General features: G+C 68.5%; 62 protein-coding genes (2 of these 62 running past the window's edge). 34 read left to right on the top strand and 28 right to left on the bottom strand.

The features are described 5' to 3' along the window. The 3 genes from pstA to ACOZ4N_RS20005 form a co-directional block, all read right to left on the bottom strand. Window positions 1-1712: the 5' portion of a phosphate ABC transporter permease PstA gene (pstA, locus tag ACOZ4N_RS20015; protein WP_424018133.1), read on the bottom strand. It extends 958 nt beyond the left edge of the window; only the first 1712 of its 2670 coding nucleotides appear in the window; the start codon lies at window positions 1710-1712; its stop codon lies off the left edge, out of view. Continuing rightward, window positions 1709-2830, bottom strand: coding sequence for a phosphate ABC transporter permease subunit PstC (pstC, locus tag ACOZ4N_RS20010; RefSeq protein WP_424018132.1), 1122 nt, complete (start codon window positions 2828-2830; stop codon window positions 1709-1711). The genes pstA and pstC overlap by 4 nt, the downstream gene beginning before the upstream one ends. Window positions 2831-2924: 94 nt before the next feature. Continuing rightward, entirely contained in the window at window positions 2925-3989 is a 1065-nt protein-coding gene (locus tag ACOZ4N_RS20005) for a PstS family phosphate ABC transporter substrate-binding protein (protein WP_424018131.1), read from the bottom strand. Between the two features lie 320 nt (window positions 3990-4309). Here ACOZ4N_RS20005 and ACOZ4N_RS20000 point away from each other — a divergent pair, with 320 nt between their 5' ends. Beyond that, the gene (locus ACOZ4N_RS20000) at window positions 4310-5305 is read left to right on the top strand and encodes a PhoU domain-containing protein (protein ID WP_424018130.1); all 996 of its coding nucleotides are present in this window, start codon (window positions 4310-4312) and stop codon (window positions 5303-5305) included. Here the strand turns inward: ACOZ4N_RS20000 and ACOZ4N_RS19995 are convergent, their stop codons facing one another. From ACOZ4N_RS19995 to ACOZ4N_RS19985, 3 genes are all read right to left on the bottom strand, one after another. Further along, on the bottom strand, window positions 5306-5923 hold the full coding sequence (locus ACOZ4N_RS19995; RefSeq protein ID WP_424018129.1) for a DUF4382 domain-containing protein: 618 nt from the start codon (window positions 5921-5923) through the stop codon (window positions 5306-5308). 87 nt (window positions 5924-6010) lie between these two features. Continuing rightward, complete coding sequence (locus ACOZ4N_RS19990; protein ID WP_424018128.1) at window positions 6011-6382, bottom strand: 30S ribosomal protein S8e; 372 nt, start codon at window positions 6380-6382, stop codon at window positions 6011-6013. Window positions 6383-6440: 58 nt separating this feature from the next. Then, window positions 6441-7400 (bottom strand): halo transducer protein, encoded by a 960-nt coding sequence (locus ACOZ4N_RS19985; protein WP_424018127.1) that lies wholly within the window; start codon window positions 7398-7400, stop codon window positions 6441-6443. Window positions 7401-7489: 89 nt separating this feature from the next. On the opposite strand from ACOZ4N_RS19985, the gene ACOZ4N_RS19980 reads away from it, so the two are divergent. Both ACOZ4N_RS19980 and ACOZ4N_RS19975 read left to right on the top strand, forming a co-directional pair. Then, window positions 7490-7930 carry a DUF2240 family protein gene (locus tag ACOZ4N_RS19980; protein ID WP_424018126.1) on the top strand — a complete coding sequence of 147 codons (441 nt, stop codon included), beginning with the start codon at window positions 7490-7492 and terminating at the stop codon, window positions 7928-7930. Beyond that, a complete protein-coding gene (locus ACOZ4N_RS19975) occupies window positions 7930-8307 on the top strand; it encodes a hypothetical protein (RefSeq protein WP_424018125.1) in 378 nt (125 codons plus the stop codon). The genes ACOZ4N_RS19980 and ACOZ4N_RS19975 overlap by 1 nt, the downstream gene beginning before the upstream one ends. Here ACOZ4N_RS19975 and ACOZ4N_RS19970 read toward each other — a convergent pair. Beyond that, window positions 8304-8957, bottom strand: coding sequence for an HAD family hydrolase (locus ACOZ4N_RS19970; RefSeq protein ID WP_424018124.1), 654 nt, complete (start codon window positions 8955-8957; stop codon window positions 8304-8306). The genes ACOZ4N_RS19975 and ACOZ4N_RS19970 overlap by 4 nt on opposite strands. A 105-nt stretch (window positions 8958-9062) precedes the next feature. On the opposite strand from ACOZ4N_RS19970, the gene ACOZ4N_RS19965 reads away from it, so the two are divergent. Beyond that, entirely contained in the window at window positions 9063-9821 is a 759-nt protein-coding gene (locus ACOZ4N_RS19965) for an SIMPL domain-containing protein (protein WP_424018123.1), read from the top strand. Between the two features lie 35 nt (window positions 9822-9856). Next, complete coding sequence (gene pyrF, locus ACOZ4N_RS19960; protein WP_424018122.1) at window positions 9857-10681, top strand: orotidine-5'-phosphate decarboxylase; 825 nt, start codon at window positions 9857-9859, stop codon at window positions 10679-10681. On the opposite strand, the gene ACOZ4N_RS19955 is transcribed toward pyrF, so the two are convergent. After that, a complete protein-coding gene (locus ACOZ4N_RS19955) occupies window positions 10682-11527 on the bottom strand; it encodes a hypothetical protein (RefSeq protein ID WP_424018121.1) in 846 nt (281 codons plus the stop codon). It lies immediately after the preceding gene. Between the two features lie 161 nt (window positions 11528-11688). Between ACOZ4N_RS19955 and ACOZ4N_RS19950 the strand changes: the two genes are divergently transcribed. Beyond that, complete coding sequence (locus tag ACOZ4N_RS19950) at window positions 11689-13722, top strand: PAS domain S-box protein (RefSeq protein ID WP_424018120.1); 2034 nt, start codon at window positions 11689-11691, stop codon at window positions 13720-13722. Here ACOZ4N_RS19950 and ACOZ4N_RS19945 read toward each other — a convergent pair. Continuing rightward, window positions 13710-13913 (bottom strand): hypothetical protein, encoded by a 204-nt coding sequence (locus ACOZ4N_RS19945; RefSeq protein WP_424018119.1) that lies wholly within the window; start codon window positions 13911-13913, stop codon window positions 13710-13712. The genes ACOZ4N_RS19950 and ACOZ4N_RS19945 overlap by 13 nt on opposite strands. Window positions 13914-14028: 115 nt before the next feature. Here ACOZ4N_RS19945 and ACOZ4N_RS19940 point away from each other — a divergent pair, with 115 nt between their 5' ends. Next, entirely contained in the window at window positions 14029-14568 is a 540-nt protein-coding gene (locus ACOZ4N_RS19940; protein WP_424018118.1) for a J domain-containing protein, read from the top strand. Window positions 14569-14571: 3 nt separating this feature from the next. Here the strand turns inward: ACOZ4N_RS19940 and ACOZ4N_RS19935 are convergent, their stop codons facing one another. Then, complete coding sequence (locus tag ACOZ4N_RS19935) at window positions 14572-15447, bottom strand: MBL fold metallo-hydrolase (protein WP_424018117.1); 876 nt, start codon at window positions 15445-15447, stop codon at window positions 14572-14574. Between the two features lie 90 nt (window positions 15448-15537). Between ACOZ4N_RS19935 and ACOZ4N_RS19930 the strand changes: the two genes are divergently transcribed. From ACOZ4N_RS19930 to ACOZ4N_RS19915, 4 genes are all read left to right on the top strand, one after another. Continuing rightward, window positions 15538-16212: a phosphoglycolate phosphatase gene (locus ACOZ4N_RS19930; RefSeq protein ID WP_424018116.1), complete on the top strand. Its 675-nt coding sequence runs from the start codon at window positions 15538-15540 to the stop codon at window positions 16210-16212. Window positions 16213-16307: 95 nt separating this feature from the next. Continuing rightward, window positions 16308-17948 carry a GTPBP1 family GTP-binding protein gene (locus ACOZ4N_RS19925; protein WP_424018115.1) on the top strand — a complete coding sequence of 547 codons (1641 nt, stop codon included), beginning with the start codon at window positions 16308-16310 and terminating at the stop codon, window positions 17946-17948. Between the two features lie 48 nt (window positions 17949-17996). Continuing rightward, on the top strand, window positions 17997-18590 hold the full coding sequence (locus tag ACOZ4N_RS19920; protein ID WP_424018114.1) for a nucleotidyltransferase domain-containing protein: 594 nt from the start codon (window positions 17997-17999) through the stop codon (window positions 18588-18590). Further along, the gene (locus ACOZ4N_RS19915) at window positions 18568-18792 is read left to right on the top strand and encodes a hypothetical protein (protein WP_424018113.1); all 225 of its coding nucleotides are present in this window, start codon (window positions 18568-18570) and stop codon (window positions 18790-18792) included. Before ACOZ4N_RS19920 ends, ACOZ4N_RS19915 begins: the two co-directional genes overlap by 23 nt. Window positions 18793-18863: 71 nt before the next feature. On the opposite strand, the gene ACOZ4N_RS19910 is transcribed toward ACOZ4N_RS19915, so the two are convergent. The 4 genes from ACOZ4N_RS19910 to ACOZ4N_RS19895 form a co-directional block, all read right to left on the bottom strand. Then, window positions 18864-19544, bottom strand: coding sequence for an HAD family hydrolase (locus ACOZ4N_RS19910; protein ID WP_424018112.1), 681 nt, complete (start codon window positions 19542-19544; stop codon window positions 18864-18866). 84 nt (window positions 19545-19628) lie between these two features. Next, window positions 19629-20111 (bottom strand): hypothetical protein, encoded by a 483-nt coding sequence (locus tag ACOZ4N_RS19905; protein WP_424018111.1) that lies wholly within the window; start codon window positions 20109-20111, stop codon window positions 19629-19631. After that, the gene (gene mch, locus ACOZ4N_RS19900) at window positions 20111-21043 is read right to left on the bottom strand and encodes a methenyltetrahydromethanopterin cyclohydrolase (RefSeq protein WP_424018110.1); all 933 of its coding nucleotides are present in this window, start codon (window positions 21041-21043) and stop codon (window positions 20111-20113) included. The genes ACOZ4N_RS19905 and mch overlap by 1 nt, the downstream gene beginning before the upstream one ends. Window positions 21044-21067: 24 nt before the next feature. Continuing rightward, complete coding sequence (locus tag ACOZ4N_RS19895; protein WP_424018109.1) at window positions 21068-21388, bottom strand: thiamine-binding protein; 321 nt, start codon at window positions 21386-21388, stop codon at window positions 21068-21070. 102 nt (window positions 21389-21490) lie between these two features. On the opposite strand from ACOZ4N_RS19895, the gene ACOZ4N_RS19890 reads away from it, so the two are divergent. From ACOZ4N_RS19890 to ACOZ4N_RS19875, 4 genes are all read left to right on the top strand, one after another. Continuing rightward, window positions 21491-22414, top strand: coding sequence for a hypothetical protein (locus ACOZ4N_RS19890; RefSeq protein ID WP_424018108.1), 924 nt, complete (start codon window positions 21491-21493; stop codon window positions 22412-22414). A gap of 48 nt (window positions 22415-22462) precedes the next feature. Next, window positions 22463-23350: an alpha/beta fold hydrolase gene (locus ACOZ4N_RS19885; RefSeq protein WP_424018107.1), complete on the top strand. Its 888-nt coding sequence runs from the start codon at window positions 22463-22465 to the stop codon at window positions 23348-23350. Between the two features lie 66 nt (window positions 23351-23416). Then, window positions 23417-24292 (top strand): homoserine kinase, encoded by an 876-nt coding sequence (locus ACOZ4N_RS19880; protein ID WP_424018106.1) that lies wholly within the window; start codon window positions 23417-23419, stop codon window positions 24290-24292. Window positions 24293-24337: 45 nt separating this feature from the next. Next, complete coding sequence (locus tag ACOZ4N_RS19875; protein ID WP_424018105.1) at window positions 24338-24517, top strand: hypothetical protein; 180 nt, start codon at window positions 24338-24340, stop codon at window positions 24515-24517. Window positions 24518-24531: 14 nt separating this feature from the next. Here ACOZ4N_RS19875 and ACOZ4N_RS19870 read toward each other — a convergent pair whose 3' ends face one another. The 4 genes from ACOZ4N_RS19870 to pdxS all read right to left on the bottom strand — a co-directional run bounded on the left by ACOZ4N_RS19870 (window position 24532) and on the right by pdxS (window position 29397). Beyond that, window positions 24532-26538, bottom strand: a complete 2007-nt coding sequence (locus ACOZ4N_RS19870; RefSeq protein ID WP_424018104.1) for a DUF6114 domain-containing protein — start codon at window positions 26536-26538, stop codon at window positions 24532-24534. A gap of 153 nt (window positions 26539-26691) precedes the next feature. Next, window positions 26692-27909 (bottom strand): mechanosensitive ion channel family protein, encoded by a 1218-nt coding sequence (locus ACOZ4N_RS19865; protein WP_424018103.1) that lies wholly within the window; start codon window positions 27907-27909, stop codon window positions 26692-26694. 75 nt (window positions 27910-27984) lie between these two features. After that, on the bottom strand, window positions 27985-28482 hold the full coding sequence (locus tag ACOZ4N_RS19860) for a thiol-disulfide oxidoreductase DCC family protein (RefSeq protein ID WP_424018102.1): 498 nt from the start codon (window positions 28480-28482) through the stop codon (window positions 27985-27987). Between the two features lie 6 nt (window positions 28483-28488). Next, window positions 28489-29397 (bottom strand): pyridoxal 5'-phosphate synthase lyase subunit PdxS, encoded by a 909-nt coding sequence (pdxS, locus tag ACOZ4N_RS19855; RefSeq protein ID WP_424018101.1) that lies wholly within the window; start codon window positions 29395-29397, stop codon window positions 28489-28491. A gap of 111 nt (window positions 29398-29508) precedes the next feature. Between pdxS and ACOZ4N_RS19850 the strand changes: the two genes are divergently transcribed. Further along, on the top strand, window positions 29509-30273 hold the full coding sequence (locus ACOZ4N_RS19850; RefSeq protein ID WP_424018100.1) for a DUF1405 domain-containing protein: 765 nt from the start codon (window positions 29509-29511) through the stop codon (window positions 30271-30273). 65 nt (window positions 30274-30338) lie between these two features. Further along, window positions 30339-30908, top strand: a complete 570-nt coding sequence (locus ACOZ4N_RS19845; RefSeq protein ID WP_424018099.1) for a hypothetical protein — start codon at window positions 30339-30341, stop codon at window positions 30906-30908. Window positions 30909-30933: 25 nt separating this feature from the next. On the opposite strand, the gene ACOZ4N_RS19840 is transcribed toward ACOZ4N_RS19845, so the two are convergent. The 4 genes from ACOZ4N_RS19840 to ACOZ4N_RS19825 all read right to left on the bottom strand — a co-directional run bounded on the left by ACOZ4N_RS19840 (window position 30934) and on the right by ACOZ4N_RS19825 (window position 34076). Further along, a complete protein-coding gene (locus ACOZ4N_RS19840) occupies window positions 30934-31851 on the bottom strand; it encodes a DUF6293 family protein (protein ID WP_424018098.1) in 918 nt (305 codons plus the stop codon). Window positions 31852-31898: 47 nt separating this feature from the next. After that, window positions 31899-33389: a sodium:solute symporter family protein gene (locus ACOZ4N_RS19835; RefSeq protein ID WP_424018097.1), complete on the bottom strand. Its 1491-nt coding sequence runs from the start codon at window positions 33387-33389 to the stop codon at window positions 31899-31901. After that, window positions 33382-33594 carry a DUF3311 domain-containing protein gene (locus tag ACOZ4N_RS19830; protein ID WP_424018095.1) on the bottom strand — a complete coding sequence of 71 codons (213 nt, stop codon included), beginning with the start codon at window positions 33592-33594 and terminating at the stop codon, window positions 33382-33384. The genes ACOZ4N_RS19835 and ACOZ4N_RS19830 overlap by 8 nt, the downstream gene beginning before the upstream one ends. Window positions 33595-33728: 134 nt before the next feature. Continuing rightward, the gene (locus tag ACOZ4N_RS19825; RefSeq protein WP_424018094.1) at window positions 33729-34076 is read right to left on the bottom strand and encodes a tRNA-binding protein; all 348 of its coding nucleotides are present in this window, start codon (window positions 34074-34076) and stop codon (window positions 33729-33731) included. Between the two features lie 187 nt (window positions 34077-34263). Here ACOZ4N_RS19825 and dnaG point away from each other — a divergent pair, with 187 nt between their 5' ends. Further along, on the top strand, window positions 34264-35622 hold the full coding sequence (dnaG, locus tag ACOZ4N_RS19820; RefSeq protein WP_424018093.1) for a DNA primase DnaG: 1359 nt from the start codon (window positions 34264-34266) through the stop codon (window positions 35620-35622). On the opposite strand, the gene ACOZ4N_RS19815 is transcribed toward dnaG, so the two are convergent. Beyond that, complete coding sequence (locus ACOZ4N_RS19815) at window positions 35613-36041, bottom strand: GNAT family N-acetyltransferase (protein WP_424018092.1); 429 nt, start codon at window positions 36039-36041, stop codon at window positions 35613-35615. The genes dnaG and ACOZ4N_RS19815 overlap by 10 nt on opposite strands. After that, a complete protein-coding gene (locus tag ACOZ4N_RS19810; RefSeq protein WP_424018091.1) occupies window positions 36038-37429 on the bottom strand; it encodes a DUF92 domain-containing protein in 1392 nt (463 codons plus the stop codon). The genes ACOZ4N_RS19815 and ACOZ4N_RS19810 overlap by 4 nt, the downstream gene beginning before the upstream one ends. Window positions 37430-37679: 250 nt before the next feature. On the opposite strand from ACOZ4N_RS19810, the gene ACOZ4N_RS19805 reads away from it, so the two are divergent. Beyond that, entirely contained in the window at window positions 37680-38219 is a 540-nt protein-coding gene (locus tag ACOZ4N_RS19805; RefSeq protein ID WP_424018090.1) for a hypothetical protein, read from the top strand. A 53-nt stretch (window positions 38220-38272) separates the two neighbouring features. Next, window positions 38273-38881, top strand: a complete 609-nt coding sequence (locus ACOZ4N_RS19800; protein WP_424018089.1) for an undecaprenyl diphosphate synthase family protein — start codon at window positions 38273-38275, stop codon at window positions 38879-38881. A gap of 68 nt (window positions 38882-38949) precedes the next feature. Here the strand turns inward: ACOZ4N_RS19800 and uppS are convergent, their stop codons facing one another. Continuing rightward, window positions 38950-39888: a polyprenyl diphosphate synthase gene (gene uppS, locus ACOZ4N_RS19795; protein WP_424018088.1), complete on the bottom strand. Its 939-nt coding sequence runs from the start codon at window positions 39886-39888 to the stop codon at window positions 38950-38952. A 105-nt stretch (window positions 39889-39993) separates the two neighbouring features. Here uppS and ACOZ4N_RS19790 point away from each other — a divergent pair, with 105 nt between their 5' ends. From ACOZ4N_RS19790 to hemA, 7 genes are all read left to right on the top strand, one after another. Next, window positions 39994-40188 carry a cold-shock protein gene (locus tag ACOZ4N_RS19790; RefSeq protein WP_092691914.1) on the top strand — a complete coding sequence of 65 codons (195 nt, stop codon included), beginning with the start codon at window positions 39994-39996 and terminating at the stop codon, window positions 40186-40188. Between the two features lie 2 nt (window positions 40189-40190). Beyond that, window positions 40191-40385, top strand: coding sequence for a cold-shock protein (locus ACOZ4N_RS19785; protein ID WP_424018087.1), 195 nt, complete (start codon window positions 40191-40193; stop codon window positions 40383-40385). 141 nt (window positions 40386-40526) lie between these two features. Next, window positions 40527-40937, top strand: coding sequence for a DUF5778 family protein (locus ACOZ4N_RS19780; RefSeq protein WP_424018086.1), 411 nt, complete (start codon window positions 40527-40529; stop codon window positions 40935-40937). A 45-nt stretch (window positions 40938-40982) separates the two neighbouring features. Further along, entirely contained in the window at window positions 40983-42344 is a 1362-nt protein-coding gene (locus ACOZ4N_RS19775) for a PQQ-binding-like beta-propeller repeat protein (RefSeq protein ID WP_424018085.1), read from the top strand. Window positions 42345-42423: 79 nt separating this feature from the next. Further along, complete coding sequence (locus tag ACOZ4N_RS19770) at window positions 42424-43497, top strand: Lrp/AsnC family transcriptional regulator (protein ID WP_424018084.1); 1074 nt, start codon at window positions 42424-42426, stop codon at window positions 43495-43497. Window positions 43498-43510: 13 nt separating this feature from the next. Continuing rightward, entirely contained in the window at window positions 43511-44158 is a 648-nt protein-coding gene (locus ACOZ4N_RS19765) for a precorrin-2 dehydrogenase/sirohydrochlorin ferrochelatase family protein (protein WP_424018083.1), read from the top strand. Next, entirely contained in the window at window positions 44155-45486 is a 1332-nt protein-coding gene (hemA, locus tag ACOZ4N_RS19760; RefSeq protein ID WP_424018082.1) for a glutamyl-tRNA reductase, read from the top strand. The genes ACOZ4N_RS19765 and hemA overlap by 4 nt, the downstream gene beginning before the upstream one ends. A gap of 2 nt (window positions 45487-45488) precedes the next feature. Here hemA and ACOZ4N_RS19755 read toward each other — a convergent pair whose 3' ends face one another. Continuing rightward, window positions 45489-46685: an MFS transporter gene (locus ACOZ4N_RS19755; protein ID WP_424018081.1), complete on the bottom strand. Its 1197-nt coding sequence runs from the start codon at window positions 46683-46685 to the stop codon at window positions 45489-45491. A gap of 83 nt (window positions 46686-46768) precedes the next feature. Between ACOZ4N_RS19755 and ACOZ4N_RS19750 the strand changes: the two genes are divergently transcribed. From ACOZ4N_RS19750 to ACOZ4N_RS19740, 3 genes are read left to right on the top strand one after another with little or no spacing between them, the layout of a single operon-like run. Continuing rightward, window positions 46769-47047 (top strand): 4a-hydroxytetrahydrobiopterin dehydratase, encoded by a 279-nt coding sequence (locus ACOZ4N_RS19750; protein ID WP_092691932.1) that lies wholly within the window; start codon window positions 46769-46771, stop codon window positions 47045-47047. Beyond that, entirely contained in the window at window positions 47047-47460 is a 414-nt protein-coding gene (gene lwrS, locus ACOZ4N_RS19745; protein ID WP_424018080.1) for an LWR-salt protein, read from the top strand. The genes ACOZ4N_RS19750 and lwrS overlap by 1 nt, the downstream gene beginning before the upstream one ends. A gap of 54 nt (window positions 47461-47514) precedes the next feature. Beyond that, window positions 47515-47766 (top strand): ribbon-helix-helix domain-containing protein, encoded by a 252-nt coding sequence (locus tag ACOZ4N_RS19740; protein ID WP_424018079.1) that lies wholly within the window; start codon window positions 47515-47517, stop codon window positions 47764-47766. Between the two features lie 158 nt (window positions 47767-47924). Here ACOZ4N_RS19740 and ACOZ4N_RS19735 read toward each other — a convergent pair whose 3' ends face one another. Then, window positions 47925-48686 carry a DUF547 domain-containing protein gene (locus tag ACOZ4N_RS19735; RefSeq protein ID WP_424018078.1) on the bottom strand — a complete coding sequence of 254 codons (762 nt, stop codon included), beginning with the start codon at window positions 48684-48686 and terminating at the stop codon, window positions 47925-47927. 132 nt (window positions 48687-48818) lie between these two features. On the opposite strand from ACOZ4N_RS19735, the gene ACOZ4N_RS19730 reads away from it, so the two are divergent. Together ACOZ4N_RS19730 and ACOZ4N_RS19725 are read left to right on the top strand one after the other, a co-directional pair. Further along, on the top strand, window positions 48819-50237 hold the full coding sequence (locus tag ACOZ4N_RS19730; protein ID WP_424018077.1) for a radical SAM protein: 1419 nt from the start codon (window positions 48819-48821) through the stop codon (window positions 50235-50237). A gap of 2 nt (window positions 50238-50239) precedes the next feature. Next, window positions 50240-50944, top strand: coding sequence for a class I SAM-dependent methyltransferase (locus ACOZ4N_RS19725; protein WP_424018076.1), 705 nt, complete (start codon window positions 50240-50242; stop codon window positions 50942-50944). Between the two features lie 13 nt (window positions 50945-50957). On the opposite strand, the gene ACOZ4N_RS19720 is transcribed toward ACOZ4N_RS19725, so the two are convergent. Beyond that, the gene (locus tag ACOZ4N_RS19720) at window positions 50958-51596 is read right to left on the bottom strand and encodes a class I SAM-dependent methyltransferase (RefSeq protein ID WP_424018075.1); all 639 of its coding nucleotides are present in this window, start codon (window positions 51594-51596) and stop codon (window positions 50958-50960) included. Between the two features lie 154 nt (window positions 51597-51750). Here ACOZ4N_RS19720 and ACOZ4N_RS19715 point away from each other — a divergent pair, with 154 nt between their 5' ends. Continuing rightward, window positions 51751-52506: an acetoacetate decarboxylase family protein gene (locus tag ACOZ4N_RS19715; protein ID WP_424018074.1), complete on the top strand. Its 756-nt coding sequence runs from the start codon at window positions 51751-51753 to the stop codon at window positions 52504-52506. A gap of 107 nt (window positions 52507-52613) precedes the next feature. Next, window positions 52614-53002 carry the 5' portion of an HAD family hydrolase gene (locus tag ACOZ4N_RS19710; RefSeq protein WP_424018073.1) on the top strand. The gene runs 310 nt beyond the window's last position, so the window shows 389 of its 699 coding nt (coding positions 1-389); it begins with the start codon at window positions 52614-52616; the stop codon falls past the right edge of the window.

The following is a 53002-nucleotide window of genomic DNA, read 5'->3' as shown; positions in this document are numbered from 1 at the left end:
CGTGCGACGAACGCGGCGATACAGAGCGACACGACGGCCGCGACCAGCGCCACCGTCGGGACCGCCGCGATGGGGCCGATTTTGGGGTCCGAAACGGCCGTCCACTCGAGGACGATTACCGCGAACAACAGGGCGACGCCGCTGAAGAGCCCGACGTTGAGTAGCTGTGCGTTCTCGTGTGCGCGCTCGGCGAGGCTCCCCGCTCCGGTCAGCAGCGCCCCGAGTGGGATGAGTACGAGCGCGGCGACACCGGCGGCCCCGAGCGTCGCCAGGCCGAGTCCGACCGTGGGCCCGATCGGGATACCACCAGGGGTCGGTCCGATACCCACGAACACCAGGCTCAACAGGACCAGCAGGCCGATTGCGGCCGGCACGGCCTGGCGCACGAGGGAGAGTCGTTCGTACTCGATGCCCACGTCCCGGAGGCTCCCGTACCGGCGAAGGAAGTACGTGAACAGGAGCGTACCGGAGACGATTACGAGCAGATTCCCGACGGCCAGCGACGGGGTCACCCGGAACGCCGTGTCGAGCATGACAGTGCTCCTGTCGACGAGGATCGCGTACTGGTACGGAATCTCGAACGGCGAGCCGGTGACGATGATGCCAAGCAGCATCGCGGCGAGCGATCCGACGGCCGCGAGTGGGAGGACCCGGAAGAACTGCCGGGCGGCCGAGTGCCACTCGTCGGTTCCTGCCGGGGCTCTCGCACGCTGGACCGTCAGGACCAGAAGCGGTGTCAGCACGACCAGCAGTGAGAGCGCTCCGACGGAGAAGCCGTGGAACGCCCAGCCGACGCCCTTGACCGCGACGAAGACCACGATAGCGGCCATGATCGCGACCATCAGGAACGCGTTGAGGTTGATCACGAAGAAGGCACCGTACTGTCGACCCCGGGCACCGAAGTCGGCGCGACACTTCGCCGCCGACCAGCTCGCCAGCAACGACCCGAACAGCACGAACACCGGGATGACCGATCCCCCGGTGAACCCACCGCTGAGATTCTCCGGGGTCCACTGCCAGCCAACTCCGATGACCGCCGTCGCGATGGTCGCACCGAGGATACCGATGATCAGCGCCGGGGGCACCGTCGATCCGATATCTTCGCGGGGGGAGACCGTCAGCACGACGAAGCCGACACCGAACACGAGACTGCCGAGCGCCCACAGCGGGACGCCCGCGATGGCCCCGGGCACACCAGGGAGGGAGGCGACGATAACGGCACCGATGGCCGCACCGAGCAGACCGAACACGATACCCGCGAGCAGGCCCGCGCTCATGCTCGGGTCCGTCTCGACGAATCCGAACCGTGAACCGCCCCCAGCGGCGACGAGGAGTCCGGCCTCGACGACCATGACTAGACCGAGCATCGTCGCCAGCGAGACCGGCAGCGCGGCGGCCGCCACGGCCAGGCCTATCAGGCTCACGAGCAGGCCGAGCGCGACGCCCCGAACCCGCTGTGACGTGATGGGGACGACGTTCGCGTAGGAAAACACGGCGACGATTCCGACGCCGCCCGCGACGACACCCAGGAGGACGCCGAAGAAGGTCACCAACTCCATCCCGGTGGCCGCCAGCGGAACGCCGTCGGCGAACGTGATCATCCCGACGACGAAGGTGGTGATACTGAGGGCGATCGCGACGTCCATCGCCCGGTCGTAGAGGTTCGACTCCGCGCTGACGAGGTCGTTCTCGTGTGCGTACCCTTCGCTCATTGTTGGCCCTGCAGTTTCCGGTTGATACGTCGTTCGACGTACTGTGAGATGACACTCATGCCGGCGACGATGACGAACAGCATGACGCCGGCGACGAACAGCACGTCCAGCGTACTCTCGGTGGCGCTCCCGTAGTTGTGCGCGATGGCGCTGGTCAGCGTCGAACTCGCGTCGAACATGTCGAACAGCGGCACCGTGGGCTGGACGACGGCACCCAGGATCGCCGCGACGGCCATCGTCTCGCCGATGGCCCGTCCCAGACCGAGGATGATCGCCGCCGAGATGCCCGACGAGGCCGCGGGCACGGAGATGCTCTTCATGCTCTGCCAGCTCGTCGCGCCCATGGCAGCGGACCCGTCACGCATCGCGTCCGGGACGCTCGACAGGGCGTCTTCGGAGACGGAGACGACGGTCGGCAGTGCCATGACCCCGACGACCAGGCCGGCGATGAGGAAGCTGGCCCCGTCGTCGAGGAACGACTTCTGGATGAATCCGTTCAGTACTTTGAATCCGATGAACCCGTACACGATAGAGGGGATACCGGCGAGGATCTCGACACCCGGTTTGATCACTTCCCGGAGCCGGTCGCTCGCGACCTCGGCGATGAACAGCGCCCCGAGTACGCCCAGCGGCGCGGCGATGAGTCCCGCGATCGTGGTGACGATAACAGTCGCCCAGATGAGCGGAATTAGCGAGTAGACGCCCGCACGCGGGTTCCAGATCGTCTCGGCGGCTGGCAAGACGAGATCGAGCCAGAAGAACCACTGGGGCCCAGATTCCAGAATCGGGATGGTCAGGAGATCGATCCCATGGGCGGTAAAGGCGGGGAACGCACTGATGAAGAGGTAGACAGTGATTAACGTCACCGTGAGGACTGTGAGGATCGTCGCGACCAGCGTCAGCAGTCGCGCGATCTCCGCCTGGTGGGTCCGCCACCCGAACGCGGTCACGACGACGAACGCGGCGAGTACGGGGAGCGCGAACCCTGGCGCGAGGAAGATGCAGAGCAGCGACGCAACCAGAGAGAGCACCGACAGCCCGACCGTCCGTAGCGCTCCCTCGGATGGGTCCTCACCGAGTATCGCGTCCTGTACCTCCGCCGTGACTGAGCTGAGCATTTAGGTTACCACCACGTATGCTGCTGTATACTTTAGCTGTTTTCTAATTCTATCGATTCGGTGCAACCGTTCTCTAAAAAACAGTCAGGAGACCTCAGGACTGCGACGGGAGCTTGTCCTTCTGTTCTTTCTGCCGGCGGGCCCCGAGCTTGAAGTAGTTGTTCGGGCCGACGAAGGTGTCCTGCCCGAAGTCGTGCAGAACCATGTTGATGACCGCGGCTTCCTGCTTGGACGTGCCGTCCCACGTGTAGCAGTGCAGGTCACGCGAGAGTGGGTACTTCTTCGAGTCCAGGCCGTTCTGGTCGTCCTGGTACTTGTACGTCGTTCCTTCCCACTCCAGCGCGACGGGCGAGAGCCCGTCGGTGTCGACGAACGCGAGCGCGAGGTAGCTGATCGCGTTGTCGGCCTGCGCGACGGCGGACGCGAGTTGCTGGTTCTGGCCGTAGCGGTTGGCGACCGTGGTGTTTGCCTTGGGATCGCCGAAGACGTTGCTCACGAAGGAGGTGCGCGTCCCCGAGCCCTTGACGCGGCCCAGCACCTGGACGTCTCTGTCCGGCAGGCTGCTGTCGATCTCCGACCACGTGCTGATGCGGCCCTTGTAGAGGTCCTTGAGCTGCTGGCCCGTGATCTTGCTGAGGCCAGCGTCGGCGATCTCCTGGGAGACGACCAGCGGCTGGCCGTCGACGCCGACCACGTGGTCGATGAACTTCTCGTAGGAGTCACGCTCCGGGAGCTCGTCCTCGACGTTCCCCGAGGAGTTCCCGATGTCGTACTGGCCGTTCTTGACCTTCTCGACGCCGGTCCCGGAGTGGGACAGGCCGACGGTGAAGGGGAACGGCGGCTGACCTTCCGAACCAGCCTCGAAACCGTAGAGGCCAGCCCAGTAATCGGCCAGGTTCTTGTCCGTGTTGATGTTGTACTCGCCGTGGGGCCAGTACTCTGTGTCGGAGGCCGGGCGGTTCCCCTGCCAGTAGGACGCCGCGGTGTTCATGATCGGGTAGACGGTCGAGGACCCACCCGAGGTCAGCGTCCCCGGACCGTCGCTCCCACTGCCGTCCCCACCACCGATACAACCGGCGAGGGCTGTCCCTGCGATCCCTGTTCCCGCTGCCGCCACGAACTTCCGGCGCGAAAGGCCAGAGTCTGATTCGTGCGTCATCATCAAATACGGATAGGCAGATGGATAAATACCCTACTATTACTTTTACCCCTAGATCTATTATCTATATAGAGTTACGTATTACTACACTCCTACCGGCCGCTACTCGCCGGTTGTAGCTCCTCTATCCGCGTGTTCGAACACGAGCGGGTGCCGAGGTCGGACCACCACCGGTCGAACGTGACATCCGATACCGACGGTTCGGGGTCCGTATGCATTCTGGATCTGCCGACAAAGTACTTATCGCGCCCACATGGGTTATTCGACCAACCATATATAGACATGGATTGATTTATTGGGGAGAAGTCAGAAGGACGGGTATGGAGACGCGCAAGGTGCAGGTCACGGGCGGGTCGACGTACACCGTGTCGCTCCCCAAGGACTGGGCGACAGAGAACGACGTGAGCGCTGGGAGCGTCGTCGAGTTCCACGCCGAAGACGATTCGCTCCTCCTCTCGCCGAAGACGAGCGACGAGCGCACGGAGGGGACCCTCGACGTGAGCGGGCTGGAAGGCGACCAGCTCACGCGCGCAGTGATGACGATGTACGTCAGCGGCTTCGACATCATCAGGCTGGAGACGCCCCGGGTCAGTGCCCAGCAGCGCCGGACCATCCGCCAGGCCACGCAGGGACTGGTCGGGCTGGAAGTGATCGAGGAGACCAGCGAGCGCGTCGTGTTGCAGGACCTGCTCGACTCCTCGGAGCTGTCGGTCCACAACGCCATCACGCGCATGCGGCTGGTCGCGCTCACGATGCTGTCGGACGCGGTCGATGCCCTCGTGGAGAACGACGACGACCTCGCACACGACGTGCGCGAGCGCGACGACGACGTGGACCGGCTCTGGTACATGATCTCCCGGGTGTTCCGATCCGTCCTTCGGGACCCGACCGCGGCCTCCCAGATCGGCCTCCCGCGGGAGACCTGTTTCGACTACCAGTCCAGCGCCCGCCAACTGGAGCGGATCGCCGACCACGCCTCGAAGATCGCCCGGCTGGCGCTGGAGATCGGCGACGTGCCCGAGGACATCGGCGAGGGACTGTACGGACTCCGCGAGGAGGCGCTGGCGGTGCCCGAGACCGCGATGGACGCCTTGCTGGAAGACGACGCCGACGAGGCGACTCGACTGGCCACGGAGGCTCGCTCGCGCATCCGCCCCATCGACGACAGCGCCCGCGAGATCGACGACCTCATCCACCAGATGGACTCACAGACCGCGCAGGTCCTGGGGCTGGTCGTGGACTCGCTCTCCCGGACCGCCGACTACGGCGGCAACATCGCGGAAAGCGCACTGCAGAAAGCGGCACCGCGACCCTGATCAGGCCGTCGTCGCCGTCGATTCGTCCTCGTAAGAGACCTCGACCCCGTCCGCGACCGGTTTGATGAGGTACCGACCGGATCGGCCCTGCTTCACCGGGGTGAAGTCCGCGAGGAAGTTCGTCCGCTGGTTCGCGCGGATCTCGAACTGCTGGTTGAACTTCAGCGGTGCGTTCCCGGGCGTCCGGACGGTGGCCTCGCCGCCGTCTGCGAGGCTCGCGTCGACGACCTCGCCGACGACGAGTTTGAGATAGGCGTACTCGCCGGTCTCCAGTTCCGTCTCGTCGATCAGCGAAGTGTCGCCGTCGGCCAACTCGGTGAGATCGACTTCGGTGTCCTCGATGTCGATAGTGCGTTCCTCGTCGTCCTCGTCGTCGGACGCCGTGCCGGTCCCGGTCGCCGTATCGTCCGCGTCAGTTCCGTCGTCGGCCCGTGTCGTCCGGAGCGCGGTGAGTCGGAGGACCAGCGTGTCGAAGTCGTCGATGTCGCTGGGCTGGTCGGTCACGCTGGTCGCGAGTGTCCCGGTCTCGCTCTGGCTGGAACTGTCACCAGCACAGCCGGCGAGTGCGGTCCCGGCGGCGGCGATTCCTGTGGCTTCGAGGAACTGTCGTCGATCCATACCGCGACCTTCGACCCTGTCGGTAAGTGCCTGGTGGCCGTCAGAAGTCGAAATCGGCAGGAACGGCAGTGTGCCGTCCGGACGCGATCACTCGACGAGAACGCCGTTGACCTGGCCGTCCTGGCCGGGGCGGGAGGTGACGCGGACGCGACCCTCGCTCGTCTCGAGGATCGCACCCTTCGTGATGATGTTTCGGCGGGCGTAGTTGGGGTTGGCGTCGTTGGCCTCGACGTTCTCGATCTCGGCGGCGACGACCTCGCCGTCGGTGGCGACGCTGGCGGTGTCGGCCTCGATGGCGCGGATCTTCTTGGTGTTGCCGCGCTTGTCGACGAACTTCAGCTTGGCGTCGCCGACCTGTGTCTCGGTCGGCTCGTCGCCGAGTTCGTGCTTTTTCTTCTTGTGGTTCGGCCGCAGTCGGCCGCCGGTGCGCTTGCGCGGGGAACGTCCCTGGTCTTTCATACCCGAGGATTCGCAGGCGTCCACTTGAACCTCTCGACTCGCCAACGCCCGCGACGAGTCAGGCGGGCCCGTGGTCGTCGAGCGCGGCCTGGACGGCCCCGAAGTCGACGGGCGGTTCGAACTCGTCGAGCGTGTCCTCGGCCGCCGACAGGGCCTCGCCGTACTGCTCGCGCCACGCGGGCCGTGCCAGGTCGTCCAGCCGGTCGCCGAGTCGTTCCCGGCGGGATTCGAGGTCGTCGAGCCGGTCCGCGATGTCGGCGAGTTCGGCCGTCCCCTCGCCCGCACGTTCCGCCCAGGTCCGAACGTCGGCGAGTTCGGCGCGGGCGTCCGCGACGACGAGCCCGTTCACCCGCTGGCGCTGGGTCACCGCGAACCACTGGGTGGCCGGGTCGGGTTCGTCCTCGCCGATCACTTCGGGGTCTTCGAGGCGGTCGGCGGCCGCTTCGAGGTCGTCGAACGCGGCCTCGATCGCGCCGACGTCGGCGGACAGTTCGGCGACGCGGGTCTCGTGGCTGTCCAGCCAGCGCTCGAGTTCGTCTGCGTCGGTCGCGAGTTGCTGTGCGTCCCCGTGGAGCCCGTCGGCGTCCTGACCCAGATCCCGGAGGTCGCGGACGTACTCGTAGACGGATTCGCTGTACTCGCGCTGATGGACGAGTTCGTGGAGGCGGTCGGCCAGGTCCCGCGCCCGCGACTCGACGGACTCGGCGCGGGCCGCGAACCCGTCCAGCCGCGCCGCGACGGTTTCGAGGTCGGGAGCGTCCGCGGCGGCCGCCTCGGCCTCGTCGACCCGCATGGTCGCGTACTCGGCGCGGTTCTCGGCGTTCGAGACGGCCATCGACGTGTCGGATTCGAGTTCGGTGATCATGTCCTCGGAGACGATGCGGTCGATGGCGACCTCCGCGAGTACCGTCCGGACCGTCTCCTCGTCCGGGCGGTCGTCGCGGGCCGCGATCCGTTCGGCGGCCTCCCTCAGCGACAGCCCCGTCACGTCTCCTGACGCATCGTCGTCCTGTTCCATATGCGGGTGCTGTGTCGGGAGGCCGATTAGCGTTTCCGTCGACACGGGTTCCGATGGGTTTAGGACGGTCCCGGTCGCCAGACGTGACGATGAGTCTCCGGACGGCCGTCGCCGCCCCGTTCCGCCAGCAGGGCAAGACCGCGATGGGAGAGAGCGAGTTCGTCGTCGCCCTCTCACTGGATCGGGACTGGTTCACGCCCGACCAGGCCAAGCGCCTGCTCGACGTGGCCGCCGGCGAGGGGCTGGTCACCCGCGACGCGGGCGAGGTCCAGGTCGAGTTCGACCCCGACGGTGTCGACGTGCCCGAGGGGTTCGTCCCCGACGAGTCGATCCTCCAGCAGCGCTCGACGTTCGAGCGCATCCTCGACGCCGTCGTGGAGACCGGTACCGAGAAACAGGCCGCCGTCGCCGAGATCAACTCCCTCCAGGCGGATCTGGGCGTGACCGTCGAAGCCGCGGCCGTCGTCTACGCCAAACGGGAGGGCCTGGACGTGGCAGACACCGCCGAGCGCGCACTGGGTGAACTCTGATGGTCGAGGATACGATCACCGACGGCAAGCGGATCGCACAGCTGCTGGCCTCCGAGATTACGGGCCGGGAGACGGGGCCACTGGCCGCGATGACCGTCGTCGACGCCGAGCCGGACGTGGAGCCGACCGCCGACGGAGCCTTCGCCTACGGCGTCGACCGCGACGGCGAGCGCGTGGCCGACGTGGCCGTCCAGCCCGAGCGCGCGTACCTGGAACTCCGAACGGGCGTGGACGCGGGCGCGGGAGCGGCCGCCGACGCCGATCTCCGGGTACGGCCGAAGGCCGTCGAGCCACCGCGGACGCTCGTGTTCGTGGAATCCGGCGCGGCGGTGAAGGCGGCCGTGGACGTGCTGGTCGCGGCCGCCGGCGAAGATTAGAGCGAGTCGAGAATCCCGGGCAGTCGCGCGACCAGTTCCGCGCGGTCGACCGCGGCGTCGGCCGCCGCGTGTCGCCCGGGACCACCGGGATACAGCACCTGTACAGTGGCGAGACCAGCGTCGGCCGCGCCCTGTACGTCCACTTCGGGGCGGTCGCCGACGTAGACCGTCGCGGCGGGCTCGACACCCAGTTCCGCACAGATCGCCGCGAACGCCCGTTCGTCGGGTTTGCCGGTCGAGAGCGAGCCCGTGATGACGACGGCGTCGAACAGGTCGGCCCAGTCCAGCGTCTGGAGTTTGCCCCGCTGGGCGACCAGCGGGCCGTCGGTCAGCAGGCCGACGCGGTAGGACTCGCGCAGGGCCGCGAGCAGGTCCGGGACGCCCGCGACGGGTTCGAGGGCGTCCTCGATGGCCAGCCGGTAGGCCGTCGCCACGGCCTCGGGGTCGGTGTCGTCGGTCAGCAGTCGCTCGAAGATGGGGGCGCGGGTCTCGGTCGCCGCCACCTCGCCGTGGGCGTCGAGGTAGTCCGCGCGCTCGATGTCGTGGGCGTCGGCCCGGTCGGTCGCGTCGTCGAGCAACGCCTGGCGGTCGCGGTCGGTGACCGCCAGCGTGTAGTCGAGATCGAACACGACGGCGTCGAACGACGGCATTCCGTCGTCCGTAGCGGCCCGCCGGGTTTGAGTGTTCCCCAAGAGTCAAACCGGCGTTTGACTCTACGGCGAGTATTCATGTCCGTACGGCCAACGGTCGGGTGCATGCGAAAGACGATTGCCCTGGCGCTCGCCGCCGCCGTCGTCCTGACGGTCGGCGCGGCGGGCACAGTCCTCGCGATGGGTGGCACCGGCACGCAACCAGCACAGACCGCCGCCGACACCGGCGGCCAGACGATCACCGTCTCGGGCGACGGCTCGGCCAGCGCCCAACCCGATCAGGCCGTCCTCCGCTTTGCCGTGACCGCCGAGGGTGACGACCCCGCGGCGATCCGCTCCGAACTCGCCAGCGGCGCGAGCGACCTGCGGAGCGCACTCTCGGAGGCCGGCGTCGCCGACGACGCCATCGAGACCACCGGCTACAGCATCGAAGAACCGCCGCGGCGCGTACCGCCGGGTCGTGACGGCGGCGAGACCGGTCCCGAACTGCGCGGCGTCCACGTCTTCGAGGTCACGCTCGACGACACCGACCGCGCGGGCGCAGTCGTCGACGCGGCGGCCGGCGCGGGCGCGGAAGTCCAGTCCGTCCAGTTCACGCTGGCGGCCGACACCCGCGAGGACCTCCGGAACCAGGCGCTGGAAAACGCGATGGAGAACGCTCGCGGCCAGGCCGACACGCTCGCCAGCGCAGGCGGGCTGTCGGTGACCGGCGTCGCCAGCATCGACGCGACGGGCACGAACTACCGCCCCGTCGCCTACGACGCCGAACGGGCCCAGGCGGCCAGCGGCGGGACGGCCATCGAGACCGGCGACGTGTCCGTCTCGACGTCCGTGCGGGTCGTCTACGAGGCGAGCGACCAATAGGAAGCTTGTAGTGAGTCCCGGGCCAGCGCCCGGTAATGACCTTCTTCGACCGGCTGGCCGACCGCATCGAATCGGTCGACAGCGTCGTCTCCGTCGGCCTCGATCCCGACATGGACCGACTCCCCGAACACCTGCTGGACCGTGACCTCCCGCGGTGGGCGTTCAACCGCCGGATCATCGACGCGACGCACGAACACGCCGCCTGCTACAAGCCCAACGCGGCCTTCTACGAGGACCCCGACGGCTGGCGCGCACTGGAGGAGACCATCGCCTACGCCCACGGGAAGGACGTGCCCGTCCTGCTCGACGCGAAACGGGGCGACATCGGCAACACGGCCCGCCAGTACGCCGACCTGCTCGACCGCGCGGACGCCATCACCGCCAACCCCTACATGGGCCGGGATTCGCTGGAGCCGTTCCTCGAACGCAGTGAGGCGGGCGTGTTCCTGCTCTGTCGCACCTCGAATCCGGGCGGCGCGGACATCCAGAACCTCGAACTGGCTTCTGGCGAACCCGTCTACGAGCGGGTGGCCGCGCTGGCCGACACCTGGAACCGCAACGGCAACGTCGGCCTCGTCGTCGGCGCGACCCAGCCCGAGGAGTTAGCGGAGATCCGCGAGATCGTCCCCGACCTCCCCTTCCTCGTGCCCGGCGTCGGCGCGCAGGGCGGGGACGCCGAGGCCGCGGTGGAACACGGGCTGGCGGATGGGGTGGGGCTGGTCAACTCCTCGCGTGGAATCATCTTCGCCGGCGAAGATAGTGGGGCGCGAAGCGACCCGCGAGGCATGGGTGAGGATTTCCACAAGGCCAGCGGACAGGCCGCCAAGCAGCTGAAACAGCGGCTCAATCAGTTTCGGTGACTACAGGCGGCCCCCTGTCGTGTCGCGCGCCGAGAGGTGGCGATTTAGCACGCGGACGACGGCGTCCAGATCGTCTATCTCACCGCGGGAACAGCGGATCGGCCCCCTGAATCGGCGGTGGAGGACGAGGGTGTCGTCGGTGCGACTGTACCCCGACAGGCGAGACCACGGGACGGGTTTCGGAAAGTCGTCGGGATCGATCACCAGTCCGTCGGGGTATGCCTCGTACGTGCGGGACTGGGTGTTCGCGTTGAGCCAGGAGGTGAGTATCCCCCCAAGTGCCGTTCCGACGATCAGGAAGGCCGCGTCGAGGGTGAGGAGGCCCACGGCAGATCCAGCGACGATTGGAGCGCCGGCGAGGACGTACAGGGACAACTGGCGACGGGCCACACGACGAGGGGGTCGCGCGCGCCACGAGGCCGCTGGCTCCTGACCCGCCGCGATCCGGTCGGCCAGGGCGCGGTTGTCGATCAGGACGGCGACTCCCGCGAGGACGACGGCGACCACACCGAGTACCAACATCCGTACCGTGGCCGACAACTCGGGCCCGAGGGTGACGTACTCCACCCAGGCGTGTGCCAGGAAGACGGCGGCCGGAACCGAAAACAACGCGTAGTGGAGTCGAGTCCGGGCCAGCACGACGGGGAGGTCCTCCACGGTCACCGCGAGGAGGGCGACGACGGCGGCGGCGAGTCCGGCGGGCCTGGGCGCCGCCGTGACTGGTGCAACCCCGCCGGTGGGCGCGACGAACCACAGGACGACGACGGTACCGCCGTACAGGCCGAGCACGGCGGCGAGCACGATCCGGGTCGGCCACAGCCGCTCGACGGTTCGATCGAGGGACACAGCGAACGTGACAACGGAGAGAACGGAAAGCGTTACGATCAGTGTGTCAGGACCGCGGTCGGTGAGACCGGGGTTCGGCCCCGAGTCCGAGACGGAACCGTCCCGACATCCGTGGGTATTTGGGCACCTGTCGACAACCGGAGTCATCGGCCCGAGAACGCATGAAAACTCGCTACGTATTCGTCCTCGTCTTGCTGTTCGTGACGGCGGTTCTCACCGGTGCGATCTTCGTCGGGTTTCAGGAGTACAAGGCGACGCTGTACGAGGAGAGCCGGGAGGACGCGACGCGGACCGCAGTCCACATCGGCTCCGAACTCGCGTCACAGTTCGAAGGGCGTCGACAGACCGTCCAGTTGACCGCGGCGACACCGGCCACAGCGCGGCACGGGAGCGAGACACAGCGAGCGGCACTCCGCCGACTGGTCGAAGAAACCCAGTTCTCCGGGGCGTCGGTCATCGCCAGCAACGGGACGATGACCAACATCGTGTCGGACCTGACGCCGGCAGAGCGTGCCGAACTGATCGGGGCGGACTTCGGAGACCGGGTCTACTTCCAGCGGGCGATGGCGGGCGAGACGTATCTGAGCGATCCCGTCGCTGCCGAGTCGGGCAACGACATCGTGACGGTCAGTACCCCGATCCGGCACAACGGGACGGTCGTGGGGACGCTCAACGGCGCGTACCACGTCCCCGAGGCGTGGTTCGCGGACGGCGTGACGGCCTCGCTGGGACGCGAGGACGGGCTGACGATCTACGCACGGTCGGGCAGGGAGGTATACTCGGAGCCGCCGGAGCCGGGGGCCACCACCGTCGTCAGGAACGCCAGTATCGGCCAGACCGGCTGGACGGTGAGTGTCCAGTCGAGCCAGCGACCCGTCGAGTCGACGATTCGGGCGGTGACGTACCTGCAGATCGGGAGCATCCTCGCGGTGGTGTTCGCCATCGGCGGGTTCGGCTGGTGGGTCTACCGGCGGAACCTCCACCAGGTCGAACACCTGCTGGACGGGTTCACGCGCCTCGAAAACAGGGAGTATGGCACCGAGATCGACGTGCGAGGCGGCGAGGAGTGGCAACAGATCGAGGCGGGATTCAACGAGATGAGTCGCTCGCTCGCGCGGTTCGAGCGCGAGCGCAGGGAGCGCGAACAGTCGCTCCGGGAGTTCAAACGCGCCGTCGAACACGCCGGCTACGCGGTGTTCATCACCGACACCGAGGGACGGATCGAGTACGTGAACCCGGCGTTCGAGGAGATCACGGGCTATTCGGCGGCCGAGGCGGTCGGCGCGACGCCGAACATCCTGAACTCGGGCGAGATGTCCAGGGAGTACTTCCGCCGGCAGTGGGAGACGTTGCTGGCCGGCGAGGAGTGGGACGAGGAGATCGTCAACGAGCGCCGCAGCGGGACGCGATACGTCGCCCGGCAGACGATCACGCCGCTGACCGGCGAGGACGGGTCGGTCGAGAAGTTCGTCGCCATCCAGACGGATATCACGGCACTCAAAGACCGCGAACGGCACCTGCAGACACTCAGTCGCGTGTTGCGCCACAACCTCCGGAACAAGATCGGCGTGATCATCGGCTCGGCGGAACTGCTCGTCGGGGACGGCAGTTCCGGCGTCGACGAAGCGGAGATCGGCGACCGGATCGTCGACGCGAGCCAGCAGCTCACGGACCTCGCGGAGAAGGAGCGGCGGATCGTCACACTCCTGACGTCCCACCCGCGTCGCAAGCGGATCGACCTCACGGCGACGGTCGAGTCGGTCGCGACACGCGTCCGGCACGAACATCCCGACAGTCGGATCACGGTGACCTGCCCGGACGACGTGGCTGTCGTCGGGATCGACGAACTCCAGCGGGGACTGTACGAACTCGTCGAGAACAGCGTCGTCCACGCCGACGAGCCGGCGACGGTCGAGATCACCGTCGACTCGCGCGAGCGGAGCGTCGCGGTCACGGTCGAGGACGACGGCCCCGGGATTCCGGAGAACGAGCGACCGATCCTGACAGGGGGTGCCGACATCGAACCCCTCTCGCACGGGAGCGGCCTCGGACTCTGGCTGGTGTATCACATCGTCCGGCTGTCCGACGGCGTCGTCACCTACGCCGACGGCACGCCGACGGGCAGTGTCGTCACCGTCGAACTCCCGCGGGCAGACCCCCGTTCGGAACGAGACGGGGACAGTCAGAACCGATAGGTGTCCACACCGTCGGGCGTGTTCTGTGGCTGGCGCTCGCGGCCCTGGCCCCCGCCCACGTCGGACAGGCACTCGACGCAGAGTCCGGTCTCCTCGTCGAAATGCTCGTCACAGACCAGCTGGGCACAGCGCGAGCAGGTGTGACTGACGCCACCCGTGACGCAGATCTCGCAGTTCCCGGAGACGCTCATGTGAGCCGATAGCACGGCCACGGGTTTGAATCCTGCGCGGAGACGGAGGAGCGCGCTGACGGCAGTCAGGGCCGCAGTCGAGAGGCTTACGGGGGTGGGGACCCAATCGAAGCGCGTGGATCACGACCGGCTCATCACGGGCATCGCGGCCGCGCTGGCGGGGTGTGCAGTCGTGCTGACCCTCCTCGCGTTCGTCTACAACCTCGCGATCCTCGCGGTCGCGGCCGGTCTCGGTGCCGCCGCCTACTTCATGTGGTACCAGGCCAGCGGCCGGCTCGCCTCCAGGATCTACCAGTCGGTCGAGGACCGGGCGCGGCAGAACGGCGCGCGAGGACGCACCCGGACCCGCGAGACCGGCGGGTTCGGCGCGGGACCGCGAGAGGAGTGGACCGCGCCGGGGGGCCGCGGCGGGCAGCGTCGGCAACGCGCGGGCCAGCAACGACAGCAACAGCGCCAGCGCCGTCGGCCACCCTCGGCCGACGACGGCCCCAGCCGGAGCGAAGCCTACCGAATCCTCGGACTGGACACCGACGCCGACGAGTCCGAGGTCAAGCGGGCCTACCGGCAGAAGGTCAAGGAGGTCCACCCGGACACAGACGGCGGCGACGAGGAGACCTTCAAGAAGGTCAACGCGGCCTACGAACGTCTCACCTGAGTACTACGTATCGAGATACCGGCAGACGCCGACCACGTCCCGGCGGAGCGTCGGGCTCTCCCACTCCGGGCGCAACGCGTCGAGCATCGCGTCCAGGTCGTCGTCGGTCTCGGCTCTGACCCGTTCGACCGTCTCGACGAACTCCGGCAGAATCTCGGCGTAGGCGTGCAGTTCCGACGTGGCCTCGCCGGGCGCGCCGGGACCGAAGTGGCTGTACAGCGTCCGGGACGGCTCCAGGTCGAGCAGGCGGTCGACGGTATCCAGATTGGCCTCCAGGTCGAAACTCGGCGGCGGGGTCGTCGGCGCGACCGTGTCCGAGCGCGGGTCGAACGCGCCGACGGCGTCGGCACCGAACAGCGTCCCGCTGTCGGGTTCGAGCGCCACGTAGTGGTGGGGCGCGTGGCCGGGCGCGTCGTAGAGTTCGAGTTCCCGATCCCCGAGGTCGAGGACTTCACCGCCCGAGACGGCCCGGCAGCGGTCCTCGGGGACCAGTTCGGGGTCGCCGTAGGGGGCCTCCATGCCGATGGCGGCCTCGACGCTCTCGACGAGTCGATCCAGGCGCTCGGCGTCGGTGAGGTAGGGGAGGCCGCGCTCGTGGACGACGACGGTGGCGTTCTCGCAGGCCGCCAGCAGACGGGCGGTCCCGGCGGCGTGGTCGAGGTGGACGTGGCTGACGAGGACGGTCTCGACCGCCGCGGGGTCGATGCCTACGGTGTCCATCGCGTCGAGGATGCGCTCGGCACCGGTGACCGTGCCGGCGTCGAGGATCGCCGGTTCGGCGGCGTCGAGCAGGTAGGTCGCGAGCAGTTGCGGCGTGCCGAACAGTGCGTTGTCGACGAGATAGGTGTCGGGACAGCCGTCGATGGGTGGGGCGTCCATATCCCCGAGTTGGACCGCGGTCACTTATCATATACGAGCCACTACTCCCGGCATGGATCAGACGAGCGCACAGAGCTGGGGGGCGACGTCGTGACGCCGCCGCTGGCCGTCGACATCGACGGGACGCTGACGGGGCCGAGCCGGGCCATCGACCCGCGCGTGATGAGTGTCCTGCAGGAGTGGGACGACCACGTGGTCGTGGCGACCGGGAAGGCCTTTCCCTACCCCGTCGCACTCTGTGAGTTCCTCGGAATTCCGATCACCGTGATCGCCGAGAACGGCGGCGTCGTCGCCGTCGCGGGCGAGGAGATCGTCTTCACCGGCGACCCCGACAGCGCCTGGGCCGTCGCCGAGGAATACGAAGCCGCCGGCTACGGGTTGGGCTGGGAGGAACCGGACTTCGTCAACCGCTGGCGCGAGACCGAGATCGCCGTCGCGCTCGATCAGCCCCTCGATCCCCTCGAACGGATCGCGGCCGACCACGGCCTCGAAGTCGTCGACACAGGCTTCGCCTACCACGTCAAGACGCCCGACGTCGACAAGGGCAAGGGACTGGAAGCCGTCGCGCGCACGCTGGACCGCGACCCGACCGAGTTCGTCGCGGTCGGCGATTCCGAGAACGACGTGGCGACCTTCGAGACCGCCGGGCGCTCTTTCGCGGTGGCCAACGCCGACGACAGCGCCCTCGCGGCGGCCGACGAGGTGACCGACGCCAGTTACGCCGACGGCTTCCTCGAAGCCGTCGACCGGATCGAGGCGGAGTGATCGGGGCAGACTCCGGACCCCTATTTATACGTTCTGTGCTAACGTCACACACATTCCGAGAAAGCTTTTAATAGTGGTCCCCTAACCCGGCACGTATGAGCCCCGACCGGGCCGTCCTCGAACGCGCCATCGAGCGCGGCGAACAGGAGGGCGGCAGCGTCGAGTTCAAAGAGCGGCTCACGAAAGACCTCCACGCGACGGAGGGGCGGTTCGAGAGCCTCGCGGCACAGCTCCGCCACCGCGTCCTCTCGGGCGACGGTGAGGCCACCTACGTCGTCGGCGTCACCGACGACGGCGGTCTGGCAGGCATCGAGCCCGAGACGTTCTCCGAGTCGATGGACGTACTGTCCCTGCTGGCCGAGGAGGCCGGCGCACACATCGACGACGTGGAGACGTGGGGCGTCGACGGCGACACCGCCACGAAGGGGTCCTCGGGCACGGACGGCATCGTCGGCGTCGCCACCATCCGCGAGGGTGCGGTCATGGGAGACGACGAACACATCGTCGTCGGGACCGCCGGCCACGTCGACCACGGCAAGAGCACTCTCGTCGGCTCGCTCGTCACCGGCGACGCCGACGACGGTGAGGGCGGCACCCGCTCCTTTCTCGACGTGCAACCCCACGAGGTCGAGCGCGGCCTCTCGGCGGACCTGTCCTACGGCGTCTACGGCTTCGACGACGACGGCCCGGTCCGGATGGACAACCCACACCGGAAATCGGATCGCGCCCGCGTCGTCGAGGAGGCCGACCGCCTCGTGAGCTTCGTCGACACCGTGGGTCACGAGCCCTGGCTCCGGACGACGATCCGCGGCCTGGTCGGGCAGAAACTCGACTACGGACTCCTCACCGTCGCGGCCGACGACGGCCCCACCAAGACCACCCGTGAACACCTGGGCATCCTGCTGGCGACCGACCTCCCCACGATGGTCGCCATCACGAAGGCCGACCTCGTGGACGAGGAGCGGCTCCGGGAGGTCGAACGCGAGGTCGAGCGCCTGCTCCGGGAGGTGGGGAAGACGCCCCTGCGCGTCGAGCGCCACGGCGTCGACGCGGCGCTGGAGGAGATCAGCGAGACCGTCGTGCCCGTCCTCACGACGAGCGCGGTCACGATGGACGGGCTCGACCAGCTGGACGAACTGTTCGAGCGCCTGCCCAAGACCGCCGGCAGTGACCGCACCGACGAGGACTTCACGATGTACGTCGACCGCACGTACAACGTCACCGGCGTCGGCGCGGTCGCGTCCGGGACCATCAGGTCCGGGACCGTGGAGGCCGGCGACGAACTCCTGCTCGGGCCGATGCAGGACGGCTCCTTCCGCGAGGTCGAGGTCCGGTCCATCGAGATGCACTACCACCGCGTCGACGAGGCCCAGGCCGGCCGCATCGTCGGCATCGCGCTGAAAGGCATCGCGGAAGTCGACATCGACCGCGGGATGGTCCTGCTCCCCCGCGAGGCCGACCCGACGCCTGTCCGGGAGTTCGAGGCCGAGGTGATGGTCCTCAATCACCCGACCCGGATCGGCGACGGCTACGAACCGGTCGTCCACATCGAGACCGTCAGCGAGGCCGCCGCGTTCTACCCCGAGGGCGGCCAGCTCCTGCCGGGCGACTCCGGCGAGGCTCGGGTCCGCTTCAAGTTCCACCCCTACTACGTCGAGGAGGGCCAGCGGTTCGTCTTCCGCGAGGGGAGTTCGAAGGGCGTCGGGACCGTGACCGACGTGACGCCCGTGGAGTGAGCGGGTGGGACCTCGGCTTTTTCACCGAAGGAGACGGAATCGAACAGCATGCAGTTCACCGACGACGGGATCCACATCGACAAAGAGCCCAACGCGCTCGACGAGTTGATTCTCGACGTGGCCGATGTGCTCGATTCGGCTGGAGTGAACTACGCCGTCGTCAGTGGCTACGTCGTCGTACTCCTCGGACGCGCCCGTGCGACCGAGGACATCGACGTACTCGTCGAGCGGTTCGACGAAGAGACGGGCGATGAGATAGCTGAAAAATTACGAGCTACCGGATACTGGGGGTCGGCGATGCCACTAGAGGAGATGCACGCGACGCTGGCGGACGGTCTCCCGATTCGCGTCGCCAGAGACGGCCATCGCGTTCCGAACGTCGAGCTCAAGTTCCCGAGCGACGAGTTCGACAGAGCGTCCCTCGAAAACACGGTTCCAATACGATTCGACGGGAACGAACTTACCGCTGGCTCCGTAGAACTACAGATAGCATACAAGCTCAGTATGGGCGCACAGAAAGACGCGGAGGACGCACTGTACCTCTACGAAGTCACCGAGGGAACGCTTAACACAGACGCACTCGAAAAATACGTTGACCGACTCGGTGTTCGGGACGAATATGAGCGACTCAGGGAATCTTGACCGAAAGCACGAGCGAAACCTGGCGGATCGCCGTGAGCAGATCAAACAGTGGGCCGAATACGTCCGGACAAATCCGGACAGGGATTGGAGCCAACAGGTGAACACCCTCGTGAACGCCCAAATTCAGTCGGCCCGGGCCCAGGAAGACGACCGCCCATCGATGGACGAGTTGCGTGACTCGCCGTTGCTCGACGAAGACTAATTACTCCCCCAGCGTCGCCCGCAACACCTTCGTCTCCGCTTTCCTGCGGTGTTCGGCCGCTCCTGACCGACTCACTCGCCTTCCCACGGCGGGTCTTCGAGGTCGGCCATCGAGGAGAGCAGGTAATCGGGCGTCGTGGTCGGTTCGGAGCCGTCGGTCAGCAGGGCGGCCTGGATGCCCGCGCCGTCGGCCCCGCGAACGTCCTTGTAGACGGTGTCGCCGACGTGGACGGCGCGGCGGGGCGCGGCGTCGAGCGCGTACAGCGCCTCGTGGAACGGGCCGGGTTCGGGTTTGGGCGCGGTGTCGTAGCCGCCGTAGACGATCACGTCGAAGGCCTCGCGAACGCCCAGCGTATCGAGTTTCGGGTCCTGCACTTCGGGGCCGCCGTTGGCGACCAGCGCGAGGTCGTAGGCCTCGCCCAGCGAGGAGAGCGCCGACAGCGCGCCCGGGAGCGGTTTCACGTCGCCGTGGTCCCGCTTCGAGGCGTAGAGGGCCGCGAGTCGGCGGCCCACGGCGGGGTCACGGCCCGTCTCCTCGGCGAGGCTGGCGAAGGCCATCTCGCGGCGCTCGGCCCGGGTCTCGTCGGTGACGACCTGCAAGAACAGTTTGTCGCGGTACTCGGCGGTGGTGAAGAAAGGCTCGACACCGAGTTCCTCGAAGGCGGCCGCGAGCAGTTCCTCCCGGGAGCGCCGGTACTCACAGAGCGTCCCGTCGAGGTCCAGAAACACGGCGTCGGGCGGCCGGTCGTCCATCGGTCCCGAGTTCGGCGTCCGGCGGGTAAAGGGTTCCCCCCGTGACCAGAACTGCCGGTCGGTCGGGGTGGGCCCGTCGGCGGATCAGGCCGGACGGTAGCCGTCGTCGACTCGCTCGACGTGCCCGAACACGACGCCCCACTCCAGCAGGCACCGCGTCCGTGCAGTCCAGACGCGCTCCCAGTCGCCGTGGCGGTTGCGCTCCCAGGTCGGCACGGCGTCCCGGATGGCTTCGAACGCGCGCTCGGCCGACAGCGGTTCCTCGGCCGCGTCGAGCGCGTCCAGCAGTTCCGGCACGCCGAACACCCGGTCGGTGAACGCCTCGGCGACCGCTTCGTCCGTGGGGTCGCGGCGCCGTCGCTCGTAGCCCCGGTCGGTCTCGGTCGCCAGGTGCAGGGCGCGACAGAACGTGAGCCAGGCCTCGGCGTCCTCGCGAGTCCTGACAGCAGTGCGGTCCAGAATCCGCGCACAGCAGTCGTCGACCGACCCGGGGACGAGCGGGATCGCCTCGCGGACAGCCCCGAGCAGGTCGGCATCGACCGGTTCGGGGGCGACCTTGAACCGCATCAGAGGTCGAAACTCTCGGCCAGCAGGTCGTGGTTGGGTTCGCCCAGAACGTGCGTGGGGCCGCCGACCACGTCGACGGTGACCTGTGCGGGCGCGAAGACGGACTCGGGTACGTCGTAGAAGTCCCAGTCGGCGTCCGCGAAGATCTCGGCGAACGGCCGGTCGTACTCCTCGGTCGCGCTGGAGGGGACCTCGTCGAAGCGGTCGAACTCGCGGTCGACGACCAGGTGGGCGCGGCCGCCGTAGGCCAGCGCGTCGTTGGTGCGGGCGATGGCGGTCTCCTCGTCGTCGCCGACGGGTGCGACCGGCGCGGTCGCCGACACCGAGAGTACGTCCAGCGGGTCGTAGCCCAGTTCCGAGAGGCGGAAGACGGCGAGTTCGGCGGCCCTGGCGGCCATCGTGACACTGCCCGTGATGCTGGCGCTGGAGAAGGCGGGCAGGAAGACGCCGCTCTCGGGGACGCCCGCGACCTCGGCGACGTGGTCGGCGACCGATTCGCCGGGCACCTGCTCGCTCTCGACGGCCAGCACGGCGAAGTCGAACTCGTCGCGGTAGCCGACCCGCTGGAACACGTCCTCCTCGGCGACCAGCGCGCGGGCGGGGCCGCTCCCCAGTCCCTCGAACCCATCGACCGAGAGCTCCCAGCCGGCCTTCTGCCCGCAGAGCAGTGCCAGCGCCGGGTGGTCGGTCGACAGTTCCACGTGTGTCAGGGGCGCGCCGGCCACGGTGTCGACGGTCGTCGAGACGGTCGAGAGGCCGGCGGTCGCGATCTCCGTGAGCAGGAGGCCGGCCTCCAGGCCGCCGGGAATCTCCACCCCGAAATCCAGTACTACCGCCTCGTTGTCGAGGCGGGCGACGGCGACGTTCAACTCGTCGGCGAAGTCGATGGCCTCGTCGACGAGATCCGTCGCCATCCGGTTCAGACTCTCCATACCTCCGCTTGTGCGCGCCCCCCTTTAGGCGTCCGGGTCCCGGTCGCTCCGGGCCGGTCTGCCGAGTGCGTCTTCGACCCCCGCGACCTTCTCCTCGGCCGACTGGCGGGTGCGCTTGTCGTCGATCTTCAGGACGGTACTCACCCGGTCGGCGTCGACGGCCTCGTGGGCGGCCTGCGCGGCCGCGAACAGTTCGCCGATCTCCTCGGCCTCGATGGTCGTCCCCATCGGCGTGGTCTCGTAGGCCACGTCGAAGTCCTCCAGGGCGTCGACGGCCGCGGCGACTTCCTCGGCCATGCTCCCTTCGATCACCGGTGCGACACTCAGGAATCCGACGACTGTCATGGGCGAGTGTGAGAGCGGCGCGGACAAAAACCCGCGCTCGGCCGGCGGCACGTGTCAGACAACTGGGAAAGTACTATGCCGGTCGCGTGTGAGAACGGTGACATGGCACCGGAGTTCACACGACGGCGTGCGTTGCGACTGGGCGCGGCGACGGCGAGTGTCGGAGCGGTCGGCAGTGTCGCCGGCTGTAGCTACATTCCGTTTCTCGGCGGGGGCGGGAAGACGCTCGCGTACAACAACGCGCTGTTCGCGCCGGGCGACGTTCCGGGAACCGGCGAGGGGTACATGTTCACGTACAGCGACTACAAGGTCCTCCGGAACAACGAGGACAACCTCGAGAACGGCACCGCGACATACGAGGACGACACGGAATCGTTCCCGTTCGAGCAGATGGGCGTCGACTTCGACAGCACGGACGCCAACCTGGCGATCCTGGCGGTCGGCGGCCACACGACGGGGAGTTTCAAAAAGAGCGACGTGGGCTCGTCGCTGGAGAGCAACGGGTTCAGCGAGGACGGCAGTTACAGCGGCTACACCCTGTACGCGGGCGAGGAGCGCACTGTCGGCGTCAAAGACGGCGCGGCGGTGTACGCGACCGCCCGGGACACGGACGGGTACGACCGGGGGAGCGCGATAGAGACCATCGTCGACACGAAGGCCGGCGACGGGAACCGCTACGCCGAGAACGACGAGGATTACTCGGCGCTGGACGAACACGTCTACGACGACGCGGTGGTCGTCATCGGCGGCACGGGTGAACTGATCGCCTTCTTCGCCGGCGATATCGACAACGTCGTCGGGTGGGGCATCAGCGGCCGGATCGACGGCGGCAGCCAGTACATCAAGAGCGCACACGTCTTCGGGAGCGAGAGCGACGCGAACGTCGACGCGGTCGATCAGTGGGCCAGTGACAGCGACCTGTTCGCGGACGCGACCGATCTCTCGACCTCACAGGACGGCCGCGTCGTGACCGTCGAGGGGACCGGAGAGACGTTCGGCGGGACCGGTGGGGAGCAGGGGCAGTGAGCGGCCCGTCCCGGTGCCGGTAAGTGGCCCGCCCGCGACCCCCCGAACATGACCGACCACGAGCGGACCGTCGCGGCGAACGGACTCGACTTCGCCGTGCGCGAACACGGCGACGGCGACCGGCTGGCGCTCTGTCTCCACGGCTTCCCCGACGACGCCGGGTCGATGGACCCGCTGGCGGAACGACTCGCCGACGCCGGATTCACCGCCGTCGCGCCGTACATGCGCGGCTACGGGCCGACCGGCGAGGCACCGGAGTCCGACTACAGCGCCCGCGCGCTGGGGGCCGACGCGGTCGCACTGGCCGACCGACTGGTCGAGGACGACGGCTACGACGACGCCGTCCTCGTGGGCCACGACTGGGGCGCAGTCGCGGGCTACAGCGCGGCGCGGCTCGATCCCGACCGCTTCTCGGCGATGGCGACCATGGCAGTCCCGCCGCGGTTCGGCGCGGACATCTGGAACCATCCCACGCAGTTCCTGCGGAGCTGGTACGTCTGGTTCTTCCAGCTCCCGGGCCTGGCCGAGCGGACGCTCCGTCGGGACGATTTCGCCATGATCGAACTGCTGTGGAACCTCTGGAGTCCGGGCTGGGACTACCCCGAGGAACGCATCGAGTCGGTCAGGGAGACCTTCCGGACCGACGGCACCGCCGACGCGGCCCTGCAGTACTACCGCCAGTTCGTCAATCCCTTGGTGTCCGACCTGTTCCGGAACGGCCGGCCCGACCCCGACGACGCCCCAGCCATCGAGGTCCCCGGGCTGGTTATCTCCGGGGCCGACGACGGCTGTATCGGGCCGGAACTGTTCGTGGACGCGGCCGACGCGTTCGCGGCCGACGCTCGCGTCGTCCGAATCCGGGACGCCGGGCACTTCATGCACCAGGAACGGCCGGACGTGGTGGCCGAGGAAGTGATCGAGTTCTGCAGTGCGTGACGCGGTGACACGGCGAAAAACCCGGAGTCCGCTACCTTTTTGCCGGCCCTGACGGAAGCCACGTGCATGCTCACCGTCCGGGCGCCGGCCACGAGCGCGAACCTCGGGAGTGGCTTCGACGTGTTCGGGGTCGCCCTCGACCGCCCGGCGGACGTGGTTCGTGTCGAGAAGGCAGACGAGATCAGCATCGAGGTCACCGGCGTCGGCAGCCAGTACATCCCCGAAGACCCCGACAAGAACACCGTCGGGGCCGTCGCCGAGGCGCTCGACGCCCCCGCCCGCATCGAGATCGACAAGGGCGTGCGCCCGGCCTCGGGACTGGGCTCGTCGGCCGCCAGCGCCGCCGCGGCCGCCGTCGGACTGAACGAACTGTACGACCGTGGCCACACCCGCGAGGAGCTGGTCCCCATCGCCGCCAAAGGGGAGGCCGTCGTCTCCGGCGACGCCCACGACGACAACGTCGCCCCGTCGATCATGGGCGGGTTCACCATCGCCACCGACGACGGCGTCACGAAGGTCGACGCCGATATCCCGCTGGTGGCCTGCCTGCCCGACATCGTCGTCTCCACGCGGGACGCCCGGCGTGTCGTCCCCGAGTCGGCCCGGGTCGAACAACTCGTGGAGACCGTCGGCTGGGCCGCGACGCTGACGACGGGGATGCACCGCGACGACCCCGCCCTCGTCGGCGAAGGCATGAACGACACCGTCGTCACGCCCGCCCGCGCCGAGTTGATCGACGGGTACAGCCAGGTCCGGGACGCCGCCCTCGACGCCGGCGCGACCGGCGTCACCATCAGCGGTGCCGGCCCGACCGTGATCGCCGCCTGCGAGGACGGCGACCGCCGGGCCGTCGGCACCGCGATGATCGACCAGTTCAACGCGGTCGGCGTCGAGGCGCGCGTCTACCAGACCGAGATCGGCGACGGCGCGACGCTGTTCTGAGACGAGAGGGGGAAAACCCTTGCCGCCCGACAAGAAAGCGGTCGCATGGACACGACTGATCTCCAGGCCCTCGGCCTCAGCCTCATTCTGTTCGGTGGGTTCTCGAACGTGAGTCCCGACCCGGTGTTCGTGCCGAACGCGACCGGCGCGCTCGTCATGCTCGGCGGACTGTTCGTCGTGCTGGTGAGCCTACTCCCGGACATCGGCGACAGCGCCGGTGATTGAAGTGGGCAGTCGATCTACCAGCGCTGGCGTTCGCTCTCGTTGATCCAGCGGAACCGCTCCTCCCCCGTGGTCGCTTCCGTATCGGCCTCCGCCGTGCCGGGTTCCTGCCAGGCGACACAGAGACTGCCACCGACGATGCCGACCAGCATGCCGATGACGAGGCCGCCGAACGCGCCGATCAGCGAGAGGATGGACATGGCGATGCCGGTGACGCCGATCAGCGTCGAGAGCTGGGGTTTGACGATGGCGAAGACGCCACAGGCCACGACCATGGCCGCGAAGACGATGCCCAGCGCCGAGTAGGACGGCCCCTGGGTCGCGGGGATCATCTGGAGTCGGATCGGGATGGCGGCGATGATCATGCCGCCCAGCACAAGTAGCGTGCCGCCGGCGAAGGGCCGCCGGGACCGCCAGCGGGCGAACGCCCCCGGCTGGGTCCCCAGCTGTTCTTCCTCCTCGACGATCCGCTCGTCGCCGCCCAGGGAGGGGAGGCTGAGGTCCACGTCGCCCAGGATCAGCCCGTAGCCGTTCCCGAGGAGCTGGCCGTAGAGGACGAACGCGACGACGATCAGCGGCCCGGTCGTCGGGAGGAATCCGAGCAGTGACCCGCCGTAGAAGGCGATGCCGACGAGCAGGCCGAAGCCCAGCCCCATGCTCCCGGCAGTCACCGCGAGCGCGGCCCGGGTCAGCAGGGGCACCAGCAACTTCTGGGTGAGCGTCGAGCGCCGCGAGAACATGATCACCGTGTTCGTGAAGTCGTTGATCGTCCGGGAGACGTAGGCGACGAAGGCCAGTCCCAGCGCCATCGACATGGCCATCCAGATGCCGAAGCCGGTGGAGACGCCGGTCGCACCGAGCGTGGCGGCCAGCCCCGCGAACAGGTCGAGGCCGATCACGAGGGCGACGAAGACCCCGCTGAGCAGGCCGGCGCCGAGCGACGCGACGACGCCCGCCCGGACCGCCTCGCCGGGCACGAACGTGGTCGCGTCGACCTTCTCCATCATCAGGCCGTAGCCGTTCCCGAGGACCTGGCCGTACACGACCAGCGCGACCAGTCCCGCGAGGCCGAGGTCCGGGCCGACGCCGACCGCACCCAGCGCGAGGACGGCCACGCCGAGGACGGTCCCGTAGACCAGCCCCATGCTCCCGGCGGTGACGGTGAGCGCCCCGCGGGTCAGAAGCGGGACGAGGAGTTTCTGCGTCGCCGTCGAGCGCCGCGAGAACAGGATGACCGTGTTCGTGAAGTCGTTGATCGTCCGGGAGAGGACGGCGGCGAACAGCAGGCCGAACACGAGGCCAGCGGCCACGAACAGCGCCGCCCCGAGCCGTGGAGACTGGCTCCCGACCAGGCCGGCGATCTCGGCGAGGGTCCCGTCCCCACCGAGCAGCGAGAGGACGGCGACGCCGGCGATGCCACCGCCCACGGCACCCACGAGCGCCGCGTTCTGTTCGTCCGCGGTCCGGCCGGGCGTGAACCAGTGGGCTTCGAGCAGGACCCCGTAGACGGTGCCCATCAACTGCCCGTACAGCAGGTACGCGAAGATCACCGAGAAGTCGGCCAGCGGTGGAAGCCCCGCGTTGTAGCCCAGAATCGGCAACGCGATGGGCATCACGTAGCCGAAAAAGCCGTAGGCGAGGATGTGGCCGTACAGCAGGCCGAACCCGCCGGCGGTGACGCCGAGTGCCGACCGCTCCAGCAGCGGCACGAGGATCTTCCGCAGGATCCCGATGTTCCGGGACATCATGATGATCGTGTTCGTGAAGTTGTGCACGGTCCGCGAGAGGAAGACGCCGAAGATCAGCGCGAACACCACGCAGGTTCCGATCCAGACCAGCCACCCGGTGGTGAGCCCACTCCCACCGACCAGCCAGGCGAAATACTCGAACCCCTGCGTCTTGCTTCCCTCCGGTCCCGGCAGGAACTGGATCAACAGCCCCGCCGGAACCGCAGCGACCAGTGCACCGATCACCGCTGCGACTTGCTCGTCCCGCCCGAACGTCGAGGTGATTTTCGTACTCATTATGTGCCCCGCAAACCCCCAGGTTATGCGGCTCTCTGCCCCAGACGTTCCGCAGTCGGCATAAAAAGTATTCTGCACCTATTGACCGGCAGTTTAAGGTATCACGGGGACGCGCCGGATACCGGAATCGGGGACCTCTCTGCAGGCGACAGGTCAGTCCGTCGAGTCGTCACGTTCGGCCCCGTCCGGCCTGACCGGTTCGCCTCGCCCGTCCTCGACCCGGAAACCGCCGGTCTCGGCTCGTCCCGAGAGTTCCCGCTGGGGATAGGGAATCTTGATGCCTTCGCGGTCGAACGCCGCCTTGACGCGCTCGACGACCTGGGCCTGTGCGCGCCAGCGTTTCGGCGGCGTCGGATGTTCGATCCAGAACCGCATCTCGAGGACGACCGCCGAGTCACCGAAATCTCGGGGGAAGACGTGGGGGCTGGGCGTCTCCTCGACCTGATCGACGGTCTCGATGGCCTCGGTCGCGACCTCGGCGGCGGTCGCCGGGTCGGCCTCGTAGTCGATGCCCACCTCGACGCGCAGGCGGAGGCGGCCCTTCTGGCTCCGGTTGGTGATGGCCCGGTCGGCCACCCGGTCGTTCGGGATCACGACGAACTCCCCGTCGAAGTTCTCCAGCCGCGTGTTGATGATCGTGATGTCGGTGACGACGCCCTCCTCGTCGCCGACCTCGACCCAGTCGCCGATCTCGAACGGCCGGGAGAACATCAACACGAAGCCCGCGATCAGCGAGCCCAGCGTCTGCCGGGCGGCCAGCCCGACGACGATTCCCAGGAACCCCGCCCCGACGAGCAGGCCACCGAGGTCGACGCCCCAGAACCCCAGCAGGACGAACGCGACGATTACGAGCAGCCCGATCTGCCCGACCCGTGTGACGATCTGTTCCTGGTGGGCGGTCATCCGGTCGGCCTCCCGGCTGAACGCGGCCACGGCGTCTTCGAGCAGGCCCATGCCGACGTAGGCACCGACTACCAGCACGCCGGTGAACACCCAGGCCAGCGCGTCTGCCAGCGAGAACCGAACCAGGGCAGCGGACTGCCGGACGAGCCACTGCTGGTCCCAGATCACGAGCAGGGTCAGGGCCGTGACGAGACAGATGCCGACCTGGAGCGACCGGAGCAGGAGGACGACCGGCGTCGTCACCGGGAACCGGCCGTTCACCTGCCCAACGAAATCGTCGATCGCTCCGCCGAGGTACCGCCTGGCGACGAGTCGCCTGCACTGCCGGAGCAGGAAGGGGACGACCAGCGCCGCGAGCGCGATGGCCGCGAGCGCGAGGACGACACTGGCGAGGAGTCGCTCCTCGGTCGACGACAGCCTGCCGAACACGGACCCGAACTGGGCGACGAGCGGGAGACGCGCGAGCACTAGTCACTGCTTACGGCGGTCGAAGCTGAAAAGCCGCTCGTATGTATCGCGGGCCGAAACGATCACACACCCCACTCAGTCCAGCGACCGTTCGAGGAACCGCTGTCTGAGTTCCTCGTCGGGGACGGGACACGCCTCTTTCCTGCCGAACACCTGATACCGGTGGTCGCCGACGAAGTCGTAGACGCGGTCTCTGACGCCCTCGGGGACGGCCATCAGTGCGTACAGGAGCGGGAGCGGGCCGTCCAGTTCCCGACAGACCCGGAGCGCGGCCTCGGATTTCGTGTAGTAGTCGTCGCCGTCGATCAGGACGATGGAGTCGAAGTAGTCCGAGTCCAGCCCGTGCCGGGTGAGCAGTTCCTTCCCGACCGGGGACTGGAGCGGGGCGAAGCGAAAGCGCCCGGCGTGGTCGAACTTCACGAGCAGTCTGAGCGAGCGGTTACAGAGGTTGCAGACCCCGTCGAACAGGAGGACCGGGCGCTGGATCTCGTCGGCGATTTCGGCGGGGTCGCGGGCGTCGTCGTCACTCCCGCCGCCGGCCGTGTCGCCTGTTCGGTCGGCGTCTCCGCTCATGACAGGTCAGACGCCGCGTCCCTGCAGTTTCTCCTCCTCGGGCAGGTCGGCGTTGGCGTCGCCTTTCATGCCCGAGCCGATGTTCGAGGAGATCTCGGCCAGCTTTTCCGGGTCGTCCCAGTTGTTGACCGCTTCGACGATTGCGGTCCCCATCGCCTCCGGGTCCTCCGCGCCGAAGATGCCCGACCCGACGAAGATGCCGTCACAGCCGTGGTGCATCATCAAGGCGGCGTCGGCGGGCGTCGCGATCCCGCCGGCCGCGAAGTTGACCACGGGCAGTCGGCCCATCTCGGCGGTCTCGTGGACCAGTTCGGCGGGCGCTTCGTGCTCGCGGGCCCACTTCTCGCGTTCCTCGTGGGTCATGCCCTCCAGCTTGCGGATCGCACCCTTGATGTTGCGCTGGTGGTGGACGGCCTGGTTCACGTCGCCGGTGCCGGCCTCGCCTTTCGTGCGGATCATGGCCGCGCCCTCGTTGATGCGGCGGAGCGCCTCCTGCAGGTTGCGCGCGCCACAGACGAACGGCGAGGTGAACTCGCGCTTGTCGATGTGGTAGCGGTCGTCGGCCGGCGTGAGGACCTCCGACTCGTCGATCATGTCGACGCCCGTCGCTTCGAGGATCTGGGCTTCCTTGGTGTGGCCGATCCGGGATTTGCCCATCACCGGGATCGACACCTCGTCGATGATCTCCTGCACGTCGGCGGGGTCGGCCATCCGGGCGACGCCGCCGCGTTTGCGGATGTCGGCCGGCACGGCTTCGAGGGACATGACAGCCACGGCACCCACGTCCTCGGCGATGCGGGCCTGCTCGGGGTCGACGACGTCCATGATGACGCCGCCTTTCTGCATCTTCGCGAACCCGCGCTTGACCAACTCGGTCCCGCGACGGAGCTCCTCCAGATCAGTCGCCTCTGACATACCCCGTGCTAGGGCGTTCACGCACTTAACCCGTGTCCTTTCCGGAAGAACGCGACGGCGACGACGGCGGCCTCCGATACCGTTTTGCCACCGTCGGCCCATCCTCCCCGCATGTCCGTCGTCACCAGGCTCGGCCGCCGGCTGGAGGGGTTCATCGCCCGCTACTTCGACGCACCCCTCCCCGACCGCGAGAGCCTGCCGCGGTACGTCGCGCCCCTGCCCGCGTGGATGGAAGACGCCGCCCTGCGACTGGCCTGGCCCATCGCCATCGTCAACCTGCTGGGGACCGCGTTCGGCTTCTGGTACTACGGCTTTCACCCCGTGCCGGTCACCGACCCGCTGTTCACCGCGCAGTTCGGGCTGACGCCCCCCGAGATGTGGCTGTTCGTCCCCGACAGCCCCGTCGCAACTGGCTTCATCGGCCTCTCGCTGATCGCCTGGCGACTCGACTGGAACGCCGAGTGGATTCACGTGCTGGCCTTCTTCGGCTGTATCAAACTCGGCCTCTGGACGCCGTACGTCCAGCTCCTGGTCAACGGCCTCGGCGACCTGAACCCGCTGATGTACCACTTCCTGATCTGGAGCCACGCGCTGATGGCCGTGGAGGCCTTCCTGATCCACCGCTACAGCGAGTTTCCGATCTGGGCCATCGCCGTCGCGACGGTCTGGTACACGCTGAACGACGTGGTGGACTACTTCGTGCCCCTGATCGGTGATCCCCACCACACGCTCCTGCGCGCGGAGCGGACTGTGACCGGATTCGACCACTCGCTGGCCGCCCACGATCAGGCCGCCGCCGGCGCGGTCGTGTTGACCATCCTGGCCGTCTTCCTCGCGACCGCGACCCGCGCGACGAAGGCCGAACTCGGGGGCTGATAACGGCGGTCGTCGGTCGTAAAACCGGACCAACCAATAAGTGCTGGCCGGCTGATGCCAGATCCGTGACAGACGTTCGGAACCGAAGCCGGCGGCGGTTCGTCGCCGGCGCGGCAGTGGTCGCAGTCGGTGGCATGGCAGGCTGTATCGGAAACGGCGGCAGCGGAGCCGACGACGGCGGTGACGGTGGCGACGGCGGTGGAGACGAGACCGGAACCGGCACCGACAGCGAGACGACCGGGCAGGGCGAGGCCGACGGCACCACGCAGGTAGCCGGCACGAGCCCTGAGAAAGTCGTCCGGAAGATGCTCCGCGCGACGGCCGAGGGTGACCGCGAGACGGTCCGCCGACTGACCGTCGAGGGTCACTCGCTGAGCAGCGTCGGGAAGGTCGATGGGTTGACCATCGAGTCCGTCCAACGGTACTCCGCGCAGGCCTACGCCGACCGCACGGGAGCCTCCGTCTCGACCGTCGAGGACGCGCTCGTGAAGGCCCAAAATCGCGGCTACGACGACGCGACCATCGTGTCCTACAGCGCCAGTACCGCGCAGTACGACGACATCCAGCGCGACTACATCCTCGTCCTCGACCGCGACCAGTGGCTCATGTACGACTTCGGGAAGTTGCCCGGATAGATCCACCCTCCTCCGGAGACGCAGGTCAGTCCTCGTTCTCGTCTGCGTGTGCCCTGACCCACAGCTCCCCGATCCGCGAGAGTCGCGTCCGGTAGGACTTCCCGTGTTCTTCCTGCTCGATGTACCCCTTTCCGCCCGGTCCGAGTCGGTCGACGTTGTAGATCACTTTCGACCGGAAACTGTCGGTGTACTCCTCGCCGAGTTCCCGGGAGAGTTCCTGAGCCAGTTCCGAGACGGACTCGAACTCGCCGTGTTCCCCGAGGGTAAAGAGGATGATCTCCTCGAAGGGTTTCACGTTCGAGAAGGAAGCCACCGGGAGTTCGACGACGTGGCTCCCGTCGATCTCCTTCGCGCCGATGGTCGTCCCGCGCTCGTCGAACTCGTCCAGGAGACTGCGAGCGCTCTCCAGCCGTTCGGTGACCCGGCCGTCGTCCACGTCCTCGCGCAGGTCCGAGAGCAGGTCGATCTGTCTGCGGAGTTCCTCGGCGAGTTCGGTTTCGAGGTACTTCTCGGGGACGGTGTAGTAGGTGTGGATGCGGTCGCGGTCCTCCTGGCGCTCGACCATGATGGAGTGGGCCGCGGTGGCGAAGGCGAACGAGACCGTTCGGGGCATCGCGGAGATGTTGACCCAGACCTCGCTGGCCGTGCCGTCCTCGTCGTCGCGGCCGCGGTCGAGTTCGGCCATGATGAGGCTGTAGGCCTGCTCGAACGCTTCGTCGTAGTCGTACACGTCCTCGACGACGATGCGCTCGGTCCCCGCGCCCAGGAGGTTCGTGAAGTCCTTTTCGAGCTTCTCGGCGAGGTTGCGCGAGTACTCGACGTTGGCCTCGCTCCCCACGGCCCCCTCCAGCAGGACCACCCGGTCCACGTCGAGCCGCTCCCGCACCAGCGGCGCGATGAGCCGGTCGTAGTCGAACCCGACCGGGACGATGTGTGTCTGCATACCTCTCCTTGACCCGACGCGTTCAAAAGGGTTCGAGTTTCCGGCGGTCAGTCGGCCGACTGCCCGCGGTAGACGGCCGCGTCCTCCCCGGCGGCGTGGCTGGTGACCGCCGAGACGCCCACCGTCAGGACGAGCCCCAGGCCCATCCCGACGACCGAGGCCGACCACCCGCCGAGTCCGGGAGCCAGCGGGAAGACGTAGCTCGCCGGCACGAACGGGAGGAAGACACTGGCGAGGTAGAACAGCTGACTCCCGCCGACGCCGGCGTAGATCCCGTTTCGGGTCGTTTCCGGCCAGTAGAGGGCGACCAGTACGGGGAGGGCGAGCTGTGCGAACCCGCCGAAGGCGGTGTCGCCGATCTCGATCAGCGTCCCGGGGCGGAAGAGACTCGCGACGAACGACACCAGGGCGATGACGACGACGCCGAGGCGGCCGACCAGCGCCTCCCGGCGGTCGGTGACGCCGGCGACGGCCTGTCGGTACACGTCGCGGGTCAGGTAGGACGATCCAGACAGCAGCATCGAGTCGCTTGAGGACATCATCGCGGCCATCGCTCCGGCGATCACCAGCGCCGCGAACCACGCGGGCGTGTACTCGTTCAACAGCAGCGGGAGGACGTTCTGGTTCTCGCCGGCCGCGATGCCGAGCCCCTGGGCCCACGCGCCGAGCATGAACGCGGGAACGAAAAGCAGGATGACCAGCACCGGCCAGAGCGCGAACGTCCGCTTGAGAACCTTCTTCGAGCCGGCCACGAAGAACCGCTGGTTGACCTGCGGGAACATCGTCACGCCGAACGCGATGGAGACGGCCGTCGAGAGCATGTAGGCCGGTGTGTAGAGCCCGCCGCCCAGTGTGACGTGGCCGGGTGCGGCCGCGGCCAGTTCGGCCGTGGCCGCCCCGGGACCGCCGACCGCCGACAGAATCCAGGCGACCGCGGCCCACACCATTCCGAGCATGAACAGCCCCTGGATGGTGTCGGTCCAGGCGACCCCACGCATCCCCGACAGGACGACGTAGACGATCATGAACAGCGTGATGCCGCCGGCCCCCAGCCAGTAGGGGACCGCGCCGTCGGTCAGGGCCGCCAGCGCGGTGCCGGCCCCCTGTTGCTGGAGCATCACGTAGGGGAACAGCCAGAACAGGGAGACGCCAGCGACCAGCGCGCGGAGGCGTCGTGAGCCGAAGCGATCACCGAGCATCTCCCCGAGGGTCACGTAGCCGTTGGCTTTCCCGACGAGCCACTGCTTGTACCCGATCACGTACCAGAGGATACCGAACAGTACGCCGTCCATCAGCCCCATCACGAGAATCCACTCGGGGCCGGCCGCGTAGGCGACGTTCGGCCCGCCGAAGAAGGTGAACGCCGACAGCAGTGTCGCGAACGTCGTGAACAGCAGGACGACGGTGCCCAGCGTCCGACTCGCGAGGAAGTAGTCCTCGGCGGTGCGGTCGGTCAGCCGGTAGGCCACCAGCCCGACGCCGAGCGCGAGCAGGAGGTAGCCGACGACGATACCGAGCTGGAGGCCCGTCTCAGCCATCGACACCACCCTCGACGCCGACGCCCCAGGCCCGGCGGGCGAAAACGGCGAAGACGACGGCTGTCAGTCCCATCCAGCCGACGTGCCACCAGACCCAGATCGGCAGGCCGGCGACGACGCGGCTCGACCCCCACCAGAACCAGGGGACCGCCAGCGCGACCAGCAGGACCGCGACCGCACTCCAGACGTAGGTCTCTCGAGCCATGCTGTCGAAGCCTGCCGCTGGACGCAAATAGACGTGTCGATAGCGTTCAGAACGGGATTCCGAAGAGATATTTCCTTCAACCACCGCCTGAGCGCGACCGGCAGTGCGTCGCCGTCCGCGAACGCGGCCGCAAGTCAGTACAGTCGCGTCCCGTCCGGTACCTCCCGTTCTGGCTGGAGGTGGACCACGTCGCCCCCGGCGTCGTCCACGCCAGTGACGAGACACTGGCTCTCGAAGCCGGCGATGTTGACCGTCCCGAGGTTGACCACTGCCAGAACCTGCCGGCCCTCCAGCTCGTCGGGGTCGTAGTTGTCGGTCAGGCCGGCCGCGGACTGGCGCGTCTCCGAGCCGAAGTCGACGGTGAGTTTGTACACGTCCTTGCGGGCTTCGGGGAACGGTTCGGCGGACCGGACGGTGCCGACCCGCATCTCCACGTCCTCCAGAAATCGTTCGGGGTCGATGTCGGCTTCCTCGATACCCATGGCCAACCCACCGCAGTGACGAGTGAAGTGCGTTTCGTCGCCCGCACGGACGTGCAGGCCGCGTGTCACGACGGTAGGTATATGGCGGCAAGGCCGCTACGTCCAGACGTATCCATGGGTGCGTTCATGGAGACATCATCATCACGCGGTTCACAGCATCGCCCCCAGCCGGGGCAGTTCACCAGCTATGCAGGATTCAGCGAAATACTTGATTCACGCGGACATCGTCGCCGACGGGGTGGTAGAGCGGAGTGACGTCGTCGGCGCGGTGTTCGGGCAGACCGAGGGATTGCTCGGCGACGAACTCGATCTCCGGGCGTTACAGGAGTCCTCGAAGGTCGGCCGGATCGACGTGGAGATCGAGTCGGAGGGCGGCCGCTCGTACGGCGAGGTGACCATCGCCAGCGGGCTCGACAAGGTCGAGACCGCGATCCTCGCGGCCGCCCTGGAGACCATCGACCGGGTCGGTCCGTGTCGGTCGGACTTCCAGGTGACGAAACTGGAGGACGTGCGCGCGGCCAAGCGCCGGGAGATCGTCGAGCGCGCGACCGATCTGCTCGCCGAATTCGAGGGCGAAGTCGCCCGGAGCGCGGATCTCATCGAGGAGGTCCGGCAGGCGGTCCGGGTCGAAGACATCACCGAGTACGAGGGGCTGCCGGCCGGCCCCCGCGTCAGCGACAGCGACGCGATCATCGTCGTCGAGGGCCGGGCCGACGTGCTCCAGTTGCTGAAGTACGGCATCAAAAACGCCGTCGCCGTCGAGGGCACCGACGTACCCCAGGCGGTCGCCGATCTCACGTGCAAGCGGACGGTGACCGCCTTCCTCGACGGCGACCGCGGGGGCGACCTCATCCTCAAGGAACTCCAGCAGGTCGGCGAGGTCGACTACGTGGCCTTCGCCCCGGAACACCGGTCCGTCGAGGACCTGGCCCGCGACGAAGTGATGGCCGCGCTCCGGGAGAAGGTCCCGATGGAGGCCGTCGCTGGCGCGAGTTCACCCCACGAGACCGTCGCGGCGACCGACGGGAGCGCCCGCCCCGCGCCGCCGGAGACGACCGACGGGCCCGAGTCGACCGCGACACCCGAGACGACCGACACAGCATCGGCCGATACCGCGTCGACCGACCAGTGTGCCGAGGCCGCGAGCGAAGACGCCGAGGCCACCGACGACACGGCCGACGGCGACGACGCGGTGGCGGCAGACGACACTGCCACGACGGCCGACGACGAGAGTGCGGCGGACGCGCCGACAGACCCGGAGACACTGGCGGGTCACGTCCAGGCGGTCGTCGACGGCAACAGCGGCGAGGTCGTCCTGCTGGACGGCGAATTCCGGGAACTCGCGTCGGCCCCCGCGAACGAGGCCTTCGACGCCGTCGCCGACGCCGACGTGACGCCGACGACGGTCGTCCTCGACGGGGAACTCGACCAGCGGTTGCTCGACGTGGCCGCCCAGCGCGGCGTCGAGCAGATCGTCCCGCGGTCGACCGGCGAGTTCGTCAAACAACCGACGGGCGTCCGCATCCGGACGGCCGATCAGTTCTGAAGCGGCCGGGCCAGCAGGAGCCCGGCCCCGTCCTCGTAGTGATCCGGGAGTCGCTCCTGTTCGGCGAAACCGTTGGCGTCGTAGAAGTCCCGCGCCCGCTCGTCGTCGGCCCGAACTGTGAGTTCCAGCCGCTCGAACCCGTCCGCTGCGAGCCGGTCACAGAGCGCCGCCAGCAGTCGGGAGCCACGCCCCTCGCCACGGTGGCCGGCCGCGACCGCCAGTTCCGCGAGGTAGGCCACGGCGTCCTGCGGGATTGCGACGGCGTACCCGCTCGGCTCGTCGGCCTCGTCCGTGACCACGAGTACGACCGGCGGCCCGTCGATAGCGGGTTCGAGCAGTCCGTCCCAGGGTTCGGACAGCGAGGCCACCTGGATGGCCCGCAGTCGCGGCAGGTCGTCGGCAGTGGCGGGCCGGATCATAGCGCGGCGAGTGCGAGCGCGACGCCACCGCCGACGACGGCGGCGACGGCCGTCGCGAGGAAGTTGACGACCTGGTTCCCGAAGTACCGCCCCTCGACGGTCGCCCCGAGGAGGCTGTCGGCGGTCATCCCGAGGACGCCCGCGCCGACGATCACCAGCGCCCCCAGCGGCTGGACCGACTCGAAGGCCACCGCGATGGCGGCGATCAGTCCCGCGCCCGCGATGCCGGCGAGTTCGCCCTGCCAGGTCACGGCCCCGTCGGTGCCGGGCGCGACCCGCTCGAAGGTCGTGATGAGCCGGGGCTGGTCGAACAGCCCCCCGATCTCGCTGGAGAGGGTGTCGCTCATCGCCGCGGCGACGGCCCCGGCGAAGGCGTAGAGGAACACGTCCGGCGAAACGGGCACGTGCGTCGGACTCGCCGCGAACCCGACGACGGCGACCAGCGCCATCAGCGAGTTGGCCAGCACGTTCCCGCTCCCGCGCACCCCCTCGTTCTCCTGTGCGATCCCGCGCTCCTGTTTCTCGTCGTAGCGGAACTTCGTCGAGAGCGCGCCGACGCCGAAGAACGTGATGAGCATGGCGAACCAGCCGTAATCCCCGAGGACGATGGTCAGCAGGCCCAGCAGGACGCCGGTGACCATCCCCGCGATGGAGGCCGCGTCGAGCCAGTAGGAGACGTAGCCGAAGCCGACCGTCACCGCCAGCGCGACCGCGACGCGAACGGGCGAGACGGCGACTCCGAGGTCCGCGAACAGCCACAGCAGGAGCGCGACCGAGACCATCACCAGCGGGTCGTCCCGGGCGAACAGGACCGCTCGCAACAGCGAGGCCAGGAGTGCGCCGCTGACCGCGAAGAAGGCCAACGTCGCCGGGAGGACGGACTCGGGCGTCAGCGCGACGGTCGCCAGTCCCGCGCCGAAACCGAGGACGGAGCCACCGGCGACGAACCCCGCCGTCGCGACCGCCGGGTCCGACCGCCACGCCCTGACCAGGTGTTCCGCGAGGTTCCCGTACGAGAGGATGAACACCGCCGTCGCAAAGACCGTCATCGGGAGCGCGAACTGCAGGGCCAGCAGTGCCAGCCCCGCGATGGCGAGTGCAAAGCCCGCCAGCCCGTAGAGGCGACCGTCCTCGCGGTCGCCCGGCCGGGCGAACAACTCGAACACGAATCCCTCGTCGATCACGTACAGCGCCAACACGGCGACCGCGATGAACGGGAGCGTCCCGGCGACGGTGGCGACCGCCTGCGATGTCATCCGGTCGGTGAACGGCACCGTACCGGCGACGGCGGCGGCCAGCTGTGGAGCCACTCGGCTGACGGCCGGGACGAGCAACCCGCCCGTCCCGACCAGCGCGAACGCCCCCGCTCGCCGGACTGTCGTCGTCACGTGCCGCCCGTTTTTCGGAGACGCACTTAACAACCACCTTTTTCGCGAGGGGGTCGCGGGGCGACCCCCTCGCCAAAAACGTGGGCGAAAAAGCGGAACTCGCGCGGCGCGCGAGTTCCGGTGCTGTGCTGGTGCTCGCCGCGACCGCACCGCTACCGAACCGCCTCCACCGCCGACGGCCATGGATCGAACCAGAACCGGCAGATGGAGACCGACAAGACATTTATCACAGGCTACAGGATGGGGGACCGTGCGCCGACTCGCTCTCCTCGCCTGCCTGCTCCTCCTGGCCGGCTGTCAAACCGGCAGTGGACCCGTGACGCCGACAGCGACGACGACACCCGCCGAAGCGCCAGACGTTTCGGTCGCGAACGGAAGCGACGACCCGATAGCCCTCCCGATGTTCCGGTCGCTTCCCCAGGCGAACGGTACCGTCGAAGCCGTTACCGTCGGAAGCGAGCGCGACTTCGACGGTAGCGTGGCTGTGCACGTCTGGAACGACGCGCCGAAGAATCGGTCGATTCAGGTGGAGCTGACGTATCTCTCCACCAACGAGTCGCTCTATCACCAGGTGGGGATTCCAGCCGACGAGGCTATCGTGTTCGACCTGCGACGCTCGGACCAGTATCGGATCACGGTGACGACGAACGCGACGACACACTCGCTCTCGCTGGGCCGGGACACGTTCGACTGCAACGACCACACGTTCGGTGTCCGGGTCGTCTCCGATGGGAACGTCTCGACGGGAGAGTTGGCGACGGAGGCGGCCTGTGTCTCGCCCAGAAAGTGACGCGACGCGCGCCGACCCGTGACCTTCATATTCGCCGACAGGGAAGCCCAACCGTGGGCATCTACGATCAGTACCTCGCGGTCCGGACCCAGTGGGCCGACGAGGAGACGCCGGACAACGTCGCCGTCGTCATCACCGAGCGCGACCTGCTGGAGCAGGGAGCCTACGACACCCTGGAGTCGTTTTTCGACTGGGCCGTCGAGTACGGTGCCGAACGTGTCATGGTCTACGTCTCCGTCCTCGACGAGAAGGCCGTCCCGACACTCCGCCGTGCGCTCGAAGACGTGGACGCGCCCCGCGAGATGGCCGTCCGCGGCCCCGACGACGACCGGCGGGCCGACGCCCCCATCCAGGTGAGCATCGGCCTCGGCGGGAAACACGAGTTCGCCGCCGCCGTCCGCAGCGTCGCCGAGGAGGTCGACGACGGCGAGTTGACGCCCGGCGAGATCGACGAGGACGACATCGAACAGCGGCTGGTCTTCCCGACCGATCCCGACCTCGTCATCAAGACCGGGGCCGAGCGGCTCTCGGACTTCATGATCTGGCAGTCGGTCTACTCCGAACTCTACTTCACCGACGTGAACTGGCGGGACTTCCGGAAACGGGAGTACCTCCGGGCGATCAGGGACTTTCAGGACCGCCAGCGGCGGTTCGGACAGTGACCGCGGGGAACTGTCCGAACGTCGGAAATCGAACGGCGTGAGATGTCCGGAGGTTTGGACAGTGCCGTTCAGTCCGCCGCGGGTTCGGCCTCGAATTCGGCCTCGATGTCCTCCTCGTCGAGTCGCTCGCGTTCGCTACTGGGCAGGGCGTCCCGGAATCGGCCGAGGATCGAGCGGGCTTCGTCGAGTTCGGCGCTCCCCATGGCGCGGACCAGCGCCAGCGCGCGCTTGGCGCGGGCGGTCCGCCAGGACTCCTCGCGGGACTCGTAGGTGCGGATCGCGCGCAGGAAGTCCACCTTCCGGAACTCCGGCCAGTAGGGGGTACAGAAGAAGACGGCGGCCTCGTTGCCGTTGGCGTGCCAGGGCAGGAAGTTGCTGGTGCGTTCCGCGCCGCCGGTCCGGAGGATGAGGTCCACGTCGCGGGAGGGTCCCTCGTAGAGCCGTTCCTCGACGGTCTCGGCGTCGATCTCGTCGGGGTCGAGATCGTCGTAGACCACGTCGCGGGCCACGTCGCGGGCGGCCCCGAGCAGTTCCGCGCGGCCGCCGTAGGCCAGCGCGATGTTCAACTGGAGTTCGTCGTAGTCGCGGGTGCGACCCTCGGCGTACTGGATGGCGGTGCGGACCCGACCCGGGAGGTCCTGCGTCTCGCCGATGGCCCGGATCCGCACCTCGCCCTCGTGGACGCGGTCGGCGTCGGCGAACTCGTACAACTTCTCCTCGATCAGGTCGAACAGGGCCTCCCGCTGGTTGACCGGGCGGTCGAAGTTCTCCGTCGAGAACGTGTAGAGCGTCAGCTCCTGAACGCCGAGTTCGTCACACCAGTTGAGCATGGCCTCGGTCGTCTCGGCACCGGCGCGGTGGCCCTCCGTGGCCCCCTCGCCCTTGTTCCGGGCGTAGCGACGGTTCCCGTCCTGGATGACGGCGACGTGATCCGGCATCCCCGACAGCTCCCACCGCAACAGCCGTTCGTACCCCGATAGCGCCTGCTGGCGCACCCACGCGAGCATTGTTCGAAAGTTCTCACCCCGTGATAAGTATCTTGTCCTCGGCGCTGGTATGGGGTGGGGTGACCCGCAGGCTTTTAATATGGCGACGTCCTCTGCGTAGTTGCAATGGCGACCGGTACGGTTGACTTCTTCAACGACACTGGCGGTTACGGATTCATCGATACCGAAGACGCGGACGAGGACGTCTTCTTCCACATGGAAGACGTCGGCGGCCCCGACCTGGAGGAAGGTCAGGAGGTCGAGTTCGACATCGTGCAGGCCGACAAGGGCCCGCGTGCGGAGAACCTGGAGCGACTGTAACCATGGCGCAAGGCACAGTCGACTTCTTCAACGACACGGGCGGCTACGGCTTCATCGACACCGAGGACGCGGACGAGGACGTCTTCTTCCACATGGAAGACGTCGGCGGCCCCGACCTCGAAGAAGGTCAGGAGGTCGAGTTCGACATCGTGCAGGCCGACAAGGGCCCGCGCGCCGAGAACCTCACGCGCCTGTAATCGGGCACGTCAGTCGCGGTACTGTGCGGGGCCGCTGGCCCCGAGACGCGAACCATCGAGCGGCGGCACCGTCGCGGACCGTCGTCCGGGGTCGGCCCGAGACCGTGAGAAGTATGGGGACGGGACGGCCAGCATCGAACAATGGAGACACAGGACCCTATCGATCCGGACCTCTACCAGCGAGCCGAGGCGCTCCTCGAACCCGGCGAGATCGAACTCGTGGGGATCATCGTCCACACGGAACTGGGTAGCGACGACGAGGCCGCGCTCCACGAGGCGACCATCGAGATCGGCGAGCTGATCGCCGACCACGCGGGCGTCGACCCCAAGGACACCTACGTCTACTCCGGCAACGACGACACCGAGTTCGGGCTGAACCAGCACCAGGGACGCACGCTCGACGACGACGAGTTCGTCTGGGAGTGCCAGCAACTGCTTCGCGAGGAGGAGTTCAAGATCGTCTTCTACTACGAGGCCGACACCGACCAGGAGGGGCTGGTCGAGGCGGTCCGGGCGGACGGATACACCGTCGAGAGTGTCTCGCCCCGATAGACGGTCATCAACGCTTACAAGCCCGTGGTAGCCGTCGCCGGAGTCATGACCAGCGACGGGTATGCAGTCACGCGTCGGTCGGTACTGGGCGTCCTCGGTGCGGCGGGCGTCGGCCGCACGGGTGCAGTCGGTGGCGTCGCGGCACAGGCCACGGGCGAGTCGTGGCCGATGCACCGCGTGGACGCACGAAACACCGGCTGGAACCCCGGTCCCGAGGGCGTCGCGACGGCGGTCGAAACGGACTGGGTGTTCGAGGCGTTCCACGGCCCGAACGGGCTCTCGGTCGCGGACGGGACGGTGTTCGTGACCGACGACAACGACGTGTCGGAGCCCTACCGGGGGACGGTGTACGCGCTCTCGGCGGTCGACGGGACCGAGCAGTGGCGTCGGGAGTTCGACCGCTGGGCACAGACGACGCCCGCGGTCGCCGACGGACGGGTCTTCGTCACCACGAACGGGAACGGTGACGGGTACGTGTACGCCTTCGACGCCGAGAACGGCGACCGGCTGTGGCGGTACGAGGCCGAGAGCGAGATCGTCTGTGCGCCGACCGTGGCGGACGGGCGGCTCTATCTGGGACTGATCGACGACGCGGTGGTGGCACTCGACCCCGCGACCGGTGACGTGGCGTGGCAAACCGGCGTCGACGGGAGGGTCTGGGGGTCGCCAGCAGTCGCCAACGGCTATCTCTACGTCGGCACCGATCCCAGTCGGGGCCCGGACGAGCCGATTACGTCGCCAGCGACGGTCTACGCGCTCGACACCGACGACGGCACGATCCAGTGGGCGCACGAGGCCGGCGACGTCCGGATCACGGCGTCGCCCGCCCTCGCCGAGGGGACGGTGTTCGTCGTCGCTGACGACGGTGTCCTCCGGGCGCTCTCCGTCGTCGACGGGACGGTCGAGTGGACCCACACCGTCGGCTCCGAGGGGAACGAGACGCCCGTGGTACACGACGGGACGGTGTACGCCAACAGCCAGGGGTCGCTCGTCGCCCTCGACGCGGGCGACGGGACCGTGCAGTGGACCTACGACGGCGAGACCCTGGCCTCGCAACTGCTCGGATCGACGGGCGCGCTGTACGCGAAGGCGGGAGACGGCCTGCTGGCGGTCGACGCGGCCGAGGGGACCGGTCGCCGGCTCGGGACTGGTGGACGGGAACTCCATCCCAAAGCCGTCGTGGGGGACAGGATCTACGGGTTCGACCGCTCGCAGGGGCGGGTATTCGGATACGGGATTTCCGAACGGGAACGCGCGTCCGGGACGGGCACGCCCGGATCACCGACGGCGACCGACGGCGACGGGTCGAGTGGACTTCCGGTGACCACCGCCCTGCCGGTGGGCCTGCTGGCGGCACTGCTCGGGGGCCTCGGTGCCTATCGCTGGCTGAGCGACGACGAGGAGTGATCGCCCGCGACGGGATGGGAATCCCAGACTCCGACCGGACAAGCGCGGATTTATGCCGCCCCGACCCCGAGATCCGTGTATGAGCGAAGACCTCTCGCGGGTCGACCGGGCGGTCGTCAACGCCTTCCAGGGCGGGTTCCCGGTCGCCGAGCGCCCCTTCGAGCCGGCGGCCGCGGCGCTCCGGGACCGGGGCGTCGAGATCGACGCCGACGCCCTCTTCGAGCGGGTCAGGGACCTCGACGACGAGGGTGTCCTGACCCGGTTCGGCGCGCTGATCAACGCCGAGGAGATCGGCGGCGCGGCCACGCTCGTGGCAATGCACGCCCCCGAGGACCGGTACGACGAGGTGGCCGAGCAGGTCAATGCCTACGACGCGGTGGCGCACAACTACGAGCGCGAACACCCCCACCTCAACATGTGGTTCGTCGTCAGCGTCCCCGACGCCGACGAGGTCGAGGAAGTGCTGGCGGCCATCGAGGACGACACCGGCCAGGAGACCTACAACCTGCCCAAACAGCAGGAGTTCCGGGTGGAAGCGAAGTTCCTGCTGGACGGCCCGATCTCCGATGGCGACGTGGATCTCTCCGATCTGGGTCCGGACGTGACCCCGACCGACCGGCAGTCGCTGACACCGGCGGAACTGGACCTCGTCCTCGAAATTCAGGACGGCCTCCCGATCTCGCCGACGCCGTATCGAGACGTGACCGAAACGCTTGGCGCGGACGTGGAGTGGGTCCTGTCCACGATCAAGCGATTTAACGCGGAAGGAAAGGTCCGACGTGTGGGCGTGATCCCGAACCACTACGCGCTGGGCTACACCGAGAACGGCATGACGGTCTGGGACGTGCCCGACGAGGTCGTCGACGAGGTCGGGCCGGCCGTCGCGTCGCTGGGATTCGTCACGCACTGTTACGAGCGGCCCCGGCACGAGGGGGTCTGGCCGTACAACTTCTTCGCGATGACCCACGGCCGGAGCGAGGCAGAGAGCGCCGAGCGCGTCCAGCAGGTTCGCGAGAAGATGGACGAGTTCTGGGACGTGGCCGACGAGGACTGGGACACGCTCTTTTCCACCCGGATTCTGAAGAAGACGGGCATCCGGATGGACGAGCGTGCGAAGGCCAACACCGTCGAACCGGAGGAGGCCGGCGACTGATGGGAGGGGCAGTTTGATCCCGCTCCTGCACGACTTCACGGGCGAGACCGTCCTCGTCTTCGGCGGCGGGTCGGTCGGCGCGCGGAAGGCCCGGCGGTTCGCCCGCGAGGCCGACGTGATCGTCGTCAGTCCGACGTTCGCGGACGCGGACTTCGGCGGGGCCGAGCGGGTCCGCGCCGCGCCGGACGCCGACGCGGTCGCCGAGTGGATCGACGACACCGATCCCGCGCTGGTGGTGGCCGCGACCGACGACGGCGACCTGAACGCGGCCATCGAGGATGCCGCACGGGACGCTGGCGCGCTGGTCAACCGGACGGACGAACACGGCGGGCGCGACCCCGAGAGCGTCGTCGTACCGGCCACGGTGCGGGACGGACCGGTGACGGTCGCGATCTCGACGGGCGGGACGAGTCCGGCGCTGAGTCGGTACCTGCGCCAGCGGATCGAGGACGACGTCGAGGGGGCCGGTGAGATGGCGCGGCTGACCGGGGAGTTACGGGCGGAGTTGCAGGCCGAGAACGTCGATCCGGAGCGGCGTCGGGATGCGATCCGGGCTGTCGTGCGATCCGGGCGTGTTTGGAAGCATTTAGATAGTGGCAGGACAAAGCCTCGGCAAGTGGCCGAGGACGTGATCGCGGACGTGACGGGTGATTTACAGTGATAAACGGAGCCGGCGTGATCGCGGGTGTCAGCATCGCCCACGGGCAGGCTAGCGTCGACGACATCGAGGCGGCCTGTACCGAGAACCAGCGTCGGGCCGTCGAGTCACTACTCGATCAGCCGGGCGTCGAGGAAGCGTACGTCCTCCAGACCTGCAATCGTGCGGAGGCCTACGTCGTCGCTCCGGAGGCGTCGGTCGGTCGGGCCGCTCTGGAGCGGTACCGGGCGGACGTGCCCGACGACGCCGTCGTCGAGATGGGACACGAGGAGAGCCTGCGCCACCTCCTGCGCGTGGCGGCCGGCCTGGAGTCCATCGTCCTGGGCGAGGACCAGATCCTCGGCCAGGTCAGAGACGCCTACGAGGATTCCCGTGGCGTCGGCGCGATGGGACCGGTACTCGAAAACGGCGTGACCAAGGCGATCCACGTGGGCGAGCGCGCCCGGACCGAGACCGCCATCAACGAGGGGACGGTCTCGCTGGGGAGCGCGGCCGTCAACCTCGCCGACCGGGAGCGCGACCTCGCGAACGCGACCGCGCTCGTCGTCGGCGCGGGCGAGATGGGATCGCTCGTCGCCAAGGCCCTCGACGGAGCCGTCGAGCGCGTTCTCGTCGCCAATCGGACCGTCCCCCACGCCGAACATCTCGTGGGCCGACTCGACGTGGACGGCGACGCCCTCGGACTCAACGGCGTCGCGACGGCCATCGAGCAGGCGGATCTGGTCATCACGGCGACGGGCAGTCCGGAACACGTCGTCACCGTCGAGACGATGGACCGCGCCGGTGACACGTTCGTGATCGACCTCGCACAGCCCCGCGACGTGCCGCCGGCGGCCGACGACCTCGATTCGGTGACGGTCAGGGACATGGACGCGCTGGAGTCGGTGACCACGGCCTCCCGGAAGCGCCGGGAGTCGGCCGCCGAGAAGGTCGAACAGCTCGTCGACGAGGAGTTCGAGCACCTGTTGACCCAGTACAAGCGCAAACGGGCCGATCAGGTGATCGCGGGGATGTACGAGAGTGCAGAGCGCATGAAGGCCCGCGAACTCTCGACGGCGCTGGAGAAACTCGACCTCGACGAGGAGGAACGCGAGGTCGTCGAGTCGATGGCCGACGCGCTGGTCGGGCAGTTGCTCGCGCCGCCGACCCAGAGCCTGCGCGACGCGGCCGAGGAGGACGACTGGACGACCATCAACACGGCGCTCCAGCTGTTCGATCCCGAATTCGGGTCGGACGTGCCGGAGTTCGTCTCCAGCATGGACCCCGAGGACATCCCCGAGGACATGAAGGCCGAGATGCCACAGGCGGTCCTCAACCAGCTGGACGACTGATTTTACGACTCGCGGGCTCGCGTCGCGACGCCCGGGATGCCCAGTCTGAGGAAGGCCGGCACCGCCAGCGTCGCGACGGCGACTTCCAGCCCGCCGACGGTGAGGAAGGCGGCGAAATAGCCGTACTCGTCGGCGACGGTCCCGCCGACGAGGACGCCGGCCAGGAAGCCGAGGCTCCCGACGGCGTTGAACGCGGCCATCGCGACGCCGCGCTGGTCGTCGGCGGCCAGATCGGTGACCAGCGCCATCGTCGCGGGGGCCATCAGCGCGCCGATGACGCCCACGGCGACCATCGCCGCGCCGGCGAGCGCGACCGTCGGCGCGAGTCCGACGCCGATCACGACGAGGCCGTACAGCGTCGAGCCCGCGAGGACGGGGATTGTGCGTCCGATCCGATCCGAGAGGACGCCGAAGGGGTACTGAAAGAGCGCGAAAGGGGCGAAAAAGAGCGCGAGCATCAGCCCGGTACTCCCGGGCGAGAGTGCGAACACTTCCCGGAAGTAGAGCGTGCCCACGAGGGCGAAAAAGCCCGCCGTGAGGCGGTCGACGAAGCCGAACGCGCAGGGCACGAGGATGGCGGGCGTATCCCGGATGGTCTCGCGGACGGCCCCGAGCCGGCCTCGGCTCTCACCCGGCGCTCGGTCGGTGACCCGCGATGCGAGCAGGCCGACGGCGATCAGCAGTGCGCAGGCGGCGATCAGCGGCGCGAACGGGTTGACCTCGTACAGCTGGCCGCCCAGCGGTGCGCCCAGCGCCGTCCCGCCGCCGATGGCGATGCCGGCCGCGCCCATGTTCCGGCCGTGGCCACCCTCCAGGTCCATCAGCATCGTGATGGACAGCGAGAACGCGCCGATGGTCGCCGCGCCCTGCAGCGTTCGCAGGCCGAGGACGGCGAGGAAGGGGAGGTCGATAACCTGCGGGAGGCCGGCCAGCAGGGCGTAGCCAGCCGCGCCGCCGAGTGCGCCGGCGACGATGAACGGGACCCGGCGGCCGGCGGCGTCGCTGGCCGCGCCCCAGAGGCCGGCGAAAAGGACGAACGCGCCGAATTCGGCGGCGAGAAACCACATGCTCGCGTCCAGCGTCGTGTCGGCACCCAGGGCCGCAACCAGTGTGTCGATGCCGGGGTAGAGCAACACCTGTGCCAGGAGGACGGCGAACACGACGGCCGCCAGGGCAGTGCGAGCCGAACGGGTCGTCACAGCCGGGCTTCGAGCGCGGGCGTGGAAGGGATTTCGATGCCGGGAGCCCGGACTTTTTGGCCCGGCCGCCCGAGTGTACCCGCATGGCGGACCTGCTCGACGACTCCGAGATCGAGGCACAGCTCCCCGACGACTGGGACCGCGACGGCGACGAGATCGTCCGGACCTACGAGTTCGACTCCTATCTCCCCGGTGTGGGGTTCGCGTCGGGCATCGGCGGCATCGCGGAGGACGCCTGGCACCACCCCGAAATCACGATCACCTGGGGCGAGGTGGAGGTCCGACTGACCACCCACGACGCCGGCGGCATCACGGAGAAAGACATCGACCTCGCAGAGCGGTTCGACGACGTGTACGAGTGATGCCGGACGGCGGTGCGGAGGGCGACCCGACAGGCCACGCCGAGTACGTCCTGGGCTGTCGGTTTCGGCTCGATCCGACCCCGACGGAGCTACGCGCCGAACCCGCCGAGTTCGAGACGAAACTCTACCGCGAGGCCGATCCGCCCGGCGAGGACGGATGGCTGTTCTTCCGGGACAACTGCTGGCGCGGCGAGTTGAACGACCCGGACTACTTTCGGGAACTCACCGAAGACGCGCTGGGTGTCACGGTGCTGTCCGTCGACTTCCGCGAACTCCGGACCGACGAGGCATACCTGACGGCGTTGAAACGTGAGATCGCCGCCGATCCGGCCCTGTTCAACGCAGACAGCACGTCCGAGGTCCTCTCGAAATACCTCGGCTCGTCGATCCGCGTGGTCGACGGCGACGGCTGAGCGGCGGCCTGTCGAACCAGCACGCATTTCTTTCACGATACGCGAGTTGGAAGTATGAGCGAGTACGACGATACCACGGCGGTCGAGGTCGAACTACCGACGGCGTTGCTGGCGGCGGTCGACGAGGCGGGTGCGGCCGGCGGGTACGACGGGCGGTCCGAAGCGGTGCAGGCGGCGCTCGTGGCCTGGGTCGACGCCGTCGAGGCCGAGAGCGACGACGGCGGTGGGGCGCTCGGCGGGTTGTCGGACGGGCTGAGCGACGTGGACGTGGACGTGGGTGTGGATGTGGGAGTGGACGAGGGCTAGGGAGGACGACCGAAGGGAGTCCTCCGGAACTGCGAGCGGGGAGTGTCAGCGACCCGCGAGCCGGGAGCCTCTACCGAAGGGAGTCCGCCGGAACGTACGGTGATCAGCGGGAACCGTGAGACTCCAGCGGCGCGAGAGTCCCTGCCGAAATGCGAGCGTCAGTCCGCGAACTTGCCGGCCGCCCGGGACCAGTCCCAGTCGCGGTGGCGCAGGCGCGGGCTCGCGTCGTCCGGAATCGCGCCGTACTCCCGGAGCAGGTCCCGGATGCCCGAGCCACCGCCGAAGTCGCCGCGGTACCAGAGGAACAGTTTCGGGACCGTCACGACGCCGGTCTCGGGGTCGTGATCGACGGTCGCGTCGAGATAGGCGCGGGTCGCGCGGTCGAGTTGTGCGTCGATGCGGTCGGCGTCGTAGACCCGGATCGCGGGGCAACTGGCCGCCCCGCAGTTGAGCGCGAAGTGGACTCGCGGGTCGGGGTCGGCCACGCGGTACCGGCGCTCGAAGCGGCCGGCCAGTACCCGGGGCAGGTACCCGAGGCCGTACTTCGTTCGGGTGCCACGGACGATGCCGTGTTCGATGGCGTCCAGACTCAGGTCCGTGCCGGCGACGGTGACGGCGGTCGCCCCGAAAAACCGGACGAATCGCAACGGGCTCTCGTACAGTTCGGGCCGGCGTGAGAGCAGGAGCTGGGTGCCCGCGTTGTAACAGTTCGACCAGAAGGCCAGCGCCAGGGCCGGATCGGACCGGAGCGGTTCGAGGGCAGCCTCGTCGTACGCGGCCAGCCGCTCCAGATAGGGATCGGGCGAGTCGCCGGTCCGGACGGCGGCGAGGAGTTTCCGGGCACAGTCGGTCGGGGCGAGGTCGTCTGCAGGCCCCTGGACCGTCGTCGCTCCGCCCAGTGGGGTCGCCCCGTCGCTCATACACGTACGGGGGGCTCGTACGTCAAAAAGCGTTGTGCGGTCCGGTACCGGTCGCGCACACGCCCTCGACGGCTCTGTGGGCACCGCACACAGCGCCCCCATCGTTAACATGTCTTCGTCGCTAGGAGGGCCATGGCAAACGAGCCGACGACGCTCGCGGAGACGACGAGTCTCTGCCCGGCGTGTCTCGAACGGGTCCCCGGGACCTACGAGGACCGGGGCGACGGGGTGCATCTGACGCGGACGTGTCCGGACCACGGCACGACGAGCCGGCAGGTCTGGGGCTCGCGCGACCACTGGGAGTGGGCGGACGCGTTCGGGCCGGACTTCTCGACCGACGCCGACGAGGTGGACCTGACCGTCGAGAACGACCACGCCTGTCTGGCGGTGGTCGAGGTCACCTCGGACTGTAACCTCTCGTGTTCGTACTGTTTCGCGAGTTCCGGCCCGGGCGGGACCCACCGCCCGACCGCGGAGGTCGTCGATCTGCTGGAGACCGTCAGGTCCGAGGGCGGTCCTCGGCCCATCCAGTTCTCGGGCGGAGAGCCCACGGTGCGGGAGGACCTGCCGGACCTCGTGAAGCGCGCCCGGGAGATGGGGTTCGAGCACGTCCAGGTGAACACGAACGGGCTGAAACTGGCGACGGTCGAGGGATACGCCGACCGGCTGGCCGCGGCGGGCGTCACCGCGATCTACCTGCAGTTCGACGGCCTGCGACCGGAGACCTACGAGGCGATCCGGGAGGTCGACATCGCGGCGGAGAAGCGCGACGCGGTCGAAGCCTGCCGGGACGCGGACCTGCCGGTCGTGCTGGTCCCCACGGTCGTTCCGGGGACGAACGACGACGAGATGGGTGACATCGTGCGGTTCGGCATCGAGAACGCCGACGTGGTGCAGTCGATCAACTTCCAGCCGGTGGCCCACTTCGGCCGGTACGCCGAGAGCGAGGGTCGGTTCCCGCTGGACGAGGTGGCGCGCCGGCTCGCGGCGCAGTTCGACGCGCTCTCCCCGCGGGACCTCCTGCCGATCCCCTGCTGTTCGTCGTACTGTCAGCTGGCGACGGCGCTCAAACCCGACGGCGACGGCGGTGCGACGGCACTGACCCAGTTCATCGACGACGACACCTTCGACTCGCTGTCCGGACTGGTCGACGAGAGCGACTGGATGGAGTTGCTGGCGAACACGACCGCCGGGAAGGAGCGGGCCTGTTCGGCGGCGGGCTGTTGTGGCGGGATGGACCTCCCCGCGAGCGCGGCGGACCTGCTCGATCAGGTCCTGCCGGTCTCGATCACGGGGTTCATGGACGCCGACGCCGCCGACGTGGAGCGACTGGACAACTGCTGTATCTCCGTCCCGACGCCGGACGGCGACCTCGTGCCGTTCTGTGGCTACAACATGACGACCGAGGACGGGGACTACGCGCTCCGGAACCGCCACGACTGGGGCGGTCGTCCGGCCGTCGAAGCCCCAGAACTCGCCGATCTGGACGTGGACGACCCGCCGGCCGCCGACGGGGGCGACGGGGAGACGGCCCGCGAGGAGGGGGACTGACCGTGCAGAATCCACTCGACGCCGCGCTGGCGAACCCCTGGGGAGCGCTCCGGCGCGTGCTGGGCGACCCACTTCACCCCGGCGGCACCGACGCGACCCGGCGACTGCTCGACCGGGCCGATGTGGGTGCGGACACGCGACTGCTCGACGCGGGCTGTGGGGCTGGCGATGCTCTCGACCTGGCCCGCGACCGCGGCGCGCGGGCGGTCGGGCTGGATCGCGACCCGGGCGGCGACGGCACGATCCGGGGCGACCTGACGGCGCTCCCGGTGCGGGAGGACAGCGTGGACGTGGTTCTCTCGGAGTGCGTCCTCTGTCTGGCCGACGACGTGGGCGCGGCGCTGGCGGAGAGTCGACGCGTCCTCGGTCCGGGCGGCCGACTCGCCCTCTCGGACGTGGTCGTCGACGGCGACGTGCCCGACCTCCCCGAGCCAGTCGCGCAGGCGCTCTGTCTCACCGGTGAGCGCGAGCGGGACGTACTAATCGACCGGATCGAGAGCCAGGGCTTCGTCGTCGGCGAAGTCCGCGATCACCGCGAGGACCTGCTCGCGATGCGCGATCGGGTCGCGGCCGCCGTCGACTACGAGGGCCTGCTGGGGCTGTTCGGTGCGCGCGGGGACCGACTCCTGACGGGGATCGAGGACCTCGAAGCCGCCGTCGAGGACGGTCGGGTCAACTACGTCTCGCTGGTCGCGACCGCGGAGTGAACGGGACGGCGACCTACTCCAGTCGACCCGTCGCCACGACGATGCTCCCGCCGTAGGAGTCGTCGACCGACGCCGTGGGGAAGGTCCGCTCCAGCGCGGCGGTCACGTCGGTCTCGGAGATCCAGTTGGTGCTCGCCCGGAACAGGGGGACGATCACGGGATTGAGCGCGCGCCAGGGGAGCGACTGGAAGGGGCGGGCGTCCAGCACAGCGACGCGACCGCCGGGCGCGAGGACCGACCGGGTGGCGTCGAGGACGGCTCCGGGGTCGGGCATCGCGCTGAGCGACATCGCGGCGTAGGCGGCGTCGAAGGGGCCGGCGACGGGGAGCGTCGCGGCGTCGGCCCGGACCACGTGGACGTTCTCCCAGCCCGCCTCGTGGACGGTCTCGCGGGCGCGTTCGACCATGCCGGCGCTGTAGTCGAGGCCGACGACGGTTCCGTCGGGGCCGACGCGGTCGCGGAGGGCCGCGAAGTTGGTTCCCGGGCCACAGCCGAGTTCGAGGACGCGCTCGCCGGTCTCGAGCCCGAGCGCCTCGACGCCGCGCCGGCGGAAGGTCCCCTCGCGACCGAAGAAGGCCAGGCCGTAGAGGAGCCGCTGCGCGCCGGTGTGTCGACTCCACCAGTCGTAGAGCCGCTGGCCGCGCGTGCTCACGCTCCCACCGCGCCGGCTTTCGGGGCCGACCGGTCCAGCGCCGTCTGCGAGTCGGTCATTCGGGTGAGGCTTCGGCCGGCACCGGAAAGTGGATTTCGGCGGACAGTCCGGGACGGCGACAACGCTTTCCGCGCGGGCGGTGACAGGCCCGGCTATGGGGACGACGCCACAGCCGGGGGGCACAGTCGACGAACCGATCACGCTGTCGACGGGGGAGACGGTCTCGGTACCGCTGTCGACGGACGCGACGGTGTACGGTGCGATCTTCTCGGCCGACCGGGGGGCCGTCGACGAGTTGCTTCCCAGGGGGCTGTCGCCGATCCGGGCCACGCCGCGGCGCGCGGCGGTGACCTTCCTCGCCGTCGAGTACCACCGGATCGGCGACGACAGCATGACGCCCTACGACGAGTTCAGCGTCATGTTCCCGGCCGTCGAGACGGGGGAACGGTCCTGGCCGCTCGCGTCGCTGGCAACCCACGGCGCGTCGGGCTACGTCTGGTACCTGCCAGTCACGACCGAGCCCGCGAAGGCACTCGGCGTCGACGTCTGGGGGTTCCCCAAGGAGGTCGCGGAGATCGACCACGACGACCACGTGGCCGGACGGCGAACGACCGTCAGAGCCGACGGCCAGGACGTGATCACCCTGGACGTGGAGAAGACACCAGCGATCGACCGGGTGCAGGAGGGCGCGTCCTACACGGTCTCGGACGGGCAGATCCTCCGCGAGCCGCTGACGCTGGACGGGAACCTCGGCGCGTGGCCGTACTCGGCCCAGGCCGAGTGGACGCTCGGGGACCACGCGCGGGCCGACCGGCTCCGGGAGCTGGATCTGGGGTCGCGGGCGCTGGCGCGACTCTGGTTCGACGGCGAGTTCGTGATCGGGGCCGGCGAGCCCGTCGGGACGGTCTGACGGGGGCGAGCAGGCCGTGCATCCCCGTTTCGTCCGGTGGTACGCGGCCCCGAAACGGGCAGAAGGCACTTAGTAACTAATCCCGTATCTACACGATCCCGAGTCAGATGGTGTCCTACGACTTCTGGTTGCTCGATCTCGACGGCACGCTGGTCGACGTCCAGCCCGACTACGTAAGCGGCGTGTTCGAGGAGGTCGGGGACCGCCTCGGTCGCGGGTTCACCGACCGGGAAGCCGAGATCATCTGGCACGGTCTGGGCGGGTCGCGCAACGAGCAACTGGCCGAGTGGGGCGTCGACGTGGAGCGGTTCTGGGAGACGTTCCACGACGTGGAGGACGCTCAGGCCCGGGCCGAACACACCTACCTCTACGACGACGCAGATTTCGTCGCGGACCTGGACGCCCCGGTCGGTCTCGTCACGCACTGCCAGCAGTACCTCACCGATCCCGTGCTGGACCGACTGGACATCCGCGACTGGTTCGACACCGTCGTCTG

This window comes from Halorientalis pallida (assembly GCF_049605515.1).
In the GTDB taxonomy this organism is placed as follows: Archaea; Halobacteriota; Halobacteria; order Halobacteriales; family Haloarculaceae; genus Halorientalis; species Halorientalis pallida_A.
This window is presented reverse-complemented; position numbering and strand designations above follow the sequence as displayed.

Excerpts from the sequence above, each read along its gene's own strand:
- ACOZ4N_RS19785 (WP_424018087.1), top strand. The coding sequence starts at position 40,191 with ATGGCGCAAGGCACAGTCGACTTCTTCAACGACACGGGCGGCTACGGC.
- ACOZ4N_RS19890 (WP_424018108.1), top strand. The coding sequence starts at position 21,491 with ATGGCACCGGAGTTCACACGACGGCGTGCGTTGCGACTGGGCGCGGCG.
- ACOZ4N_RS19740 (WP_424018079.1), top strand. The coding sequence starts at position 47,515 with ATGAGCGAGTACGACGATACCACGGCGGTCGAGGTCGAACTACCGACG.
- pstC (WP_424018132.1), bottom strand. The coding sequence starts at position 2,830 with ATGCTCAGCTCAGTCACGGCGGAGGTACAGGACGCGATACTCGGTGAG.
- lwrS (WP_424018080.1), top strand. The coding sequence starts at position 47,047 with ATGCCGGACGGCGGTGCGGAGGGCGACCCGACAGGCCACGCCGAGTAC.
- ACOZ4N_RS19970 (WP_424018124.1), bottom strand. The coding sequence starts at position 8,957 with ATGCCGTCGTTCGACGCCGTCGTGTTCGATCTCGACTACACGCTGGCG.
- ACOZ4N_RS19860 (WP_424018102.1), bottom strand. The coding sequence starts at position 28,482 with ATGAGCGGAGACGCCGACCGAACAGGCGACACGGCCGGCGGCGGGAGT.
- ACOZ4N_RS19840 (WP_424018098.1), bottom strand. The coding sequence starts at position 31,851 with ATGCAGACACACATCGTCCCGGTCGGGTTCGACTACGACCGGCTCATC.
- ACOZ4N_RS19750 (WP_092691932.1), top strand. The coding sequence starts at position 46,769 with ATGGCGGACCTGCTCGACGACTCCGAGATCGAGGCACAGCTCCCCGAC.
- ACOZ4N_RS19730 (WP_424018077.1), top strand. The coding sequence starts at position 48,819 with ATGGCAAACGAGCCGACGACGCTCGCGGAGACGACGAGTCTCTGCCCG.
- ACOZ4N_RS19980 (WP_424018126.1), top strand. The coding sequence starts at position 7,490 with ATGAGTCTCCGGACGGCCGTCGCCGCCCCGTTCCGCCAGCAGGGCAAG.
- ACOZ4N_RS19985 (WP_424018127.1), bottom strand. The coding sequence starts at position 7,400 with ATGGAACAGGACGACGATGCGTCAGGAGACGTGACGGGGCTGTCGCTG.
- ACOZ4N_RS19915 (WP_424018113.1), top strand. The coding sequence starts at position 18,568 with ATGAGCGACTCAGGGAATCTTGACCGAAAGCACGAGCGAAACCTGGCG.
- ACOZ4N_RS19975 (WP_424018125.1), top strand. The coding sequence starts at position 7,930 with ATGGTCGAGGATACGATCACCGACGGCAAGCGGATCGCACAGCTGCTG.
- ACOZ4N_RS19935 (WP_424018117.1), bottom strand. The coding sequence starts at position 15,447 with ATGGACGCCCCACCCATCGACGGCTGTCCCGACACCTATCTCGTCGAC.
- pdxS (WP_424018101.1), bottom strand. The coding sequence starts at position 29,397 with ATGTCAGAGGCGACTGATCTGGAGGAGCTCCGTCGCGGGACCGAGTTG.
- ACOZ4N_RS20000 (WP_424018130.1), top strand. The coding sequence starts at position 4,310 with ATGGAGACGCGCAAGGTGCAGGTCACGGGCGGGTCGACGTACACCGTG.
- dnaG (WP_424018093.1), top strand. The coding sequence starts at position 34,264 with ATGCAGGATTCAGCGAAATACTTGATTCACGCGGACATCGTCGCCGAC.
- ACOZ4N_RS19715 (WP_424018074.1), top strand. The coding sequence starts at position 51,751 with ATGGGGACGACGCCACAGCCGGGGGGCACAGTCGACGAACCGATCACG.
- ACOZ4N_RS19830 (WP_424018095.1), bottom strand. The coding sequence starts at position 33,594 with ATGGCTCGAGAGACCTACGTCTGGAGTGCGGTCGCGGTCCTGCTGGTC.
- ACOZ4N_RS19835 (WP_424018097.1), bottom strand. The coding sequence starts at position 33,389 with ATGGCTGAGACGGGCCTCCAGCTCGGTATCGTCGTCGGCTACCTCCTG.
- ACOZ4N_RS19770 (WP_424018084.1), top strand. The coding sequence starts at position 42,424 with ATGAGCGAAGACCTCTCGCGGGTCGACCGGGCGGTCGTCAACGCCTTC.
- ACOZ4N_RS20005 (WP_424018131.1), bottom strand. The coding sequence starts at position 3,989 with ATGACGCACGAATCAGACTCTGGCCTTTCGCGCCGGAAGTTCGTGGCG.
- ACOZ4N_RS19825 (WP_424018094.1), bottom strand. The coding sequence starts at position 34,076 with ATGGGTATCGAGGAAGCCGACATCGACCCCGAACGATTTCTGGAGGAC.
- ACOZ4N_RS19910 (WP_424018112.1), bottom strand. The coding sequence starts at position 19,544 with ATGGACGACCGGCCGCCCGACGCCGTGTTTCTGGACCTCGACGGGACG.
- ACOZ4N_RS19735 (WP_424018078.1), bottom strand. The coding sequence starts at position 48,686 with ATGAGCGACGGGGCGACCCCACTGGGCGGAGCGACGACGGTCCAGGGG.
- ACOZ4N_RS19995 (WP_424018129.1), bottom strand. The coding sequence starts at position 5,923 with ATGGATCGACGACAGTTCCTCGAAGCCACAGGAATCGCCGCCGCCGGG.
- ACOZ4N_RS19880 (WP_424018106.1), top strand. The coding sequence starts at position 23,417 with ATGCTCACCGTCCGGGCGCCGGCCACGAGCGCGAACCTCGGGAGTGGC.
- ACOZ4N_RS19945 (WP_424018119.1), bottom strand. The coding sequence starts at position 13,913 with ATGAGCGTCTCCGGGAACTGCGAGATCTGCGTCACGGGTGGCGTCAGT.
- ACOZ4N_RS19895 (WP_424018109.1), bottom strand. The coding sequence starts at position 21,388 with ATGACAGTCGTCGGATTCCTGAGTGTCGCACCGGTGATCGAAGGGAGC.
- ACOZ4N_RS19905 (WP_424018111.1), bottom strand. The coding sequence starts at position 20,111 with ATGCGGTTCAAGGTCGCCCCCGAACCGGTCGATGCCGACCTGCTCGGG.
- ACOZ4N_RS19775 (WP_424018085.1), top strand. The coding sequence starts at position 40,983 with ATGACCAGCGACGGGTATGCAGTCACGCGTCGGTCGGTACTGGGCGTC.
- ACOZ4N_RS19875 (WP_424018105.1), top strand. The coding sequence starts at position 24,338 with ATGGACACGACTGATCTCCAGGCCCTCGGCCTCAGCCTCATTCTGTTC.
- uppS (WP_424018088.1), bottom strand. The coding sequence starts at position 39,888 with ATGCTCGCGTGGGTGCGCCAGCAGGCGCTATCGGGGTACGAACGGCTG.
- ACOZ4N_RS19920 (WP_424018114.1), top strand. The coding sequence starts at position 17,997 with ATGCAGTTCACCGACGACGGGATCCACATCGACAAAGAGCCCAACGCG.
- ACOZ4N_RS19815 (WP_424018092.1), bottom strand. The coding sequence starts at position 36,041 with ATGATCCGGCCCGCCACTGCCGACGACCTGCCGCGACTGCGGGCCATC.
- ACOZ4N_RS19850 (WP_424018100.1), top strand. The coding sequence starts at position 29,509 with ATGTCCGTCGTCACCAGGCTCGGCCGCCGGCTGGAGGGGTTCATCGCC.
- ACOZ4N_RS19925 (WP_424018115.1), top strand. The coding sequence starts at position 16,308 with ATGAGCCCCGACCGGGCCGTCCTCGAACGCGCCATCGAGCGCGGCGAA.
- ACOZ4N_RS19965 (WP_424018123.1), top strand. The coding sequence starts at position 9,063 with ATGCGAAAGACGATTGCCCTGGCGCTCGCCGCCGCCGTCGTCCTGACG.
- ACOZ4N_RS19990 (WP_424018128.1), bottom strand. The coding sequence starts at position 6,382 with ATGAAAGACCAGGGACGTTCCCCGCGCAAGCGCACCGGCGGCCGACTG.
- ACOZ4N_RS19870 (WP_424018104.1), bottom strand. The coding sequence starts at position 26,538 with ATGAGTACGAAAATCACCTCGACGTTCGGGCGGGACGAGCAAGTCGCA.
- pyrF (WP_424018122.1), top strand. The coding sequence starts at position 9,857 with ATGACCTTCTTCGACCGGCTGGCCGACCGCATCGAATCGGTCGACAGC.
- ACOZ4N_RS19780 (WP_424018086.1), top strand. The coding sequence starts at position 40,527 with ATGGAGACACAGGACCCTATCGATCCGGACCTCTACCAGCGAGCCGAG.
- mch (WP_424018110.1), bottom strand. The coding sequence starts at position 21,043 with ATGGAGAGTCTGAACCGGATGGCGACGGATCTCGTCGACGAGGCCATC.
- ACOZ4N_RS19790 (WP_092691914.1), top strand. The coding sequence starts at position 39,994 with ATGGCGACCGGTACGGTTGACTTCTTCAACGACACTGGCGGTTACGGA.
- ACOZ4N_RS19885 (WP_424018107.1), top strand. The coding sequence starts at position 22,463 with ATGACCGACCACGAGCGGACCGTCGCGGCGAACGGACTCGACTTCGCC.
- ACOZ4N_RS19950 (WP_424018120.1), top strand. The coding sequence starts at position 11,689 with ATGAAAACTCGCTACGTATTCGTCCTCGTCTTGCTGTTCGTGACGGCG.